Here is a 44,105-nt window from a genome sequence, read left to right on the forward strand (position 1 = left end):
ACCTGCAAATCACAATCCTGAAGAATGGATACGGGAAATAACAACTGAAAAGGGTAATGATAAAATAACTTGCATTTTGAAGCTAATACATATCAAGACGGGGCTTGTTGTGCGATATAAGGCTGTTCAATATCTTCATTTTCCAGTACTTGAATGGACTGCTTATTACAAAAATGAGAGCAATAAAAAGACCCCTATATTACAAGAGTTAAAAACAATAGATACAGTATTTCCTGAATTCAAAAATCAACAAATAATTCTGCATCGGAACAAAGGGGATAACTGTTCTGCGGATAGTTATGAACCTATTGATGAACCAATGAACCACGGCTCCGAAATTAACCTCGCAAATACAGGTGGACGCCCAACACAAACCACATTTCCCTATTTCAATTTTCAAAAAGACGATGGCGGTCTTATTTTCGTTATCAGTTGGGCAGGGCAATGGTCCTGTCGGTTTTACCGCGATACGGATGGAAGTTTACATATTCAGGGGGGACAGGAACTTACACATTTTAACTTGTACCCTGGAGAAGAAGTTCGCGGACCTATGGTTGTACTGCTATTTTATTCTGGGGACAAGCACCGTGGACAAAACCTATGGAGGCAATGGATGATACATTGTAACCTCCCAAAACAGGATGGGACACCACCTAAAGTACCCATGCTACTTTCATGTAGTGCCACTTCGGTAGAGGAAACATATCAAGAAAATACAGAAAGTCATAAAATGCTCATTCAGAAATATATTGACCGTGGCTTTCAATTAGATTATTGGTGGATTGATGCGGGTTGGTATCCTTGCGACAGGAACTGGCCCAAGACAGGCACATGGGTTATAGATGAAACAAGGTTTCCAGGTGGTTTTAAGCCAATTTCGGATTTTGCACATAGTAGAAATATAAAATTACTTGTATGGTTTGAGCCTGAGCGTGTCCATGCGGGCACATGGCTCGCTGAAAATCATCCGGAATGGATATTAGGTGGGGAACAAGGGGGATTGTTGAACCTTGGAAATGCTGAGGCAAGAGATTGGCTAACAAACTATATAGACAATTTCCTTACTAAAGAAGGTATTGATTTATACCGACAGGATTTCAATATAGACCCATTAGAATTCTGGCGGAAGAATGATACTCCAGACAGGCAGGGAATCACAGAGATTCAGCATGTGGAAGGATATTTTGCATACTGGGATGAACTGTTGCGTCGTCATCCCAATATGTTAATTGATTCCTGTGCCAGTGGTGGTAGACGCAATGATTTAGAAACTTTACGACGGGCTGTGCCTCTCCTACGAAGTGATTACATTATGGAGCCTATCGGCAATCAATGCCATACATGGGCACTTTCGGAATGGATTCCTTTCAATGGGACTGGAACATCCAAAACTTCCATTTACGAAGTTATGAGTGTCTTTACTTCCAGTTTTACCGCTTGTTGGAATCAGCGAGATGATACCATAGATTGGGCGATATTAAAGAGGCTAATAGATGACCGATGTATCTATGGGGAGTGCTATTATGGTGATTACTACCCATTAACACCATACTCCCTAAAACCCGATACATGGATAGCGTGGCAATTTAATTTACAAAGTAAAGGCAAAGGATTTGTTCAGGTATTCCGCCGAGAACAATCTGAAACAGAAAGTATGCGATTGCCTTTGTATGGTCTGGAATTAGACACTAAATACCACATTGCATCGCCAAGCAAAGAAGGTCAATCTTTAGAACTTACAGGAAAGGAATTAACAGAACATGGAGTCCCTATAACACTCCCTGAAAAGCCTTCCGCAATATGCCTCGTGTACGAAAAAATGAAAGGGTAAAATCCACCAAAAGGCTGTAGAATAAGATTAAGATGAAATTGTGTTACCATTAACGCACAAAGGACATAGAATGTACATGTATAATAAAAGGCGATATGCATATCTCACTTTAAGATAATGAGACATCCCTCCAGTGTAAGAGCACTTAGGCAAAAATGTTTATGAAAAACCTTTCACGTCATAAAAAAATGGTATAAGAGGGATATTTATATCGTCATGGAGGAATTACTCAAAAACTTTTTCCTCTATTTGGTCAGCATGTGGTGCATCGAGTTCGACATCTCTACTTTTGTTTGTCGCCTCAGGTCGTAAGGCTTCTTTGTACCATTCATTTTGAATAATCAGGTCCATAATCTCATTAGTGCCGACCCAAATCATAGAGAGGCGGATGTCACGGACAATTCGTTCTAATGGGTAGATATTCGTATAGCCAATACCGCCCATAACTTGCATACAATTGTTTGCGATAGTCCAAGCAGATTCAGTAACAAATTTTTTAGTTTGTGAAATCATTCGTCGTATTCGTCCTGGATGCACTTTTCCAGAATCGACTGCCCGTGCGGTGCTATACACCATAGCCCGTGAGGCATCAAGGAGCATAACACTGTCTGCCACTTTAAATCCGACCGCTTGAAAATTTGCAATGGGCTGTCCGAATGCTTTTCGTCGTGACGTATACTTTGTAGCAATTTCGATGGCTGGACGTACGGAACCGATAGTCATTGCGGAAGTCCCCAACCGCTCTGGTATCATATTTCGCACAAAGACATCGAATCCGCCATTAATGCCGTTCAAGGCAAAACGTTCTGGAACTTTCACTTCGTTAAGAATAAGCCTACCAGCACCTCCACCACGCACGCCCATTAAACCATAGATGTATTTTGTTTCTACCCCTTTCGTTCTGGGCACCATGAAGCATGTTAGTCGTTCATGGTCTTGTCCATCTGGGTTTGTTACTGCATAAACCATAAACCAATCTGCACCTTCCGCACCTACAATAAACCGTTTTTGTCCTGTAATAACCCAGTCACCACCTACTTTCTTGGCTTTAGTAGTTGCACCGAAGAAATCGGAGCCTCCTCGTGGTTCGGTTAGACATTCTGCGGTACATACTTCACCACGTAGAAGAGGGATAACTATCTCCTTTTTTAATTCATCAGAACCAAAGGCAACTATTGCCTCTGCAACAATATCTCCACCGACACCCCAGAGACACGCCAATGAGTAGCTCGCAACACCTACCTCCTCTGCAACGATAATGTCATCAACCCAGTTTAACCCACGTCCACCATATTCTTTTGGAATCCGTATTCCCAATAGGTTTCGTTTGCCAGCTTCTTTCAAAAATTCACGGGGAAACTGCACTTTATCTGCATCCATATCGAGAATTAATTCACGGGGAACCCATTTTGCAAATTCACGGGCTTCATCACGAAGTTTTATCTGCTCTTCAGTCATCATAAAATCGAACATTTTTATAATCCTTATGTTTGAGGTTCAAATCATGGGTTTGATTTTGCTATCTCCGATATAAAACCTTCAACTGCTGAAAATATTTGTTCTTTTCCAGAACTGTTTAATATTCCGTGTCGTGCACGATTGAACATAAGAAGTTGTTTTTGTTCTGAGCGTATATTTTGGAAGATAATTTGTGCACTGTCAGGATTAACCGTTTGGTCATTGGAACCCTGAATTATAAGGGCTGGAACGGTAATCTGTGGAAGGAGTTCCTCCGTTTGTTCCATCAGTAGCCGAAGTTGTCGCAATCCACCTAACGGATTTTTTTGATAGTTGATGTGTGGATTTTCGGGATGATGGTCAAACAGTTCCCAGCCACCACCACCAAATTTCTTGAGAACGACATTTAAGGTGGATATTGTAGGAACAAGATGAATAGCATAATTCTGCAGTTTAAGTGGGGCTGAGATACTAATTACACCTGCAATGTGATTTTGTTTATTCGCAGTGGCTGATAAGACAAGGCAACCGCCAGCGGAGAACCCGCATAAAAACACCTTTTCACAACAAGCGAGCATACATGCAATACCACGGTTTAAGGCATCATACCATTCTGTCCATGAAGTATTTGCAAGATCTAACGGTGATGTACCATGCCCTTTAAGTCGAACACCATACACAGAGTAACCACAGCGGTATATATATTCCGCTAATGCACGGACTTCCATAGGTGCTGATAGGTATCCATGGCAAAATACAACACCAACACGTGCACCAGAGACATGCTTGAAAAAAGGTTTTCCTACTTCCGCATCTTTACTCCATTCTGGATGGAAGGCTTTCATATAGTCATCTTCAAATATGTTTACATCAGAATAATATAAGTTTAGGGCACATCTTCTGGATAAAAATAGGTCGGGCACCCACTTAATTTTATTTAGTACCTTTTTATCTTGTGGGAGAACCGACTCACTATTTATAATCCTTAATTTTCGTAATAATCGGTATGGGTCATTGCGATATGCTGTGGTTGATGACGCAAAAACTCGCAATCCTTTTGTTTGTCTTTCACAATACCCACATTTTTGAAGAAAGTCGATAGTCTTATCCCATGGAGAAAACAATTCACCAGTTAAAATTTTATTGTAAACAGTTTTCAAGTCTTCAGCAATGCTTGATGATGTACTATTTATCGTATGTTCCAAAAGTAAGAGGAAGCGATTTCGAAAACTCTTCCACGTATATTTTAGGGGAAGCAAGGTCTGAATTAACGTAAAAAGAAGGGTTTCAAAATCAGGGGATGTTAAACCCTGAAATTTGCCGAACAATTGTTTAACAGATTCATCTGAGGCATTAAGGAGAAAATTCAGTGGGTATTTTACAAAAATTATCTCTAATAGATGTTTATCGTCAAGCAATGTATTTTCCGTGTCTATCGTTTTTAACGCACCGTATGCTAACTCTTCGTATGATATATCACAAATGCTATCTAAAGGATTGGAATTAAATACGGAAGGGCAAAAATGGGTATTGAAAATATAGATAGATGTTTCTTCCAAATTCTGGTGAATAGTCTTTCCTGAGGTTTCCTCTTTCGGATGTGTGCTCCAGAGAAGGTGGTATTCTTTCTGAATCTCGTCAATAAGTCCTCGAATACTTTTTATTCCGAGATGATACATCAAAGATTGTTCTTTATCCATAAATAAACCATAGGGAAACCACAGGAAATATATGTCCTTTTTTTGTTGGTCTTCAAGCCATTTTTGAGGTTCATCTAAGATTGAGTAAATATCCAGTCCTCTTTGCGCAATGTAATTTCCGAGCGGAGTGTCCAATAATCTTTTAGGAGCAATAATTTTAATTTCCCCTGCTAATTCCTTTGCAAATATGTACGGTATCATAAGAAACTCTGTTATGGAATAATATAAGGGGATAAGGAGCATTCGTCCTGAACGTGAACGATTCGGTGGTTCATACATCAAACAGCGGGTATTAAAATACTGGCTTCCTGTTTGCATTGCCCATGGTTTTAGAGTAAATACAGACCACTGATATTTTTCTGAGTTCTGCCACATTGTTTGCTTATTGCCTGCTCAATCTCATCTTTTATTTTTCTTTACTGGCATGACCGACTTCTGACGAATTGTAAATGAGCAAATGTTGTAGATGCTCTGCACTATCCGAATCTACTTCTTCAAATTTGATTCCCATCCCATCGGCTTCAATACGGACAACTGTTCCCTTGATATTCAATGCCTGCTTATCTTGCGTCCCCGTTAGAAATAGATGGATTCTCACAGGTGTATTTTTAGGAAACGTTTTTTCTGTTCGGAACCATAGTCCTTTCATACTTATATTTTCTGTTTGCCCTTCTAACAAGATACCATTCGAGAGACGCACTTCTGCACTCAAGCAAATATGGCATCGGGCATATTCCCTTAAATCCTGCTTCGGTAGTTCCGTTTTCGTCTCACTTATCTTTTGTTTATCTTCATCTCTTTTCTTAAACTTTGACATTTTTAACCTCCTTAATTCGAGGCGATTCTTTTTTATTCACTCTATTCACTCTATCATCATACCACAACTCTTCTCTAATTTCATCGAAATTGTTATGTTTGGTTTTGTAATTTATCATACATTTAATTATAATCATATAATCATCAAATTATCACAAAACATATATATAATAGGGATGCGATTATTTATGATACGGAGAATTATCTTAATCACTGTCATTTCAGTAATTGTAGTAGGTGCTATTACTGCATTAACAACGTTAACCATAGATGATTATTACACAGCGACTGCATTACTGGTCATGACACCAGTACCTCTTAATAGCAAAGATTACGTTCCGAGCATTTTATCTGAACGAGATGATATCCCCTACCGTGTTAGTTTTCTAACATTGAATGAAGTACCCACATTCCCTATGCCAGACTATGAACAAATATATACATCTGATGAAATCATAGAAAAGATTCTTTTATTCTTATCTAGCAAAGAGGAGTTTAAGAACGTAAAATTATCTCGAAGCAAAATTCGAAAATCTTTATCTATCAAATCGAAAATATTCTTTCAGGGGACAAATCAAATTCAATATCAGCGAATTATACAATTACAGTTCACTACAAAAAATCCAGAACTCTCCGCAGAGGTGTGTAACTACTGGGCAGAATTAGGTATGACAAAGATTGAAGAACTCCGTCAGGGACCAATAAAAGATGGTATCGCTTATTTAGAGAAAACCTTAGACGAGAAAAAAGCCAAGTTAGAAGCAAAAAGGAAAGCCATTGAAGAGTTGGAAGCAAACTATCATTTACCAAGTTTGGAATCACGAATTGGTGAATTAGAAAATCAGATTACATCCTTCAGAATTCAGCAAATAAATCTCACTCTGGAAATTGACCAACTCGAAAAAATGATAAGCATTAACAAAGACAGGCAAGGAACAGACATACCAAGAACCCCCATCCCTGGAAATGAGAATTCTTCCAATGCCGAATCAAATGGATTAGAAGATTTGAAAAAAGAACAACAATTAAAAATAAGTGAAAAAGAAGCCATACAAAAACAAATATCAGAATTAGAAACAGAACTGACTCAATTGCGTAAACTATTTGCTGAGAAAAAACAACAGAAGTTATCCTTGGAAAGTGAACAGATTCAAATAAAACAAATTTATGAAAACCTTAATACTACGTACCAATATGCACTTGCTAATTTAGAAAAATCTCAAAGCGAACTTCGATTTGCCTCTAAGGCATTAACACCTCGCCAAAAAGCAGGACCACCAAGAATAATGTATATTTTATGTATCATGGTGTTAACCGCAATTGCAGTACCAACCATTTACATTGGCGTTCTGGTAGCAAATTATTACTTAAACAAGTTTGAAAAAGAACTTTCTCTACCTACCTAATGTCATACGATATAATAACTTAAATAGACACAACCGCAAATTTCTTTAACCTATATTCATGAGCAACACGTTACATATACGGAAATCTGGCGTTTTGGAAGGGGCTTTTTGGTCCTGGTTAAGCACTGTTGTCAATCTTCTTGCCTTGCTAATTGTCGGAAAACTGTTTGCCATTTCATTAAACAAAGAGGAAGTGGCTGTCTTTTCCTTGTTGTTAGTGTGGTCAGATGGATTTGTTCTCTTCTTTGGTTACGGATTACAAGTATCTATTCCAAAACTAATCGGTGGAGCATCGGATGAAACCAAAGGTTATCTTTCAGAAACAATACTTACCTTTTCTATTATTAACGCTATCATTATCTCCCTGATAACATTCCTAATCTGGGGGCTTCTTATGTGGAGTCCACTACGGCCATCCATTTCAAATTCTTCATTACTCTTTTCTTATTTCTGGGTTGTCCCACTGTTATTTGTTGTTGGATTATTACGTGATATTTTACTATCGAATCTCTCAGGCTTTCAGGTATTCGGTAAACGTGCATTAGGGGTTACTATTGCATCTATCTTACAGGTATTATTCTCGGTCGTGGTACTCGTAGTCATGCAGGGGAAAATTATTTCGCTCTCCTTCGCTTACATTATAAGTTACCTTTTAACAGTCATCCTTCTTTGGTTCTCATTACCAACACAACATATATTTCATTTAGACACACAACATATTACATCTGCCATAAAGTTCAGTTGGATATTATGGATAAATTCAATATTAAACTATCTTGTGCAACGATTTGATACGGTAATACTTCTTTACTTAACAGGTAGCCCAGCACAAGTAGCACTGTATGAAATGGCAAAACGATTAATACATATCGTCTCACGTATGCTAAACTCATTACTCCTTCCATATCTTCCCCGCATTTCCGAACTCCTTGCAGGAAATCAACAACGGGAAGCAGAACAATTCTTTACTCAAGCCCAAAATGCAATCGCTATACTAAGTTTTGTCGGAATCATGTGTTTTCCATTTGTTCAAAAGATAGTTATCTTAGTCCTATTTTCTCGTGAATATTTGCAAATGGATACCATTCTAATCCCTTTACTTGCTGGTATTGTTATTGCAGTATTAACAGGTATTTCTGGACAAACTTTGATAGCATCTAATAGACCATATATTGTTACCATAACGAATATTGGCACAGTGGCTATTAATTTAGGATTAAATTTCTTGCTAATACCTCGATTCGGTATGATAGGCTCTGCCTGGTCTGCTTTAATAAGCTTCCTGTTTTCATACCTCGCACAAACAATATGGGTTAAAAGAACATGCATCCATTTCGAATGGCACAGAATCTTAATTCCTCAACTCGTTTTCGCAGTGTTCCTTATTAGTAACAGTTTTTTTAAAATGCCAATATGGTCAAATTCTTTATTCATTCTCGTTTCAATTATAATTACGTATTACTTTCAATTAATCCCATTCGAGTATTTATACCGAAGATTGAAATCACTTGTAGGACTGAAAACCTAAAAGGAATAGATATCGTTCTAATAAAAAATAAGGAGAAAAAATGGATACAAAATGGTCAATATTACAGTTAGCATTTATGCTGGTTTGTGCAAGTTCCATTGCCCAAGATACCATTAATCCAGCCCAGTTTGTAGGGGAACGCTGGTTCGGGCTATATCTTAACAATAATAAAGTAGGATTTATGCAACAAGCCCTTACTATTGGCGAGGGAGGCTTAGTCTATTTCACGGAAGATGGCACATTTCGCATGAACATGAGTGGAGTCCAACAGGAAATGCAGGTGCATTCTGTAAGGACATACGCCCATAGTGGAGAACTAGTCGCTATCGATTATAAGTTGGTAGATATACTCTCGACCACAGAATTCCATGCCAAAGTGGAAAATAACCAGCTAAAATTAGTCAAAACAATGGCAGGGCAAAACGTAGAACGCTACTTACCTCTACCACAAGAACACCTCAAAGATACCTTAAAATTTCAACTATGGATGCTTAAAAAACCAAAAGTGGGAGAAGAACTAACAGCCTTTCTATTTGAACCGCTCTATGAACAGGAATTGATTTGCATCTCCACTATCGCAGGAATAGAAGAACGATTCCTAAACGGCGTACCAACAAAGGTATACAAAATTAATACTAAGGTGAATATTCTTAACCTTGAACAAACCTCTTATGTCACGGAAAAAGGGCTCGTTTTAGAAGATATTGCTGGCGAAATCTTTACAATGCGATTAGAACCCAAAGAGGTGGCAACAGATATCCACTATAGTAATGACGTGCTTGTATCTAACGCTGCTATGATAGACAAGCCCATCGAAAAGCCTCGAGAACGCGAAACATTAAAACTCATCTTAAATGGTCCCTTAAACGACAACCATCTCTTCTGCGACGAACGCCAACAAATCGTTCAGGAAGAAGACCATTTCGTGTTTACAGCCAAAAAAGTAGACCCCAACTCCATACCTAAAATGACTCTGCCTATTCAGGAAGAGGAGGTTAAACGATGGACACAAGCAAGTAGCTTCGTTCAAAGCGACCATCCCGAAATGATTAAAACTGCAACAGAAATTATCAGTGCTACTACTGATGCATGGGAAGCTGTAAAAAAACTATGTTCATGGGTCAAAGATAATATGCGAACTTCCTATTCCGCACAGTTAACAAATGCCCTGGATGTACTAAAACACAGAGAAGGGGATTGCACCGAACACAGTCTATTGTTTGTAGGGCTGGCTCGAGCTATCGGCATTCCAGCACGAGAAGTAGCTGGACTTATTTATGTCGATTATCCTAAACCAGGATTTTACTTCCACCAATGGGCAAAAGTTTGGGTCGGAAAATGGATTGACGTTGACCCAACCTTTAACCAACCTCTGGTTGATGTAACACACATAAAAATAGGGGAAGGTGATATTATTGAGCAAATCAAACTTATACCCCTCGTCGGTAGAATCAAAATATCTACCGTAGATTAAACAATAAACAAAATAAAATTCTAATGGTGAGCAAACCTTCACTACCATTTTATATAACAAATTATAACCACACTTAAATCTACTTTCCCCCCTTAAAAAACATCCAGATAATCTCAATATTCGCACAATAAATCTATTCAAAAATAATTTTACATAATTAATTTTTTACGGTATCTTATCATAATACTATTTATAATTGTTTTTAATATGTAATTTAAATTACAATAAAAGATTAAATATTTAACTTTACAAAAATTTTTAATTATGTATATATTATTTAAATTATTTAATTATTGACTTGACAATTAAAAAATTATTAATTATAATAAATAGTGTTGTATTGTTGTGTTATTCATGTGCCCTGCATGAATAAGTCAAACGAAATCAACTGGGTTTTCAGGGCGAACCCAAGAAGGAGTTATCCTATGCGTAAAAAAGGTTTCACACTCATTGAGCTGTTGGTCGTCATCGCCATTATTGGCATCCTTGCGGCAATTTTATTGCCAGCACTTGCAAGAGCGAGGGAAGCGGCGCGCAGAAGCAGTTGTCAGAACAACCTCAAGCAATGGGGATTGGTTCTTAAGATGTATTGCAACGAAGCGAAAGGAGAACGTTTTCCGCCAATGTGCTTAACAGCGGATGCTCGTGTAGATTGTACTGCTTTCCCATTTCAACCGACAGGTGAAATTGGGATTGTGGCTGCAGGTCCGAATCCAAAGGTTATTTATCCTGAATACTTGACAGACCTGAACATCATGTTCTGCCCATCGGATTCCGCGGAGAAACCAGGATTACAAAATAACCCTGTAACAAATGAGCCAGATACAAACATTGCTTGTGACGATGCGGTTCGTGGAATGTCTATCATTGACTCCAGCTATAACTATGTAGGCTATGTTTTGGATCTATGCGATGCGGATGGCACAGACCCGCTAATTGACATATCCGGATTAGCGACCTTAATTGGAGCAAGTGGTATTACAGGGCTGGGTCCACAACAATTAGTGGAGGCGATGCTCTCCATCTTGGGCGCATACTTAGCTGACCCATACAATGGAGCCAGAAAGGTTGATGAAGATATCAGTGTCACACAAGGTTTAGGGAATGGTGGACAATCAACTATATATCGGCTTCGTGAAGGTATTGAACGGTTCCTTATCACGGATATAAATAACCCAGCCGCAACGAATGAAGCCCAGAGTGAAGTCTGGATTATGGCAGATACAATAGCCACTGATACAGGTGCATATAACCATATCCCAGGTGGGTCAAATGTTCTATACATGGATGGACATGTTGAATTCATGAGGTATCAGGAAAATGGTCCAGCACCGGTTAATGGTGCTGTTGCTCGTGTGATAGGCTTAATTTTAGCTTCTACAAATCTGATTTAACACTTCCTTCCTTTCGCTTCTGTAAAGCCCTCGCAAGTCCCCGGTTCAGAAAAGAGCCGGGGACGCCTTTTTGATTTCGGTACTTTAGTGATGTGAAGAAAAAGAGGCAGGCTATAAAACATATTCATTTAATATTGTATTTTTGATGCTTCTTAGCCACGAATATAATAAATGGGAAAAGTCAAATTATTTGATTTATTAAAACATTGTATGAACTTAATTCAGGGCACCGATAAAATTATTCACTGTTCATTTACTTCCTGAACTGTGAATTTCAGGGTCATTACTTTGCCCTCCCGAACAATTTTTACCTCTACGGGGTCTCCAATGAACAAATCCCAGTTAATAAAATCGACATCCAATGGGTCTTCAACCAGTTGCTGGTTTATCTCGGTAATAACATCGCCTGGGCGTAAGCCTGCTTTATAAGCTGGACTTTCTTTTAAGATGCGCGTAACAAATACACCTTTTTTAACTGGAATACCGAGTTCATGGAGAAGTCTCGGGTCAATTGAATCTAAAGACTCCGCCTTAAAACCGAACCAAGGGTCCCGACGTTTGCCGAATTTAATCAATTCTTCTGCTACACGTCTTGCTCGGGTTATAGGAATAGCAAAGCTTATTCCTTGATAGCCCCCCGTTTTGGAGATTATCATGGTATTAATACCAATAACGTCGCCTTTACTATTTACTAATGGACCTCCGCTATTACCTGGATTAATCGCTGCATCTGTCTGTATCATGTCTTGATACAATGTATTTCCTGAAATGCTTCGGCTTACTTTGCGGTGAACTGCTGAAACGACACCGACACTAACCGTGGGTCTTGGGTCTTTCATCAAAGAGCCAAAAGGATTACCAATAGCAATAACCCACTCTCCAATATACAAATTTTCTGAATCACCCAATCCTATATAAGGAAAATTATTTCCCTGTGCCTTCAGGACAGCAATATCAGTTCTCGGGTCAGCCCCGATAAATTCGACATTAAGTTTTTCACCACTGGAAAGGGTTACAGAACTTATTTTAGTTGCGTTTTCCAAAACATGATAATTTGTAAGGATATATCCATTCGGAGTGAAAATGAACCCACTCCCAATAGAGGTTATCTCTTGTTTCCGTATTGGGAAACCAAACAACTCGAAGAAAGCATCAACTTCATCTTCGGGCTGATATTCAACAACATTGATAGTTACAACTGCTGGTGATGCTTTTTCAACTGCAGTAACGATAGCGGTACGTCTTGAATCGCTTATGCTATCCTGAGAAAAGACTGTAAAAGTAATGAATATTAACAGACAACAAATTAATAATCCAGTCCGTAATAAACCGTTATAAAGACACATATATTTTTCCTTTTTTATAATTGTAGAAAAACATTTCCTTTATTTCGCTGGTATAACTTTCCATTCTAAAATACCTGCAGAGAATTTAGGCTGTAATTGAACTTCAAGGCGAAGTGCCTTTGTTGTAACTGGATTAAAGGTAACTTCATTGTATTTATTTCTCTGGTTTTCTCGTGGTGTAGGATTTTTTACAGGAATCCATTGGTCATCCTTTAAATACAAAATTTCCCATGACTTTGGGACACGGCACTCACCAAAACCTGTATCATCAAACCAGAAAACCTTAACTCCTTTTACCGTATATTCCTTATCGAAAATATACTGTATCCATTCCTTCGTGCCTTTATGGTCCCACCATGTAAATCGCGGGATACTGGTATCAGACGATTTTTTCGGCTCAATCATATCATTAAGAGCCTCGTAGCTATCATTTGACCATTTGTGAGATGCTTCCACCACTGCTTTAGTTTCAATGGTAGGAATTGCTACAAGCTCAGCTGTTTCGGGAATCCAAACACGCATATATCCCTTTTGTCGATTTGCCCATGCATAATAAGGAATCAGTTTTAATGTCTGCTCCATCCCATCGGGATTATCAAGCGATTTTACTTTTCCAATCGTCTCGATTGTGACAACACCATCCAAAAGGTTTGGTTCATATTGAGCACTGAAAGAAGCAGTTCGAGGCACATAAGCAAACCGAACCTGATTTGCATTATCAACATCCTCAGCACAGAAAACAACGGGACCACGCTGAATTGCAACTCTGCCACGGTCCGCCTCGACTTTTTCATTTGCATAAACACGTTGAACAACCATAGGCAAAACGAGTGTAATTTCATCGCCTTGTTTCCACTCTTGAGTCAGTTTTATAAATCCCCGTTCTAACACCTGAATGGGGATTGGTGTGCCGTTTATTTTTAACTGTACTTTGTCTAATCCGGGACTCTCCGGGAAAAGATATAAACGTTCAGGATCGTTATTTCCACGATATACCCAATCTGGAATCCGTACTGCCATACAGAACATTTTAGGTTTATCGGTGTTGATTCGTAATGTTATTTCTCCATCCCATGGGTAGTTTGTCAGCTGTTCCAATTGAACGATGTCAGTCCCTGATTTGTTATCTACCAAAGCAAACTTATTGTCCTTAAAATTCAAGGACACCTTAGACGGCATGTAATGTAGGACATAGAGAGTGTCTTTTTCAAAACTATATGCATAACCACCAACAGTAGGGATAAACCGAACAACATTGGTTGGACAGCAAGCACACTTTTGCCATGGTGGTCTTTGGTCAACACCCTCCAGTCGATTGCAATAGAAAATAGTCTTGGCATCTAACGACAATCCTGAAAGTGGTGTATTATATAAAGCACGTTCAATAATATCTACATATTTTGCATCACGATGGAGTAGAAACATCCGTTGAGCCCAAAATACAAGTCCTATAGAGGCACAGGTCTCACAGTAAGCAGTATCATTAGGCAGGAAATATGGATTACTAAAACCTTCAACACGAAGCAACGAATCACCAATGCCAGCGGTAATGTACATCTTTCGCTCTGTTAGGTCATACCATAATCGGTCAAGGGCATTGGAATACCGTACGTCCCCAGTTTTAGCGACAAGGTCTGTAACTCCTGAATACAAATACATCGCACGAACCGCATGCCCCAACATTTCATCCTGCTCAATAATTGGCTTATGGTCTTGACACACCGAATCCCATCTCCCATGGGGCTTATCTTTATACGGCTTGCCACGTTGCTCGATGAACCACTTTGCCAACTCTGCATATTTCGAATTTCCAGTAAATTCAGAAAGTTTGAACAAAGCCAATTCAATCTCCTCATGTTGTGGGACTTCTTCAACCTTACCTGTACCGAAGGTGTCAACAATATGGTCTGCAAATTTTATTGCTACATCTAATAATTTTCTCTTTCCTGTTGCTTGTGCATAAGCGATCGCAGACTCAATTAAATGCCCAGCACAATATGTTTCATGCTCCGCATCATTTGTCCAACGTTCATTCGGTTTAACCAACGTAAAATAAGTATTGAGATAGCCATCTGGCTGTTGTGCACCTGCTATTAAATCGATAATTTCATCGATTTTCTGTTCAACTACTGGGTCTTTATGCAAAGCAAGCCAATATGCCGAACCTTCAATAACTTTATATACATCCGAATCCTCAAAACACGCTCCTATGTGTTTCCCTTCTTTCTTTCCAGCAGTAACACGGAAGTTATCTATCTTCTTTTCAAGTTCACAATACTCGATATTATGTGGCAAGAATATTTTTCCAACTCGGTTAATCCAATGTTCCCAAAAGCCATCCTGTATCTCTACCTCAGTAAAAGGCACAGGCGATACAGGATAGATAGGTGGTAATGTTACAACGGTATTAAAAAGATACAACGGGCTAATACTTAATAAGATGAGAGTCATAGTCTTATTCCTTCTTTACATTGTTTTTATACCATTTATAATTTGAGTCTATTTGCTGTAATTTGTATACTACTAAAACGATTTTATTAATCACAATCTTAATAGTTAGGGAGAAATAAATCTATTTTATGGTGATACCTGCGGAAAAGAAAAAATTAACTGGATGGGGCAGATATGCTTATCAAGAAAGCTACGTTTTCCGCCCCGAACAATGGAGAGCAATGAATGCGATATTAAAGGATATGCGCATTCCAGACATTCTTGCACGCGGTTTAGGTCGAAGTTATGGAGACACTGCCATGAACGAAGGCGGTGCTATTATGAACATGTTGCGTCTGAACCGCTTTTTAAGCTGGCAAGAAGAAGAAGGCATTTTAGATTGTGAGGCTGGTGTTTCCCTGAGAGAGATACTTGATGTGTTTTTACCGCGTGGTTGGATGCCACACGTATGTCCAGGCACAAAGTTTGTAACGGTTGGTGGTGCTATTGCCAACGATATCCACGGTAAAAATCATCACGAAGAAGGAAGTTTCGGCAATCATGTTATATCCTTCGAGTTGCTGAGTGCCGATGGAAATATTTTGCAATGTAGTCGCACCGAAAACGCAGATTTATTCTGGGCAACGATTGGCGGAATTGGCTTAACAGGGATAATTCGAACAGCGAAAATACGGCTAAAAAAGGTTAAAACTGCATACTTCCATGTAGATTATTATCAAGCCAAGAATTTAGATGACCTGCTGGATAAGATGAAAGAGTATGATAAAAAATATCCTTATACCGTAGCATGGCTCGATTGCCTTGCCCAGAAAGAAAATATGGGACGAGGAGTACTCATGGGTGGAAAAATAGCGGAGGTAGAAGATTTACCGCCACGGTGGAGAAACTCACCGTTAATTCAGAAAAAAAAGATGGACATAACTGTGCCATGGGATGCTCCTACATGGATTTTAAGTCAGAGAACCGTAGGTATCTTTAATTCTTGGTATTATGATTTGAATAAAACAAGATATGAAATTGTGCCTCTCGAAAAATTTTTCTTCCCGTTAGACCGCATTCTTGAATGGAATCGCATGTATGGCAAAACAGGGTTTATCCAGTATCAAGTAGTATTTCCAGGAGATGAAGTGAAGGGCTTAAAAGTTTTGTTAGAACAATTAGTATCTTCACAGAGGTCTTCATTTATGACCGTGTTAAAACGGTTCGGTGCAGGAAACGAAGGTTTATTATCGTTCCCAACCGAGGGGTACACCCTTGCCTTAGATATCCCAAATCATGCAGGTCTTGCCTGCTTTGTAGAGGATTTAAACTGTATAACATTGCGATATGGTGGTAGATTATACTTGGCAAAAGACCAACTTATGAACGAATCGATGTTCAAAGAGACATATCCACGCTGGGAAGAGTTCACAAAAATCAAGGAGAAAATTGACCCGAATATCCATTATTCATCAACAATGGCACGGCGCCTTGGAATCGTTCAAGCACGGAGGAGAGCACCGATATGTTAAATACTGATGAAAAAAGACCCACTTCAAAATCCGTTCTTATTTTAGGGAGCGTTTCCGCAGTAGGAAGAGCAATCGCACATCAATTTGCACAGAATGGATATTCGCTAATTCTTGCGGATATCGAGGTGGAAGAAAATGAACGCATCGCACAAGATATTCGCATCCGATATGGGGTATTTTGTCAAACCTTATTTTTTGATGCAAGCGATTTTGAAATACATCCTGCTTTTTTAGAAAAGGTAACAGAAAAAATTTGCAGTTTGCCAGAGGGATTGGTTATTTGCTTCGGATATATGCCCACTCAGGAAGAAGCACAAAAAGATTTCAAACTTATTAAAAAAGCGATTGACATTAATTATACAGGTGCAGTGTCGATACTGGAGAGGGTTATCTCTCAGTTTGAAGAAAGAAACTATGGTTTTGCTATCGTCATTTCCTCTGTTGCGGGCGACCGCGGACGAAAAAGCAATTACATCTACGGTTCTACAAAAGGTGCTTTGACCCGTTATCTGGAAGGGCTACAACATCGCCTTAGTCCTAAAAATATACAGATACTTATCGTAAAGCCTGGTTTTATGGACACCGCAATGACATACGGTCTTAATCTACCTGAACGACTCATAGCCACTCCAGAGGAAGCAGGCAAAATTATCTTCTCTGCATGGAGACGAAAAAAGCAAGTAGTGTATGTAAAATGGTTTTGGCGGTATATCATGTTAATAATACAGCATCTACCAAGATTTATTTTCTATAGGACGCAGTTATAAGTGAAAATACGAGTTATTTTATTAAAGGTTGGGAGAAAATAAATGTTTCTTGTCTCATTAATCAAAACGTTGCGGGTATATCAATGGACCAAAAATTTCCTTGTTTTTGCCGCATTAATTTTTGCAGGTGAACTGCTTAATCTTTCATCTTTAATATACTCATTCATTGCCTTCCTCTCATTCTGTTTTGCAGCAAGTTCTGCCTATATTTTGAATGATATTATCGATATAGAGAAAGACCGACTCCATCCAGAAAAATCGCAACGTCCTATCCCCAGTGGAGAAATTAGTATCCCAACTGCGGTATTCCTGACTATATCCCTTGCAATATTATCTTTGGCTTTAGGTGAACTATTAGGACTACGTTTCATCTTTATCCTTTTGGTTTATGTTTTCTTAACTGTAAGTTATTCTCTCATCTGGAAAAAATTCTTCTTAGTTGATGTGCTTGTGTTAGCCTTAGGTTTTGTGACGAGGGCTGTTGCTGGGGCTGTAGCCATCAACGTGGTATTCTCAAATTGGTTGATTGTGTGCACCTTATTTCTGGCACTATTTTTAGGTTTGGGTAAAAGGCGTAGCGAATTACTATTACTAAAAGATGATGCGGAGAATCACCGTTCCGTGCTGGTTTATTACACCATAGAATATTTAGACCAATTGCTATTGATTGTCTCAGGAGGGGCTTTAATAACATTTACCATTTATACCTGTTCACCAGAGGTTATTCAACGCTTACATACAGACCGTCTTTATCTAACTCTGCCCTTTGTAATTTATGGTTTGTTCCGCTACCTCTATTTAGTCCGCTACCATGGTGAAGGTTCTGACCCGAGCAACGTATTAATTTCAGACAAACCTATTATCCTCTGTGTCCTACTATGGGCTCTCACGAATGTTGGCATTATATACAGCAGTAAAATACTATCTTTCCTGAACTTTTAATATGCGTCATAGGAGAGTTTTTAATGAATATAGGGCGGATTGATTTTCAAAAGTTAAGTAAACGTGTGATGGCAGTCGTTTTAGGTGGGGGTAGAGGCACGAGATTATATCCGCTAACCAAACTACGCTCCAAACCCGCTGTCCCTTTGTGTGGCAGGTATCGGCTTGTGGATATTCCACTCAGCAATTGCATCAATTCAGGGTTTATGCGTATTGTCGTTTTGACACAATTCAACAGCCATTCCTTAAACAGGCACATTATGAATTCATATCATTTTGATGCATTTCATCAGGGAAGTGTAACAATCCTTGCAGCAGAGCAAACCAATGAAACAGGCGATTGGTTTCAAGGAACAGCCGACGCTGTCCGTAAACATATACTTCATATTTATGACCCCGAAATACAATACTACTTAATATTATCGGGAGACCAGTTGTATCGTATGGATTATCGGGAACTTATCCGAACACACATCCAGAAAGAAGCCGATATCACCGTTTCTGCACTTCCCGTAGGACAGGATTCGGCATCGCAATTTGGAATTATGCAGGTAGATTTGGATGGGAACATTAAACGGTTTGTCGAAAAACCGAAGGAAAGCAACATATTAGAGCAATTAATAACACCCCCTTCCCTTTTTGATGAATTCGGTATATCCGCAGAAGGAAAACCATATCTCGCATCAATGGGTGTTTATGTTTTTAATGCGGATGTGTTAATTCGATTATTAAAGGAACATTTAGAGTGGATTGATTTTGGCAAACAATTGATACCAGGAGCCCTCAATCTACATCGCGTTTATGCTCATATGTTTGATGGGTTCTGGGAAGACATTGGAACAGTGCGTTCATATTATGATGTCAGTATTGCGATGACACGAGATAACCCACCCTTTGAATTTCACGATCCCGACCAGCCTATCTATACACATCGCCGTGCCCTACCTGGAGCAAGAATTATCCGCTCTGAGGTTGACCATGCGATTATCTGTTCAGGGGCTCGGATTGAAACAGCAAAGATAATGAACTCTATTATCGGCATCCGCAGTGTTATCCGAAAAGACACTCTTGTCGACCATAGCATTATTTGCGGTGCCGATTCTTTTGAAATGGGTAATATTCGTCATCCCTCAGGCATCCCGATGGGTATCGGCGACGGAAGTGTAATTAAAAAAGCCATTATTGACCATAATGCCCGCATCGGAAAAAATGTGTTCATTTGTGGAAGTGATGAGTTAAAAGACCATGAAGGGGACGGATATTCGATACGGGATGGCATCGTTGTTGTCCACAAAAATGCTGTTATTTCAGATGGTACACAAATAGGAAAGGTATAAATGAGCAACACATCTACAGATACCGAACCTATCCACAACGAATTCCGCTGGTATGAGGGGCTGGCAATTTGCCTTTCTATGATAGGGGTGCAATTATGTAGTGAGGTTATCAATCAATGGGGACTATATTTCTATTCACCTTCTGGCGGAGTGGGTAGAATGGTCTATGTATCCATTGGATTGGTTGGATATATTTTTATCATTGGCACATTTTGGGATGCATTTAGCAGTCCCGTAGTTGGTGCATTGTCAGACAAGACACCAACCCGACCTGGACGTTGGCGAATTATCCCCATATACGGACGTCGACGCCCATACATTTTCTCAGGTGCCCTCCTCATGATATTTACCATGATAGGGTTCTGGTATCCACCAATAAATCATACCTCCATTATAAATTTTATCTATGGCACCGTTCTCCTGTGTGCCCACTGGACCCTTTTCTCGGTCGCAGTTATTCCCCTGAACGCTTTGGGTCCAGAGATTGCTCGCTCCGAATCAGCACGGGTTGCACTCGGAACATGGACTGCAATAGGCATGATTGTAGGATTAGCAATGGCAAACGCATTGCCAGGTATCTTAATCTCCAAATTAGACCCTGCCCGTGTTGAAAACCACCTCGAAATAATCACAGAAAACCAGACCCATTCAGACACGACCGAACAAGAAATTCGTACCTGGCTAATCTCATGGGAAATTCCTGAAAACGATTTAGGCAACCAACTATCATCTTGTTTGATAAAGAACGATTCTACAGACAGAAGAAATCAAAACCTTTACTCTCTACAAGGTGTATTGTTTGAACAACTTCAAGAAAGAAGTATCCAGAAGGCAGTCGATACCATCCTCAAAAAATCCGAAATTTCATCCTATCAAAGACTACCACGGAAAGCCTTTTTAGCCATTCAGGTCTCATCTAATAACCCACCAGAGGCTGTATTAAATCGAATGCATAAGGAAATATGTTCTTTTCTACTTCCTCATATTTCCCAGTTTATAGAGGCATCCCTTGAAGCAGAAAATTACAAAATATATATTCACACCAAACTATTGGAACCTATAAAATCAGCAGACCTGAAAACCCCTTCATTACAAAACAAAGACATATCACTTCAAGGGGAGAGTTTAATCATCACGGATGAAAAACCTATTTCCGAGTTAGACTATGAAACAATAAAAGCGGAAGTACTCAAACTATGTGTTCAAAAAAATGTTTTGTGTTCCGATACTGGTATTGAAAATACTTGCACTATCATTATCTCTAAAGCATTAGCCAATAATCTTGCAATTGCAGAAATCCAAAATTCTATTGCAGGAAGTATCATAAAAAATACACATTGGATTAGCGAAAGTTATTCTCCCACTGGGTATCGGCGGGTTGCTACAGTATTCGCCATCATATCATTTATCTTGTTCATGTTGCCTGTAATATGTATACGGGAACGATATGACTCCACAGCGGTGCAAAGTGAACCATTACCTTGGGGACAAGGATTGAAAGATGCTTTACGGAACAAACCATTCATGATTTACGCATGGTCATTTTTCTTGTTTACTATCGGATTTCTGGCGGTTCAACGTGTACTACCCTATTGGGCGGAACTGGGTTTGGACGGTGATGAAAGCACAATCACATTCCTGCTGATACCATTCATTCTTGTGGCTATCGTATCATACGCAGTCATACCAATAGCAGCAAAATATATGCACATGAAATGGCTTATGTTTATCGCATTAGGAATAATCGCGTCAGGAATGCCATTTTTATATCTCATCGGCAAACTAAATGTTGACTTTACAGTACGGACAATCTTAGGTATGGTATTGTTCGGGTATTGTGGAATAGGTCAGGCAATTATTTATGTAATGATGATACCTATGTTAGGCGATATCATCGATTACGATGAGCAATTTTCAGGGGAACGACGTGAGGCTGTGTATAATGGACTTAGTGCGTTCATTTGGAAAGCATCCATGGCTGGGTCTATCTGGCTTGCTTCGCAATCCATGAGTTATTGGGGAAATTCGATACAGCAGTACACAGGCGTCTTGTTGGTCGGACCTTTCGCTGGACTATTCGGACTGCTTGGCATGATTCTCATTTCTTTTTATCCTTCTCATTGGCGGAATACTAAGTGATGGCGAAACAAATATTGCATACCTAAATAGTTAAAACCATAAAATAAGAAGGTAATACATTTCCTACGCGTGTGGATGTGCTCTTTGATAGACTTCGCGGAGATGTTCAATGCTAACATGGGTATAGATTTGTGTAGTCGACAATTGCTCATGACCCAATATTTCCTGCACAACTCGTAGGTCTGCTCCTCCGTTTAACATGTGTGTCGCAAAACTATGCCGTAATGTATGAGGTGAAACATCATCTCGCCACGGCAGTGCCTGTCTCGAATACTTCTCAACAATCCGTTGGATACTGCGTGTTGTCAGGGGTCCACCTCTGGCGTTAACAAAAACGATATTATGTGTCGGGTTACCTAACTCTTTACGGATAAATAAATATTTTGTCAGGAACTGGATAGCATAAGAACCTAACGGAACGAGTCGTTCTTTACGACGTTTCCCCAACACACGAATCAACCCACTTTGAAAATCAATAGAAGACAAGGTTAACATTGCAGACTCATTGGCTCGCATTCCTGTCGAGTATAAAACCTCTAATAATGCACGGTCACGAATAGAAATTGGGTCGTCCCCATCCACTGCCTCAAGCAATCTCATCACTTCTTCAACTGTAAGTACCGCTGGTAGGTCTCTTCGCTGTTTCGGTGTCCTTAAACTTAACACTGGATTTTTCTGAAGTAGTCCCTGTCGAATGAAAAAACGATAAACCGTTTTTAATGCAGATAATTTCCGTGATGCTGTTTTCGTTGAACTGCCAGAACTCTGAACGTGTGCTAAAAAACTACGAATATCATTTTTTGTTACATCTTTAAGCAGGTCAAGGCTTGCCACAATACGTTGTTTCCGAGTTTCTTCCGCTTCCAAGGTAAATGCCTGATATCGGTTTAATATAAAATCACAAAAGTGTTCAAGGTCACATTCGTATGCCCGTATCGTATGCTCGGATAAACCCCTTTCTACTCGGAGATGTTCAAAGAAGATTTCAAGTGATAAGTCAATCATACCTTATAATACAATTTAAATCCCAACAAAACTAAATTTCATTAATATCGTCTTCTTCAACCTCTACCTGATGTTTACAATCAGGGTTAGGGCATACCTGTAATTTCTTGCCACCTCTCTTCTTTTGCAAAAGAGTCCATGGATAATTACACTTCGGGCATGGGGTATGTTTTTGAATATCACCATTAAGAATTACATTACAATCAGGATATTTAGAACAACCTAAAAATCTACCACGTCGGCTCATCCGATATTGTAATTTTCCATCACAGCCTTTTCGCGGACACGGTATATCCAAATCCATCGGTTTTGTAAAACGGCACTTAGGATAATTCTCACAGCCATAGAATTCTTCATTGTTTTTTGAAGATTTACGGATAACCAGATTTGCTCCACATTTTGGGCACGTTTCATCGGTTTTAACAGGCTCCTGAGATACGATCTGAACAAGTTCTCCTTGCTCATTAAACGTAAACATCGCCCTGCAGTCTGGATAACCCGTGCATAATAAAATCGAGCCCGACTTGTTGTACCGCAGAGATAACGGCTTCCCACACGCAGGACAATCTCTGTCTGTCTTCCGTGTTAGTACTTTTGGTAATGACTTTATGAATTTACATTCTGGGTAATTAGGGCATGCAAGAAAAAAACCATACCTGCCTTCACGAACTTCAAGTACAGTTCCACATTTTTCACAAAGGATGTCTTTACCGAAAATTTCGCGGACAATATTCTTTTGTGCTTCTGTTAAATCACTTTGAAACGCTTTATAAAATTGTTCAAGCAATTGGTGCCATTCAAGTTGGCCCTCTTCAATCTCATCTAATTCTTCCTCCATTTTCGCTGTAAAACCGTAATCAAGGATGTCAGGGAATAACTGCACCAGCAGTCGGTTTACCTCTTCTCCTAATGGAGTAGGTTTAAGTCTGCCCTTTTCCCGCACCACATAGCCACGGTCGCGAATGGTCTTCAATGTCGGGGCATACGTGCTCGGTCTGCCAATCCCTTTCTCTTCCAAAGCACGGATAAGGCTGGCTTCAGTGTATCGTGCTGGTGGTTTCGTAAAATGTTGTATACCATTAAAATCCTTACCCTGTAAACTATCGTTAACCGCTAACAGTGGTAACTGCTGTTTCCCATTATCCTCATCACCATTCGTATCATCTCGTTCCTCATCGTAAACTGTGGTAAAACCAGAAAAAATAGGCGTCGTGTCTGTTGCACGAAAGATATATTTTTTATCAGCCCCATCAATTTCTACAGTTCTTTGTTTATAAATAGCGGGTGGCATTTGAGAAGCAAGGAACCTTTGCCAAATTAAGTTATAAAGTTTATACTGGTCTTCCGATAAGTAAGGCTTTACCTGTTCTGGCAACCTAAATGCAGACGTAGGACGGATGGCTTCATGTGCATCCTGAGCCCCTTTCTTGGAACGATAATAATTAGGCTTCTCGGGCAGATAATCTACACCATATTTTTGTTCAATTACCGCACGGACTTCGGCAATGGCTTCCGATTCTATTCGTAATGAATCTGTCCTCATATATGTAATTAATCCAATCGCACCTTCTTCGCCTAACTCAACCCCTTCATACAAATCCTGTGCAAGTCGCATCGTATATTCTGGGGCAAATCGAAGTTTCCGTGATGCTTCCTGCTGAAGTGTACTGGTAATAAATGGAGGCAAGGGATTTTTTCGCACCTCCTTCTCCTCAATGTTATCAACTCGGAATGTGCCTACTTCTCTTACATGCGAAAGGACAGTTTCGGTTTCCTGCTCATTATTTAACTCTGGTTCTTTGTCGTCTACTTTAATTAATTTTGCTGTAAATGTTTCGTTTTCACCCTTTACAAATGTGCCTTCAATAGTCCAGTATTCCTTTACAACAAAATTGCGTATTTCCTCCTCACGTTCACAAACCAATCGCACCGCTACGGATTGGACACGACCTGCACTTAACCCCTTACGCACAGACCACTGCACCAATGGGCTCAATTTATAACCAACCAGACGGTCTAAAATTCGCCTCGCCTGTTGGGCATAGACAAGGTTCATATCGATGCTACGTGGATGACTCACTGCTTCTTTAATCGCCTTTTCTGTGATTGCATTAAATGTAATTCGTTCCACAGGTTTCTTTACTGGACGAAGCACCTCAGAAATATGCCAGCCAATGGCTTCTCCCTCACGGTCAGGGTCAGAGGCTATAATAATTTTTTCCGATTTCTCCGCTTCCTTTTTAAGTTGACTTACTATCTTCTTTGACTTCGGCAAAATTGTATATTCAGGAACAAAATTGTCTTTAATATTAACTCCTAACCGCTCCTGAGGTAGGTCACGTATATGCCCAAAACTGGACACAACATGGTAATCCTTACCTAAATATTTATTTATCGTTCTGGCTTTTGCTGGGGACTCCACAACTACTAAATATTTACTCATACTTCTTGGCTCCGTTTTTCCTTTCTAAATATACCATAATTTACCTTTTTTGTGTCATTTAAGACCTTTTTTACAAAAAACATATCTATTAAACAAATTTACTAACACATTTATTACCTGCACACTCTGCGAAATTAATCTATAAGCCGAGACACTACATAGTGTCCTGTTGCATTCCCAGTTCAAACAAAAACAGTTTCATCACCAAGTGCCACACCGATAATCATTTTCATCTCTTCGTATGTATATCGTGGACCTAACGCTATTTGAATCACATTAATCAATACTTCCAAATTTACTTTACCACGAGATTGTTCTAACCACTCAAGCAATAATATGCGGTCGATAGGTGTTATCATCTGAAAATAATGTAACCGTTGAAGGGCGGTATAGGCTTCATCAGATAACTTTAATCGGTCCTGTTCAGGGATGTAAAAACTGGTATGGGAAAGCTTAGGAAATTTCGACCTTAACGACCTCTTTGATACTTCCTGCTTTTTCCATACCCGATTTAATGCATCCTCAATATCCGAAGATTTAAAACCCTGTCGGCTCAATTTCCTGCGGAGTGTTGTCTTTGTTATGTTTCCAGTACGGTTTTCCTGTAAAAACGACTTAATCTTATCCTCTATTTTCTTTACTTCTGAATTCATATCTTCCTTTTACTTCGAATTTACAAAACTCCATTTGTTTCTTTTATTCAATATTACCCAAAAATAGATTATAAAATAAAACGTCTCTTCATTAAAAATCAGTAACATTTAACACTCAACAATAGTGCGAATAATGCTATTGAAAAAGAGACTATGGCATGATATCGTCCATATACTTCGCTTTCTTCTCTTCAAATTCCTTTCGAATAAGCGTTCTATGTTCCTCTCGTATCTTTGCTCTTTTTGACTTAACGGGTCCTAATTTTGGAGGTCTATATTTAAAGACGAGGAGCAAAATAAGAATAACAAAAACGATTTCCACATACGCAATCCACGGAGGAATATACGAATTTTTATTCCAAAAATCAATTAACGGCGTGCCCCAGTCAGGTACTTCTGGCGGTTTACCTTCTTCACGGAGCATTTTCATGTCTGTATTAACCTTGAACCAGACAACTAACGCAACAAAATAATGAACGATGATATGCATAATAACAAGATAGATACAACTCTCAATACCGTAGAAAATAAAAGGTAAAGACCATTTACGTGTTAAAAAGATAATTGGCACCATAAAAACCGCTATGATAGCATAGGTCTGCCAATGCTCAAGTAAATGGGTGTAAATGATGTCATACAGTTCAGCAAATGTCATATAACAAGCCCTATCTTTGTTAGGAAACTAAAAAACCACTGTTTATATAAAGATATTATAATACAATTCGTATCATTTTTATCCATTAAAAACGGAAGCCATGTTCTTTTCGAAACATGGCTTCGTTGCGGTAACTATATCGTTGGGAAGTCTGTGGTGATTATTCAACATTAATACGCACACGATGCGCCTTAGCGGATTCGCTTTTCGGCAATCGTATATTTAATACGCCATTTTTATATTTTGCCTCGGCTTTTTCCGCAACGACTTCACAAGGCAAAGGAATGACACGAGAGAAGGAACCATATTGACATTCTGCATAGTAGTATGAACGGTCCTTCTTTTCCTGCTGGAATTTCTTTTCACCCCGCAGGATAAGCCTTTGCCCCTGAAGCTCAACCTCAAAATCCTTTTCGGATAAGCCTGGCATTTCTGCATTTATGATGACCTCATCATCACTTTCTTCGACATCTACCGCAGGAAATGTTGCGGTATTGAACACGTCGAAGAAGAAAGGTTCATGCGTGAGCCAATTTCCCGAATCCTTTCGGGAGGTTAACAAACGGTCAAACCAATTGTTGACGGTTTGCCGTAAATCGTTTAATCTTTCTTTAATTTGAACTGGAACCAACGTGTTACGCATAAACCTCACCTCCTTTTATTTTTTATATGGGCAGATTCACTACTGAACCTGCCCATTTATTCCTTAACTGACAGTAACAGGAATTTGTTTTGGTTTGGCTTCTTCTTTCTTAGGTAAGTGGATAATCAATACACCATTCTTCAGTTCCGCCTTGATTTTCTCCTGATCCGTCTTATCACTTAACTGGAATTGACGGAAATAGGGATATAATTCAAACTCCCGATAGGTTGGGTCTACATTCAAATTGCTTTTTGCAACAGCCTTGATAGTCAGGATGTCATTCTCCACCTGAATCTGGACATCTTCTTTCTGAACACCAGGTAAGTCCGCAATGACTGTTAAACCTTCTGATGTCTCAAAGATGTCCACAGGCGGTCGTAGTGTCTTTGAACTGTCCCGTGTATCAGGAACATGTTTAGATTGGGTCTTGACAGGAATTGTTGTTTCTTTCATAGCCAACACCTCCTTTTTTATTTAGTATATTAACTTACAGATATTGCAATTTGTTTGGGTTTAGCCGATTCGGCTTTAGGGAGCGTTAGCATCAAAATACCATTCTTATACTCCGCCTTGACTTTATCCGAATCTACATCGACAGGAAGTGAAATTGTGCGGATAAATTTACCAGCACCACGCTCATTGCGATGGAAAGCCTCCGGTTTTACATCCTTCACCGCAGGTTTCTCTCCTGCAATGCGGACAGTGTTATTAAGAACGGAGACTTCCAATGTCTCAGGGTTAATCCCTGGAGCCAATGCCTCCACGTAGACATTATCTTTATCCTCTGCAATATTGACAAGAGGATAAGTACGTGCCGAAATACCTGGCAAGAACGAGAAGCGGAACGAAGGGATGTCCCAGACATCCTCATTGAAAATGCGGAACAAATCATCCATCTCACGTTTGATTTGTTCTAATTCTTGAATTGGATCCCACCATCTTCTCATAGCTAACACCTCCTTTTATTAAGGTTTAGGTTGTTTCTACATTTTTCAAATTTCATTCTACATTTAGCAAACACCATGCCAAACTGAAATGAATAAAAAGTGTCTGAAAACACAGGATTTTATATAGGCTGTTCCTTAGTGAAAGATATACCTGTTTCATTTCCATACTTAAAAATAAAACACCCGTTTCACATTGACACATAAGCCAATATTCGAACTGTCCAACTTGTCCAACTCCCAACTATAACCCTTTAAAATCCATTCCAAACTATGTTATAATACTAACAATCCCTCCATAATCTATCCCAAATAAATATAAATTAGGTAGTTTTATATATGTGGTATCGATTTGCTCCGATAATCTTATTGATATTATCGAATCTGTTCATGACTTATGCGTGGTATGGTCATTTGAAGGATATGAAGAGTAAGCCTATATTTATGGCAATTGTATTTAGTTGGTGTGTAGCGTTTTTTGAATATTGCCTTCAAGTGCCTGCTAACCGTATTGGGTTTCAGTTTTTAAGTTTAAGTCAGTTAAAGGTACTTCAAGAAGTTATTACGATGGTAGTATTTGCTATTTTCTCGGTTGTATATATGAAAGAGCAAATTCGTATGGATTTTGTATGGGCTTCCATGTGCCTTGTGGGTGCTGTATATTTTATGTTTCGGGGTATGTTTGCTAATTAGACAGTTGTCCACACGGACATGAATGGGGGTTGTTGTAGAATATCCAGTACGCCTAAAATGTCGGGATAAGGAGAGATGTAATCAGCGTATTCTTTTATCTCTTTATGTGCATTGGCAGGGCATGCGAAAAAGGCTACCTGTTCGCGAATAGCAATATCACCTGAGGTATCTCCGATACCTACTGCTTCGTTACGATTGGACTCCAATTCATTCAATATAACCTTTATGGCTTCACCTTTATTGACACCAGCAAGTGATATATTCAAATAGTAATGGCTCGGTTGGATAACTAATTCAGGTCCACCCTGTTGTTTGACAAAATTATGGATGGTATCTATCATTTCATTAAATAATTCTGGTTTCTGGCTGAACAGTGAGAGTTGAGCTTCTTTCCCAAATTGATAAATTACTTCAGGTTGCTTAGGTAACAGTTCTTTTTCAATAAATAATCGTAGGTTGCGTAATCCTTGAATTTTTTCTGATGTTACACCAGGACCGAATCGTGACATATTGTCTTTTAATGTATAAATAACTGCGCCGTTTTCACATACAAGTGGAGCACGCAAATCAAAAATCTTTGCCCAGACTTCTACATAAGGTTGAGGTCTACCTGTGCATAAAATTAATGGCACAGGATAAGGACTGTTTCTTCTTCTTTTATGAAAAAACTCTGCCAATTGTTTAAAGGTATCCCAGTTCCATGCCTCTGAAGTTTCCGGAGAAAGGCATCCATCAATATCACTTACTATCCAGCGATAACTCACCAAAATACTCCTTGTTCATTTATTCATTATGATAAAAATGTGTAGAGACTATAAAGCGATTGTTGTTGTGGAATTAATTTTCTTGTCTGAATTTATTGGATATACTAACAATTACCATGAATAGAATACTAATGATAAAATAAAATAGAACGGAAGGTAAACATAGCATTTCAAAATCGCTGTCATTGGCCCTGTCAAAGAACTGTGCAGACATGTAAGTATCCATTAAAATTGAATTAAGGACTACAAACAAAACACTGATTATATAAGAGATGATAAGGACAAAAACTTTCCCCCACAGTCTAAGGCATTTCCAGAAATTCGTTTTAGCATTTATAAATCCTAATATAAGCATAAATATGCCAATGATAACAGAGGCACCGAAATATCTAATATAAGAGGAAAAATAGGCAGGTATGGGATATATCAATAAGTGTATTACAAATAAGGCAATAAACCATCCCCACATTAACATAAAGTAAAAACTGGGATTCCGAACGTATTTTATCATTATTTAATACACAATTTTTATCACAAGAGAATTCATTATTGGATTAAAGAATCTTTCAGGAACTCTCTTTTTATAGTGTTGGTAAGAACGGGAACCACTGTTTAAAGAACGCGATGGCTTCCGGGGCTCGTTTTGTTGCGGAGACGACATATTTCCCAAATGCTCCACCGCCAAAGGCATAATATCCAAATGCTCCACCACCTATGGCTATAACGCCTACCACTGCTCCACCTATAGCAATTGCACCGACAGCAACACCTCCGATTGCTATTACACCCAGCGATAGGCCACCTATCGAGACGATGCCGATAGATAGACCGCCAAATGTAATAATGCCAACAGCCATACCACCGATAGCAATCCAGCCTCTGGCAATATCACCAATGGCAATAATCCCGTTAGCAACCCCTCGCATTTCGTTCTTTTCAACATCAGGACCGATGGCAATATCAATAAGTGGAAGCCCAAAAACAGTTATAGTTGACTGTTTGCGTATACCTTGATACATTTTCTTTTGCATCTTTTGTCCTTTATTTATAATACAGTAATTATAACAATCGAGTATCGGGTTATCAACAAAATTTTAGAATTGTGTGTAAATTAAATTTAATCAAATTATCCGAAATAATTTTTATTTACTCCTGTTGACAGAAAAGGTATGAAACCCAGGAGCATAAATCGTCAATTGTCCCTGGTGTATACAATGATGTTATAAAAGGAACAGATTCAATAGGGACATCAATGCCATAAGTATCCATTACCAGGGATTGGAAGGCATAGGTCTGAACCACCATTGTAGATAATGCATCTTTTACACCCTGAACTTGAGGTTCCTGGTCGGAACGGAAAGTGAGCATAGGAGTTATGGTATAACCGCAGAGTTTCTCCGGGGTTTCTTCTACCTGCCAGTTGCTCATCAATGATACCCAATAGAACCATATCTCCCAGTATTCTTCTTCGCTCACTTCTCCGCAGGTTGTTTCGCTTGTTAATTTTGCAGTCCATTCTCCAATAGGAATAGGTACATCCTGAATAGACAGGTCTATGATACAGATGTTACCTTCAACATTCACAGCAACTGCATGATGATAGGGCCAATAAAAATGCATAGGTTCGTCTGGAAAAGTAATTTCACTCGTTGAGACTAAGTTCTGGAATACAATTAAGGGACCTGTAATATTCATTGAAGCAACATCAACATAAGGTTGAGCAATTACTTGCTGAATTTTTGTTTCGGTCAATTCGTTGGGGTCGAGTATCAGTTCCGTTTCGGGGATAGGGTCAGGGGTTGAGGCGATTAAATACTGTAATAGAAGGCTTCGATCCTGACAGGCTTGGTTTATCATAGACCATGCTATCGGGACGAGGTCTCCCTCTTCAGAACGAATTTTTGCCTTCCGAACATAAACACTGATTTGTTCCGCTCGTTCTTTCGAGATTGGTTTTAGATTATACGGGTTAGGAATAGGCTCTTTTCCCTGAGATATAACAAGTTCTACTGGACTATGTACGACCACCAACTTCCCTGCCTCTGGCTTCTGGGAGATAACCTTCCCTTCCTCAATAGTATCGCTATACTGGCGAGTAATCGTTCCAACCTTTAGTCTCGCCGTAGTAATTAAAGTCACAGCATCGTTTTCTGATAACCCCATAACATTTGGCACCTCTACCATCTCAGGACCTTTCGATACAACCAGATTCACCTTGTCTCCTGGTAGCAATTTCTTGCCGACTGATGGGTCCTGAGAAATAATATAACCAGATGGATAGATATCGGAGAACATCTCAGAGATTGTGCCGATACTTAGAGACACCTCTTTAATTATTTCTATACCTTCTTCTAACCTAATACCTATAATATACGGAACTAAAACATACACAGACCCCTTCGATACCATCAAATTAACAGAACTCCCCTTCCGTACCTTTTCGCCAGGACCAGGAACCTGCTCAACAACATTTCCTACCTTTACATCTTCCGAATTAGTATAGGAAATCGTACCAGGCTTTAAATGATATTCTTTTAACTTCTCTATAGCCATACTCAAAGAAATTTTTTCCACATCTGGCACTGTAACCCTAAAACAACCCGTGCTTATTAAAGATAAGGTTAAAATAAAGAATGTTATTATCTTATGAATATTATTTGTCATTCTTGTTTCTTTTCAGAGTTTAACTTGTTTTATCTTACCACATATTGTAATATTGACAATATGCAATATTAAAATATACATATATGTTTCATTTTCGTTCCACTAAAATATAATAAATTTAGTAAAATAATAACGTACAACAATAGGCTGAGAATTAAATGAATTGTTCTGTTTGTAATCTTAATCCTGCAGTTGCTAAATGTTCCGTTTGTGGGCATGTCATCTGTAAGAATTGTGGGGCTTTATGTCCAACGTGTAAAAAACCTGTGTGTCGCTCCCATTTATTCTACATGCCTACAGGGCAGATTGTCTGCCGAAATTGTGCCCCATCAAAACAATCACAACCCTCAGCAAAAATAAACGTTTCACCATCTCCCCCAAAACCAGAACCTAAGAAGCAAGAAGAAAACGTTTCTCTGAGTTTTGAGGATTTATCCGCTGAATTGGGTGACGTCTCCATAAAAGTAAAAGATAAAGTCGGACCTGAATCTACAGGAGAAAAAATGGGGGCTAAGGAGCCTATAATAAAGAACCCACTGGATGATGAGCATGTCGAGAATCCATTCAATTTGTCCGCAGAAACACAAGAACCCGCAGGGACAACCCCTACCAGTGGTTACAAACATTTAAAGCGGAAGCCAAGTGATGACCCTAATGAGTTTCGTATCTTAACTGCAAGTTCACCAAAGCCGACACCTATGTGGGTTAGTGGTTTGATAAGTGCCATTCTCGCTTTTATCTTATCTCTACCATTAACCAAGAATACTGGGACAGCGTTCTTTCCTCCGCTCTTTTCATATTCGATAATCCTACTTGCAGGGGGCTCTATTGTCTGGAACGGTTATGGATTGCTTCTGTCAGAAGACAGCACATTTAATAAGAGGATGTGTATCCCAGGTATCATATTCGCCATTATTGCCATCATTATTGCAATTATTGGACTAAAATAAAAAGGGTCTTATATGATTGACATCGGTGAAATATTACAATTCATTATCCAAAACAAATGGACTATAGCGGTAGTTATTCCCGTAATTCTTGTCATCATTATATTAAAATTCCGTGGTTAATATATTGTTAGTCCAACAAGAACCTTAAAAACAATTTTCAATTTCATTAAGAAGAGTTGGTTAATCACTGATAAAATAGAAGTTTTTTATAAAAATTAATGGTAGGCAACCATTTATGATTGACTTGACAAAATACATTACTCGTGATTTAGTTTGTGTCTACAAAGATGCAGAAACCAAACCATTTATTCTTGAGAAGATAGCAAAATTAACTTCGCATCATAATGAGGAATTGCTATCGCGAGAAAAGGAGGTCTTGGATACATTCTTAGAGCGTGAGCAGTTGGGCTCAACTGCTTTAACAAAAGGTATTGCTTTGCCTCACTGTCGAATGTCAGGCATATCAGATTTTATTATCGGCATTCTTGTATCACCTGAAGGAGTTGCTTATGGGTCTATGGATGGATTAAAGAGCCGAATCTTCTTCTTCGTAATAGCACCAAAAGAGAGCGGAAAGGAATATTTAGATATCATGGCAGAAATAGGTTCTTTTCTATCCAATGAAGAAGTAGTAGAAAAACTAATGAATTCAGAAAATGACGAGTTTTTGTTTAATACATTTTTGAACTTATGGGATGAATATTCACATAAGGAACACAATAAAGAATGACCCAGAGTTGTGGATGCAGTCCTCATTGTACAGTCTCCAATAAAGAAAACAATATTGGGCGAAACCTTAAAACAATCCTATATAACCCTCGCGTTTCATGTCCCACATGGAACGCTTTCCTTATTGCGTTAATCATTCTCGTCTTTGGTCAGGTAGTGCATTTCGACTTTGTCTATTACGACGACTATGTCTACACAGTAGGAAAAATTAACAAGGGAAATTTATGGTCACCTCAATTCTTATACTGGGCTCTTACCTCCACAGATGATGGTTTTTGGGCTCCTCTAACGAAAATCTCACACCGAGTAGATACTCACGTGTTTGGTGATAACGCTCATGGGCACCACTTAATAAATCTTATTCTTCATACTTTAAATGCTCTGATTCTTTGGAGGGTTTTATGCAGACTCACAGGAGATGGTTTGCTACAATTCCTTTCAGTTTGTATTTTCACTTTACATCCGTTGAGGATTGAACCTGTTGCATGGATAGCGGGAAGGAAAGACCTTTTATCAACGTTCTTCCTGCTATTGATGTTGCACAAATACATGAATTGGAAGTATTCACGTACGAAATCTGACTACTTAAAAGTCCTACTCTTTTTCTTCTTATCCGCTTTATCTAAACCTGTAAGTATCATTTTTCCCTTATTTCTCCCCGTATTAGATTTTCTTATTGTAGGTAATAAGGAACAGGAAAAAAATAATATTAGTCTTCTAAAACAGTTGTTGCTTTATGTCCCTTTCTTCATTATCTCATTGTTCATTTTGCTAATAACAATACACGCTGAGCAAGAAGCAATTGTTCCCACTGGTGTACTATCACCATTGCAAAGAATACGAAGGGTTATCGTATCCTCATCTGCGTATGCTCTTCTCACATTCGTCCCTATAAACCTACATATCCCGTCCGGTATCGAGTACTACCCATTCTTTACTGTTTATAAAGGAGTACCTGTTTACGATAGGGTACAGGTTGTAATATTCTCTTTACTCGTTCTTTCTGTAGTATCCACTTTTTGGATTTTTTCACCTAAAAATATTAAAATTGGAGTGGGTTCTTTTCTTCTCTTCCTCATACCGCTTTTGCCAGTGCTTGGCATTATTCCATTTGGACATCACCTTATAGCAGACCGTTTTACATATTCTGCACACATAGGTTTTTCCTTATTTTTAGTGACACTTTCAACTCGTCTTTATGGTATTACTAAACGTCTATATAATGTTTTGTTATTCCTTTTAATTTTGTCATTTGCAACAGTCACTGTTATTAAATTACCCGTTTGGGAGAATGGAGAAAAACTATTCAGAAATACATTAAAATATGAACCTAATTGCTATGTGTCTTATTGTAATATTGGTTACTCTCTTATCAAGCAGGGGAGATATAGTGAAGCCATCCCTTGCTTAAAAAGGGCTATTGAGGAAAATCCGTTACTTGCTGGTCCGTATAACGATTTAGCGTTCGCATACCAATCTCTTGGAAGATATGACGATGCTCTCGTTTACTACGAAAAATGTATACAACTATCAGGTGAGGACCCACAAATACTAAGCAATGTTGCTGTGCTTTACTTCGAGTTAGGAGACTACGAAAAGTCAAAGTCATTTGCAGAAAAGGCGTTGAAGAAAAATAACGATATAAAAAACGCACAGCACATTTTAGAAAAAATAGAGCAGATAGAAAAGAGTAAATTAGGTGGTTAGTAAAGGAAAATCAGGTTTAACAATTTCCTCTCCTAAAACAAGTTCTAAAACACCAAACTTCTCATATCTAAATAACTCAGCGTGTCCTATTCCTTGGCTTCTACCTTTTTCTGCTGTGTAATTCTTTATAGCACTTGTGATAACCTGATTTTTTAATTCTCTATCAGCTTTCTTAAGACCGTCCATGTTAATACCTAATGTACTCGCCTCTAATAATAACGAATCTATTGTCAAGTCCATCTGTGTTTCATGTTTTAATAGAGATTCTATCTTCTTATCAATTACAGCACTTATGTCAATGTATGCATTTACACTGTATGGCTTCTTAGCGAACCAATATGCTTCACTTACAAAATGTGGTTGATACAAACCGACAGTACCAAACTTAGGATTACTACTAAAGGAACACGCCTCATACGTTACCATTGCAGTATACCTGTGGTCAGGATGATCCTCACCTGGAGCAAATGGGTCCCATGAAAAAACGATATTAGCCTTCACCTCTCTTATTACATCTATAATCATGTTTCTTACATATTTTCGTGGAACATCTTCTAATTCTGAATCTAAAAAGTTACCAAACCTTACTTCCTTTAATCCTAATACCTTACCTGCTTCTATCGCCTCTAACCTCGACTTTTCTACAACTTCTCCCTCACTCAAAGAAAACGTTCCCTTTCTATTGTCCGTAAGAATTAACTCATAAACATTGTATTTTTTCTCCTCTACTAACCTGTATATTGTCCCTGCACACATAAACTCCATATCATCGCCGTGAGCAACTACTACCAATACATTTTTCATATCTTTTCTCCAAAAACTACTTACTTACAAACAACGTTATAATAGACAGGCACAATTACTTTTCCCTTTTAAACTAAAAACTTCTTGTATATCAAAACATTATAGTTTTACTGGCATTATAATGTTCAGATATCTCTCATCTTCTTCCTTCTCGGGATTTAGTGGTTTTATAACACATGGACTATTACTATCCTTTACAGATAACACAACTTTATCTGTTGTAATATGTTCAGCCACATCGACAAGGTACTCAATATTAAAGCCTATTTTTACATCTTCCCCTTTATACTCCGCTTCCACAATATCACTAAACTCACCCACCTCTGGGTTCTGCACATCTACCTGCAACTGACCTTCCTTAATAATCATTTTTATTGTCATTGTCTTCATTGCCTCTGCTCTCTTCAATACTTCCTTCCACTCCTCTGTTTTCAATATAACATGCTTACTATAATCTTTAGGTATTACTATTTCATAATTTGGAAATGTCCCATCTATCAAACTACACGTCAAACATGTTTGATTAAATTGGAAACTTGCCCTCGACTCACCTACACATATCTTAACATCACCTGTCCCATCCATCTGATTCATTATCTCTTTAACCGCTCTTTCAGGAATCGTTATTCTTACATTCTTCTCTTTTGGAACATTTTCCTTTTCTCTTCGTAAACTCATCCTCTTACCATCCGTTGCAACAACCGTCAATTTACCACCCGACATTTCAAATAAAACACCTGTTAATGCATATCTCGATTCTTCGGTGCACACCGCAAATGCAACCTTCTTAAACATATCCATTAAAAGCGATTCTGAAATGATAACTGGTTCTTCATCCTCAATATACGTTACTGGTGGAAACTCATCCGGTGGCATCGTTATATATTTAACTTCTGTTCTACCACTCTTCACTACAACCTGATTTTCTCCAATAGATTGAATATTAACTTCACCCTTCGGTAAGTGAGATAATAAGTTCGAAAATAAATGTGCTCTTATTGTTACTTTCCCCTCTTCTATTATTTTACATTCACTCAATTCCTGCTCTATCGTCATCCTTAAATCTGTACTCGTCAATTTTAAAATGCCATTTTCCGCTGTTATTAAAATAGACGATAGAATAGGTAACGATGACTTAGCTGGCACAGCATTCCTCACTTTTAATAATGCTTCATTTAATTTTTCCTGTTCAACAGTAATTTTCATAGCATTTCTCCATTATCTCTTTTTCTTCTTATTATTTATATATAAATATCAGTTTAGTTGTAGTAGTTTATGTTCTTTTGTTAACAACTATTAAAGATTATCTATTTTACATATTTAAAAGCAACTTCTTTATGTTAAGAAGATGTTTATTTATTTGTTAAAAACTTATAGTTATTAACAAATGAGTATTCTTTATAAATTTTTATGTTTATATTTTGTTATTAAAATTTGTTTTATTAACAATATTTTAACACGTTATAACCTATAATCTAACAACTCTTAAAAATTCTTCTGGTGTTACAATCCCCTGCTTTATTTTTTCTCTACAGTGGTCAGCCATAGTCTTCATTTTAGCTGTCTGTGCTATTGTTTCAGGAGTTGCACCATCAGCAATTAATTTCCGAATTTGTGGTGTTATCTCCAATATTTCAAAAATCCCTGTTCTACCTTTATATCCTGTGTGATAACAATTATTACATCCTCTTCCACGATATAGTTTTTTAATAGTAGTAGGAAGTCCTACCTCCTTCAATATCGATGTACTTGGTTTATACTCTACCTTACACTCCTCACATGTTTTTCTTACAAGCCTTTGTGCAATAATTGCAGTAAGTGCGCTCGATATCAGGTACGAAGGCATACCCATATTCCTGAGTGTGTTAATCGCATCGGGTGCATCGTTCGTATGGAGAGTACTAAATACAAGATGACCTGTCATTGCTGCTCTGATTGCAATATGTGCTGTTTCTGTATCCCGTATCTCGCCAACAAGGATAACATCAACATCCTGTCTTAACGCCGCCCTTAACGTATTTGCAAATGTCACTCCAATATCAGGGTCAATTTGCACTTGGTTGATTCCAGAGAGCTGGTACTCAACAGGGTCCTCAAGTGTTACAATACTTTCAGTCATCACATTCTTTTGATTAAGTGCCGCGTAAAGTGTTGTTGTCTTACCGCTCCCTGTAGGACCAGTAACAAGTATCATACCGTAAGGTTGCCTAATTAGTTTTACAAGTTTATTCTGTTCTTTCTCATCAAGCCCGAGGTCACCTATCCCTGACAGAACTGCAGACTGATCCAGAAGACGTAAAACGACACGCTCACCTAAAAATGTTGGAAGTGTTGCTACACGGATATCCAACTCTCTCCCTTCCACCTCTAAGTTCATGTGTCCATCCTGTGGATGTCTTGTCTCTGTAATATCAAGATCAGACAATATCTTTATACGAGAAACCACAGCATTTTGCATATTCGGGTGAATACTCATCACATCATGTAGAATACCATCAATTCGATATCTTACTCGCATCTCTGGTTCCTGTGGGTCAAGATGAATATCTGTTGCCCCTGCTTTAACTGCACCCTCAAGGATTGTTTTCACTGTGTTTATAGCAGACATGCCAGATGCTTCTTTTGCTATCTTTTCAAACCGCCTATCCTGTGTGATAGAGGAAGGAGCAACACGTTTAATTTCTGTTTTCTCTGACATTTCTTTCTCCTTTTCAGGTCGTTCTTTTGTTATTACTTTTTCTCGTGCCGATATTGTCTGTTTTTTAGGTTGTTCTACAATAACATTATTATTTAAAAGTTGTTCATACCATTTATCAATTATTGCATCTATATTGTCTACTGCTGTCAACATTGGGTATATTCGCTTACCTATGAGAATAGAAAGGTCTTTTGTCTTCTGTATATTTTGCGGACTGGTGATAAGCACTGTAACTTTATCGCCTTCGATATAAATAGGCAAGACTTGATATCTATGAGCAAGGGCTTCAGGTATCGTATTTAGCGCAGAAACCTCTGGCTTAACAGTTTTTATATCTACATACTCAAGATTATGCTGTTTCGCTAACGTCTTTGCTATATCCTCCCTTTTAACATAGCCAAGTTCAAGTAAAATATTACCTAATAATCTATTCGTCCTTTTTTGAACTCTTAATGCTTCTTCAAGTTGTTCCTTACTAATAATTCCGTCTTCAAGCAAGGCACTACCGAGAGATTTATGTTTTTCTTGAAGTTCTCGAGGATGCCATTCATACCTTAGAATGTCTTCCACTGCGGAGAAGGTTACCTTACCCATTTGAATAAGTTGTTTAAACCATGGAACACCACTCGTCTTTTCACGTTCACGGACTTTATTAAGCTCTTCCTGCGTAATGTATTCGCCTTTAACAAGTCGTTCCGCTATCCGATTTTCATTATTTACCTCATCTGACATACCAGCACTCCATTACATAAAAAATATATTCCATTTAATCTATTTATAATACATCAAATATACATTTTATAATAATAATAAGTCAAGAGAGGAATAAAACATGTTACTTAAAAGTTAAAAAAATTAAATAACGCATATCAAATCATAAAAAAAATCAAACTATGTAACCTACATTATTTTTACAAGTTCCTATACATATCTTTTTAGGTATGAACTTATGCCTTCGCCCTGATACGTTATAATACATAAACACAGGACAAAATCCGCATATTACTAACTACTGACCACATCCCCGCTCACGGAATAATATACTGCTAAATATGTTATTATATAGGACGACCCCACGGTAGTTTCAGAATAAATGATGCCACTTATGACATAATTGAAAATTATCTTATATTATCGGTAATATTCTAATGGAATTTATAAGGATTAGTAATGAATATACTTGGTATATCTGCCTTCTATCATGACAGCGCATCTGCATTACTTATGAATGGGGAGATAATCGCATCTGCCCAAGAAGAACGTTTCACAAGGAAGAAGCACGACCCACGTTTTCCAAAAAATGCAGTGGAATACTGCCTTCGGGAAGGGAATTTGAAAATCTCGGACATCGACTGTGTGGTGTTTTATGATAAGCCATTCCTAAAATTTGAACGGCTTATGATGACATATCTCGGAACCGCACCAGCAGGCATAACATCATTTTTTGTTCAGTTACCATCATGGCTATCTGAAAAACTAAATATGCGTGCAACTATTCGTAAAGAGTTAGATTATCATGGTGAAATATTATTTTCCACGCATCACCTTTCTCATGCCGCATCTGCATTTTTCCCAAGTCCGTTTGAAGAATCTGCAATTATAACCCTCGACGGCGTCGGTGAATGGGCAACATCTGCGTATGGCGTCGGTAAAGGCAACAAAATAAAATTATTCAAAGAAATACGTTTTCCACATTCCCTGGGACTGTTATATTCTGCATTTACCTACTTTACAGGGTTTAAGGTAAATAGCGGAGAGTACAAACTGATGGGACTTGCACCGTATGGTGAGCCAACGTATGTAGATATTATCAAGAGGGAACTCATTGATATTCGCGATGACGGTTCATTTAGGTTGAATTTGAAATATTTCGATTACTGTGCTGGCTTGAAAATGACCAACCAGCGGTTTGCAAATCTTTTTGGCGGTCCACCTCGTAAGCCAGAGTCAAAAATTACACAACGCGAAATGGATTTGGCAAAATCGATACAACTCGTAACAGAAGAAATCGTTTTGAAAATAGCACATCATGTACATAAACAAACAGGATTAAAAAAACTTGCGATGTCAGGCGGGGTAACATTAAACTGTGTTGCAAATGGCCGACTCTTACGAGAAGGACCGTTTGATGAAATCTGGATACAGCCCTGTGCAAGTGATGGAGGTAATGCGTTAGGTTGTGCCTTATTAGTGTGGCATCAAGTCTATGGAAAGGAACGCATCCCTGACTCTCGTCGACAAAAAGCCAGTTATTTAGGACCTGAATTCTCGGATGATGAAATTGAAACATTTTTGAGAGAGGAAAATATCCCTTACGAAAAATTATCCGAAAAAGACATTGCGAACCGAGTTGCACAGTTGATTGATGAAGGAAAGGTTGTAGGTTGGTTTCAAGGAAGGATGGAATTTGGACCCCGTGCCTTAGGGGCGAGGAGTATTTTAGGAGATGCACGTTCACGGGAAATGCAGTCCGTTCTAAACTTAAAAATTAAATTCCGAGAATCATTTCGCCCGTTTGCTCCTACAGTACTTCGCGAACATGCCGATGAATATTTCGAACTGAACGGTGCAGAGAGTCCGTACATGTTACTTGTGGCAAATGTACGAAAGGAACATCTCCGCGAATTAACAGAGGAAGAAAAACAGGCTCGTGGGTTCGACAAATTAAAGGTTATTCGTTCTGATATACCTGCGGTAACACATGTTGACAATTCAGCACGAATCCAAACCATCTCTCGTAATGACCACCCGCGATACTACGATATGATAAAGGCATTCTATGATAGAACTGGTTGCCCCGTTATTATTAATACCTCCTTTAATGTCCGCGGTGAACCGATTGTTTGCACACCGAAAGAAGCATACACCTGTTTCATGAGAACAAATATGGACTATCTATGTATGGGTTCATTCCTTTTAGATAAAACCCAACAAAGAGCATGGCACGAAGAAAAAGACTGGAAAAAAGAATTTGAACTGGATTAATAACTATGGCTATGAAAATTAATTACAAAGACAAAAAAGAACAACGGAAGTTCGGAATTTTAATCGGTGCTATTTGTGTATTAATCGGTACTGCACGTTGGGCAATACATGGATTTATAGCACTCCCATATATCTGGTGGGGTATCGGTGCAGTGCTTATCATTTGTGGAATTGTAGTACCTATTATTTTACTCCCTGTATTTTTTATTTGGCTCAAACTTGCCGAAGCATTAAACTGGCTAATGACACGAATCCTATTACTTATTGTTTTCTACCTCATAATAACGCCGATAGGATTACTGTTTCGGCTCGTGAAAGGTGACCCATTACATCGACAATGGCTCCCTAAAGATGCGACATACTGGGAAGAAGTCGAGGTCCAACCCGAAACAAAAGATGAATTCTTAAAGCAGTTTTAAGTATAAATTAAATTATAGATAGTAGTAACAACAAATGGTCAACCAATTAACAGGATAGGAGGTAAAAAAATGAAAACAATCGTTATTACATCAGGAGTTCGCACCGCTATCGGTTCCTTCGGTGGAAGCCTCAAAGACTACCCAGCCCCTGACCTTGCAGGGCTCGTCATTAAAGAGGCCATTCAGCGGAGTAACGTTGAACCCGAAGCCATCGGCGATGTAATCATCGGTCAATGTATGCAGAGAACCGACGAACTGCCCACAGGTAGACTTGCCGCACTTAAAGCAGGTTTGCCTATTCATGTGCCAGGAGTTACAATCCAAAGAAACTGCGCCTCAGGCATGCAAGCCATCATCTATGCTGCCCAGCAAATCATGCTCGGTGATATGAACATCGCCGTCGCAGGCGGAGTAGAAGTCATGAGTAGAGTCCCATATACCATTGATAAAGCGAGATGGGGAATCCGCTTACAGCATGCAACCCTCGCCGACGGAATCTGGGATGGACTCACCGACTCATGGAGCGGATTAATCATGGGACTTACTGCCGAAAACTTAGCCGAAAAGTACAACATATCCCGTGAAGAGCAAGATACTATCGCACTCAAATCACATAATAGCGCAGAAAAAGCAATTAAAGACGGAAAATTCAAAGAAGAAATAATCCCCATCGAGATAAAAGGAAAGAAAGGAAGTGTTACCATTTTCGAACAAGATGAACACGTCCGCATGGGCTTGACAATGGAACAATTATCCGCATTAAAACCAACATTCAAAAAGGATGGAACAGTTACAGCAGGAAACGCCTCAGGCATTAACGACGCCGCATCAGCGGTAGTACTGATGACTGAAGAAGAAGCCAACCGTAGAGGTTTAGAACCCTTAGGACGACTTGTCGCGTACGGAATGGCTGGTGTCGAACCAGAACTGATGGGCTATGGACCAGTCCCAGCAACAAAACAAGCCTTAGAACGCGCTAAAATGAAACTGGACGACATCGAACTTATCGAACTTAACGAAGCCTTCGCAGCACAATACCTCGCATGCGAAAAACTGTTAGGGCTGAACAGAGATATTACTAATGTTAACGGCTCAGGTATCGCATTAGGTCATCCCGTCGGATGTACAGGAACACGCATTGTAGTAAGCCTCCTATACGAAATGAAACGGAGAAAATTAAAGTACGGATTAGCCACACTCTGCGTCGGTGGTGGCATGGGCATGACAACTATCTGGGCTCGAGATTAAC

Annotated in this window: 35 protein-coding genes; 17 read left to right on the plus strand and 18 right to left on the minus strand. The window is 38.7% G+C overall.

The annotated features are described in order from the left end of the window. The coding region (locus PLJ10_08720; GenBank protein HOK09728.1) for an alpha-galactosidase at positions 1 to 1,831 on the plus strand (1,831 nt) is incomplete at its 5' end. Between the two features lie 225 nt (positions 1,832 to 2,056). Here the strand turns inward: PLJ10_08720 and PLJ10_08725 are convergent. Genes PLJ10_08725 through PLJ10_08735 form a run of 3 tightly spaced genes read right to left on the minus strand, consistent with a single transcriptional unit; the run spans position 2,057 to position 5,806 of the window. Next, positions 2,057 to 3,304 (minus strand): acyl-CoA dehydrogenase family protein, encoded by a 1,248-nt coding sequence (locus tag PLJ10_08725; GenBank protein HOK09729.1) that lies wholly within the window; start codon positions 3,302 to 3,304, stop codon positions 2,057 to 2,059. 29 nt (positions 3,305 to 3,333) lie between these two features. After that, positions 3,334 to 5,364, minus strand: coding sequence for an alpha/beta hydrolase (locus PLJ10_08730; GenBank protein ID HOK09730.1), 2,031 nt, complete (start codon positions 5,362 to 5,364; stop codon positions 3,334 to 3,336). A gap of 31 nt (positions 5,365 to 5,395) precedes the next feature. After that, positions 5,396 to 5,806: a PilZ domain-containing protein gene (locus tag PLJ10_08735; GenBank protein ID HOK09731.1), complete on the minus strand. Its 411-nt coding sequence runs from the start codon at positions 5,804 to 5,806 to the stop codon at positions 5,396 to 5,398. Between the two features lie 187 nt (positions 5,807 to 5,993). Here PLJ10_08735 and PLJ10_08740 point away from each other — a divergent pair, with 187 nt between their 5' ends. The 4 genes from PLJ10_08740 to PLJ10_08755 all read left to right on the plus strand — a co-directional run bounded on the left by PLJ10_08740 (position 5,994) and on the right by PLJ10_08755 (position 11,607). Then, the gene (locus PLJ10_08740) at positions 5,994 to 7,211 is read left to right on the plus strand and encodes a hypothetical protein (protein ID HOK09732.1); all 1,218 of its coding nucleotides are present in this window, start codon (positions 5,994 to 5,996) and stop codon (positions 7,209 to 7,211) included. 58 nt (positions 7,212 to 7,269) lie between these two features. Next, a complete protein-coding gene (locus PLJ10_08745) occupies positions 7,270 to 8,739 on the plus strand; it encodes an oligosaccharide flippase family protein (GenBank protein ID HOK09733.1) in 1,470 nt (489 codons plus the stop codon). A gap of 40 nt (positions 8,740 to 8,779) precedes the next feature. Beyond that, positions 8,780 to 10,213: a transglutaminase-like domain-containing protein gene (locus tag PLJ10_08750; protein HOK09734.1), complete on the plus strand. Its 1,434-nt coding sequence runs from the start codon at positions 8,780 to 8,782 to the stop codon at positions 10,211 to 10,213. A 425-nt stretch (positions 10,214 to 10,638) separates the two neighbouring features. Then, positions 10,639 to 11,607: a DUF1559 domain-containing protein gene (locus PLJ10_08755; protein ID HOK09735.1), complete on the plus strand. Its 969-nt coding sequence runs from the start codon at positions 10,639 to 10,641 to the stop codon at positions 11,605 to 11,607. A gap of 242 nt (positions 11,608 to 11,849) precedes the next feature. Here PLJ10_08755 and PLJ10_08760 read toward each other — a convergent pair whose 3' ends face one another. Both PLJ10_08760 and PLJ10_08765 read right to left on the minus strand, forming a co-directional pair. Then, entirely contained in the window at positions 11,850 to 12,953 is a 1,104-nt protein-coding gene (locus tag PLJ10_08760) for a trypsin-like peptidase domain-containing protein (GenBank protein ID HOK09736.1), read from the minus strand. Between the two features lie 39 nt (positions 12,954 to 12,992). After that, positions 12,993 to 15,404, minus strand: a complete 2,412-nt coding sequence (locus tag PLJ10_08765; protein ID HOK09737.1) for a glycoside hydrolase family 127 protein — start codon at positions 15,402 to 15,404, stop codon at positions 12,993 to 12,995. Between the two features lie 128 nt (positions 15,405 to 15,532). Here PLJ10_08765 and PLJ10_08770 point away from each other — a divergent pair, with 128 nt between their 5' ends. From PLJ10_08770 to PLJ10_08790, 5 genes are read left to right on the plus strand one after another with little or no spacing between them, the layout of a single operon-like run. Continuing rightward, complete coding sequence (locus PLJ10_08770) at positions 15,533 to 16,915, plus strand: FAD-binding oxidoreductase (GenBank protein ID HOK09738.1); 1,383 nt, start codon at positions 15,533 to 15,535, stop codon at positions 16,913 to 16,915. Next, entirely contained in the window at positions 16,909 to 17,682 is a 774-nt protein-coding gene (locus PLJ10_08775; GenBank protein HOK09739.1) for an SDR family oxidoreductase, read from the plus strand. The genes PLJ10_08770 and PLJ10_08775 overlap by 7 nt, the downstream gene beginning before the upstream one ends. Positions 17,683 to 17,724: 42 nt before the next feature. Next, a complete protein-coding gene (locus PLJ10_08780; GenBank protein ID HOK09740.1) occupies positions 17,725 to 18,624 on the plus strand; it encodes a decaprenyl-phosphate phosphoribosyltransferase in 900 nt (299 codons plus the stop codon). A 23-nt stretch (positions 18,625 to 18,647) separates the two neighbouring features. After that, the gene (locus tag PLJ10_08785; GenBank protein ID HOK09741.1) at positions 18,648 to 19,961 is read left to right on the plus strand and encodes a glucose-1-phosphate adenylyltransferase; all 1,314 of its coding nucleotides are present in this window, start codon (positions 18,648 to 18,650) and stop codon (positions 19,959 to 19,961) included. Continuing rightward, on the plus strand, positions 19,962 to 22,100 hold the full coding sequence (locus PLJ10_08790) for an MFS transporter (protein ID HOK09742.1): 2,139 nt from the start codon (positions 19,962 to 19,964) through the stop codon (positions 22,098 to 22,100). It begins immediately after the preceding gene. Positions 22,101 to 22,163: 63 nt separating this feature from the next. Here the strand turns inward: PLJ10_08790 and PLJ10_08795 are convergent, their stop codons facing one another. From PLJ10_08795 to PLJ10_08825, 7 genes are all read right to left on the minus strand, one after another. Beyond that, on the minus strand, positions 22,164 to 23,105 hold the full coding sequence (locus tag PLJ10_08795) for a tyrosine recombinase XerC (protein HOK09743.1): 942 nt from the start codon (positions 23,103 to 23,105) through the stop codon (positions 22,164 to 22,166). Positions 23,106 to 23,136: 31 nt separating this feature from the next. Continuing rightward, the gene (topA, locus tag PLJ10_08800; protein ID HOK09744.1) at positions 23,137 to 25,548 is read right to left on the minus strand and encodes a type I DNA topoisomerase; all 2,412 of its coding nucleotides are present in this window, start codon (positions 25,546 to 25,548) and stop codon (positions 23,137 to 23,139) included. 182 nt (positions 25,549 to 25,730) lie between these two features. Then, positions 25,731 to 26,201 carry a DUF494 family protein gene (locus PLJ10_08805; GenBank protein ID HOK09745.1) on the minus strand — a complete coding sequence of 157 codons (471 nt, stop codon included), beginning with the start codon at positions 26,199 to 26,201 and terminating at the stop codon, positions 25,731 to 25,733. A 151-nt stretch (positions 26,202 to 26,352) separates the two neighbouring features. Beyond that, complete coding sequence (locus PLJ10_08810; GenBank protein HOK09746.1) at positions 26,353 to 26,856, minus strand: hypothetical protein; 504 nt, start codon at positions 26,854 to 26,856, stop codon at positions 26,353 to 26,355. 160 nt (positions 26,857 to 27,016) lie between these two features. Continuing rightward, positions 27,017 to 27,499, minus strand: coding sequence for an Hsp20/alpha crystallin family protein (locus PLJ10_08815; protein HOK09747.1), 483 nt, complete (start codon positions 27,497 to 27,499; stop codon positions 27,017 to 27,019). 63 nt (positions 27,500 to 27,562) lie between these two features. Further along, complete coding sequence (locus tag PLJ10_08820; protein ID HOK09748.1) at positions 27,563 to 27,952, minus strand: Hsp20/alpha crystallin family protein; 390 nt, start codon at positions 27,950 to 27,952, stop codon at positions 27,563 to 27,565. 29 nt (positions 27,953 to 27,981) lie between these two features. Then, entirely contained in the window at positions 27,982 to 28,446 is a 465-nt protein-coding gene (locus PLJ10_08825; protein HOK09749.1) for an Hsp20/alpha crystallin family protein, read from the minus strand. Between the two features lie 336 nt (positions 28,447 to 28,782). On the opposite strand from PLJ10_08825, the gene PLJ10_08830 reads away from it, so the two are divergent. Then, on the plus strand, positions 28,783 to 29,136 hold the full coding sequence (locus PLJ10_08830) for a DMT family protein (protein HOK09750.1): 354 nt from the start codon (positions 28,783 to 28,785) through the stop codon (positions 29,134 to 29,136). On the opposite strand, the gene PLJ10_08835 is transcribed toward PLJ10_08830, so the two are convergent. The 3 genes from PLJ10_08835 to PLJ10_08845 all read right to left on the minus strand — a co-directional run bounded on the left by PLJ10_08835 (position 29,133) and on the right by PLJ10_08845 (position 32,564). After that, positions 29,133 to 29,900, minus strand: a complete 768-nt coding sequence (locus PLJ10_08835; protein ID HOK09751.1) for an HAD family hydrolase — start codon at positions 29,898 to 29,900, stop codon at positions 29,133 to 29,135. The genes PLJ10_08830 and PLJ10_08835 overlap by 4 nt on opposite strands. A gap of 581 nt (positions 29,901 to 30,481) precedes the next feature. After that, on the minus strand, positions 30,482 to 30,931 hold the full coding sequence (locus PLJ10_08840; protein ID HOK09752.1) for a hypothetical protein: 450 nt from the start codon (positions 30,929 to 30,931) through the stop codon (positions 30,482 to 30,484). A 115-nt stretch (positions 30,932 to 31,046) separates the two neighbouring features. Continuing rightward, positions 31,047 to 32,564, minus strand: coding sequence for a PASTA domain-containing protein (locus tag PLJ10_08845; GenBank protein HOK09753.1), 1,518 nt, complete (start codon positions 32,562 to 32,564; stop codon positions 31,047 to 31,049). 158 nt (positions 32,565 to 32,722) lie between these two features. Here PLJ10_08845 and PLJ10_08850 point away from each other — a divergent pair, with 158 nt between their 5' ends. The 3 genes from PLJ10_08850 (at position 32,723) to PLJ10_08860 (ending at position 35,950) form a co-directional block, all read left to right on the plus strand. Then, entirely contained in the window at positions 32,723 to 33,514 is a 792-nt protein-coding gene (locus tag PLJ10_08850; protein ID HOK09754.1) for a hypothetical protein, read from the plus strand. Positions 33,515 to 33,749: 235 nt separating this feature from the next. Next, the gene (locus PLJ10_08855) at positions 33,750 to 34,244 is read left to right on the plus strand and encodes a PTS sugar transporter subunit IIA (protein HOK09755.1); all 495 of its coding nucleotides are present in this window, start codon (positions 33,750 to 33,752) and stop codon (positions 34,242 to 34,244) included. Then, complete coding sequence (locus PLJ10_08860) at positions 34,241 to 35,950, plus strand: tetratricopeptide repeat protein (protein ID HOK09756.1); 1,710 nt, start codon at positions 34,241 to 34,243, stop codon at positions 35,948 to 35,950. Before PLJ10_08855 ends, PLJ10_08860 begins: the two co-directional genes overlap by 4 nt. On the opposite strand, the gene PLJ10_08865 is transcribed toward PLJ10_08860, so the two are convergent. The 3 genes from PLJ10_08865 to PLJ10_08875 form a co-directional block, all read right to left on the minus strand. Next, positions 35,939 to 36,754: a PIG-L family deacetylase gene (locus PLJ10_08865; protein ID HOK09757.1), complete on the minus strand. Its 816-nt coding sequence runs from the start codon at positions 36,752 to 36,754 to the stop codon at positions 35,939 to 35,941. The genes PLJ10_08860 and PLJ10_08865 overlap by 12 nt on opposite strands. A gap of 99 nt (positions 36,755 to 36,853) precedes the next feature. Then, complete coding sequence (gene dnaN / locus PLJ10_08870) at positions 36,854 to 37,960, minus strand: DNA polymerase III subunit beta (protein ID HOK09758.1); 1,107 nt, start codon at positions 37,958 to 37,960, stop codon at positions 36,854 to 36,856. Between the two features lie 262 nt (positions 37,961 to 38,222). Next, on the minus strand, positions 38,223 to 40,184 hold the full coding sequence (locus PLJ10_08875) for an ATPase, T2SS/T4P/T4SS family (GenBank protein ID HOK09759.1): 1,962 nt from the start codon (positions 40,182 to 40,184) through the stop codon (positions 38,223 to 38,225). Between the two features lie 438 nt (positions 40,185 to 40,622). Between PLJ10_08875 and PLJ10_08880 the strand changes: the two genes are divergently transcribed. From PLJ10_08880 to PLJ10_08890, 3 genes are all read left to right on the plus strand, one after another. Then, a complete protein-coding gene (locus tag PLJ10_08880; protein ID HOK09760.1) occupies positions 40,623 to 42,437 on the plus strand; it encodes a carbamoyltransferase in 1,815 nt (604 codons plus the stop codon). A gap of 5 nt (positions 42,438 to 42,442) precedes the next feature. After that, positions 42,443 to 42,856, plus strand: coding sequence for an SxtJ family membrane protein (locus tag PLJ10_08885; protein HOK09761.1), 414 nt, complete (start codon positions 42,443 to 42,445; stop codon positions 42,854 to 42,856). A gap of 69 nt (positions 42,857 to 42,925) precedes the next feature. After that, on the plus strand, positions 42,926 to 44,104 hold the full coding sequence (locus tag PLJ10_08890) for an acetyl-CoA C-acetyltransferase (protein ID HOK09762.1): 1,179 nt from the start codon (positions 42,926 to 42,928) through the stop codon (positions 44,102 to 44,104). The last annotated feature ends 1 nt before the right edge of the window (position 44,105 follow it).

The organism is Candidatus Hydrogenedens sp. (genome assembly GCA_035361075.1).
GTDB lineage: Bacteria > Hydrogenedentota > Hydrogenedentia > Hydrogenedentales > Hydrogenedentaceae > Hydrogenedens.

Bases quoted from the DNA above. Each gene is read 5' to 3' on its own strand.
- PLJ10_08860 (HOK09756.1), top strand. From the start codon at position 34,241: ATGACCCAGAGTTGTGGATGCAGTCCTCATTGTACAGTCTCCAATAAA.
- PLJ10_08755 (HOK09735.1), top strand. From the start codon at position 10,639: ATGCGTAAAAAAGGTTTCACACTCATTGAGCTGTTGGTCGTCATCGCC.
- PLJ10_08845 (HOK09753.1), bottom strand. From the start codon at position 32,564: ATGACAAATAATATTCATAAGATAATAACATTCTTTATTTTAACCTTA.
- PLJ10_08750 (HOK09734.1), top strand. From the start codon at position 8,780: ATGGATACAAAATGGTCAATATTACAGTTAGCATTTATGCTGGTTTGT.
- topA (HOK09744.1), bottom strand. From the start codon at position 25,548: ATGAGTAAATATTTAGTAGTTGTGGAGTCCCCAGCAAAAGCCAGAACG.
- PLJ10_08725 (HOK09729.1), bottom strand. From the start codon at position 3,304: ATGTTCGATTTTATGATGACTGAAGAGCAGATAAAACTTCGTGATGAA.
- PLJ10_08840 (HOK09752.1), bottom strand. From the start codon at position 30,931: ATGCAAAAGAAAATGTATCAAGGTATACGCAAACAGTCAACTATAACT.
- PLJ10_08875 (HOK09759.1), bottom strand. From the start codon at position 40,184: ATGTCAGATGAGGTAAATAATGAAAATCGGATAGCGGAACGACTTGTT.
- PLJ10_08865 (HOK09757.1), bottom strand. From the start codon at position 36,754: ATGAAAAATGTATTGGTAGTAGTTGCTCACGGCGATGATATGGAGTTT.
- PLJ10_08740 (HOK09732.1), top strand. From the start codon at position 5,994: ATGATACGGAGAATTATCTTAATCACTGTCATTTCAGTAATTGTAGTA.
- PLJ10_08790 (HOK09742.1), top strand. From the start codon at position 19,962: ATGAGCAACACATCTACAGATACCGAACCTATCCACAACGAATTCCGC.
- PLJ10_08775 (HOK09739.1), top strand. From the start codon at position 16,909: ATGTTAAATACTGATGAAAAAAGACCCACTTCAAAATCCGTTCTTATT.
- PLJ10_08850 (HOK09754.1), top strand. From the start codon at position 32,723: ATGAATTGTTCTGTTTGTAATCTTAATCCTGCAGTTGCTAAATGTTCC.
- PLJ10_08760 (HOK09736.1), bottom strand. From the start codon at position 12,953: ATGTGTCTTTATAACGGTTTATTACGGACTGGATTATTAATTTGTTGT.
- PLJ10_08880 (HOK09760.1), top strand. From the start codon at position 40,623: ATGAATATACTTGGTATATCTGCCTTCTATCATGACAGCGCATCTGCA.
- PLJ10_08885 (HOK09761.1), top strand. From the start codon at position 42,443: ATGGCTATGAAAATTAATTACAAAGACAAAAAAGAACAACGGAAGTTC.
- PLJ10_08830 (HOK09750.1), top strand. From the start codon at position 28,783: ATGTGGTATCGATTTGCTCCGATAATCTTATTGATATTATCGAATCTG.
- PLJ10_08805 (HOK09745.1), bottom strand. From the start codon at position 26,201: ATGAATTCAGAAGTAAAGAAAATAGAGGATAAGATTAAGTCGTTTTTA.
- PLJ10_08825 (HOK09749.1), bottom strand. From the start codon at position 28,446: ATGAGAAGATGGTGGGATCCAATTCAAGAATTAGAACAAATCAAACGT.
- dnaN (HOK09758.1), bottom strand. From the start codon at position 37,960: ATGAAAATTACTGTTGAACAGGAAAAATTAAATGAAGCATTATTAAAA.
- PLJ10_08795 (HOK09743.1), bottom strand. From the start codon at position 23,105: ATGATTGACTTATCACTTGAAATCTTCTTTGAACATCTCCGAGTAGAA.
- PLJ10_08765 (HOK09737.1), bottom strand. From the start codon at position 15,404: ATGACTCTCATCTTATTAAGTATTAGCCCGTTGTATCTTTTTAATACC.
- PLJ10_08855 (HOK09755.1), top strand. From the start codon at position 33,750: ATGATTGACTTGACAAAATACATTACTCGTGATTTAGTTTGTGTCTAC.
- PLJ10_08820 (HOK09748.1), bottom strand. From the start codon at position 27,952: ATGAAAGAAACAACAATTCCTGTCAAGACCCAATCTAAACATGTTCCT.
- PLJ10_08735 (HOK09731.1), bottom strand. From the start codon at position 5,806: ATGTCAAAGTTTAAGAAAAGAGATGAAGATAAACAAAAGATAAGTGAG.
- PLJ10_08815 (HOK09747.1), bottom strand. From the start codon at position 27,499: ATGCGTAACACGTTGGTTCCAGTTCAAATTAAAGAAAGATTAAACGAT.
- PLJ10_08730 (HOK09730.1), bottom strand. From the start codon at position 5,364: ATGTGGCAGAACTCAGAAAAATATCAGTGGTCTGTATTTACTCTAAAA.
- PLJ10_08810 (HOK09746.1), bottom strand. From the start codon at position 26,856: ATGACATTTGCTGAACTGTATGACATCATTTACACCCATTTACTTGAG.
- PLJ10_08890 (HOK09762.1), top strand. From the start codon at position 42,926: ATGAAAACAATCGTTATTACATCAGGAGTTCGCACCGCTATCGGTTCC.
- PLJ10_08770 (HOK09738.1), top strand. From the start codon at position 15,533: ATGGTGATACCTGCGGAAAAGAAAAAATTAACTGGATGGGGCAGATAT.
- PLJ10_08780 (HOK09740.1), top strand. From the start codon at position 17,725: ATGTTTCTTGTCTCATTAATCAAAACGTTGCGGGTATATCAATGGACC.
- PLJ10_08745 (HOK09733.1), top strand. From the start codon at position 7,270: ATGAGCAACACGTTACATATACGGAAATCTGGCGTTTTGGAAGGGGCT.
- PLJ10_08785 (HOK09741.1), top strand. From the start codon at position 18,648: ATGAATATAGGGCGGATTGATTTTCAAAAGTTAAGTAAACGTGTGATG.